We start from the raw sequence: 55887 nt of genomic DNA on the forward strand, positions 1-55887 counted from the left end.
CCCAATGTCAATCCCCACCAGATACCGCTGCCCTGAAAGCCAAAGTGAAAACTAAAAATATAAGCGCAGGTAAGGCCCACTAGCCAAAAGCTGATGAAAGACGCAAGCATAGGAAAACGTGTATCTTTTAAACCGCGTAATGCTCCGAATCCAATAATACGAAAATTATCAAATAATAATAAAACACCACTGATGGCAAGCAGCATAGAAGCATCACGTACGAGATCCGCGTTAACAGGCTTGTGAGTATCTATGTCGAGCCCCAAGAAAAAAGTAGGGATCAAATAAAATCCAAGCGCGATTAAGATTGCGCAGACAAAGTTTAATAGCATGCCTGCATAGGCAGCATAATAAACGCCCGTTACATTTTGCTCCCCAACGGAATGTCCCACACGAATAGTCACCGCTTGGGACATTGCAAAGACAAGCGTAATGGCAAATCCTAAAAACTGCATGACAATTTGATGTGCAGCAAGCATGGTTGTGCCAAATTGTCCCATCCATAAGGTAGCCAGCGCAAATGTGCTGACTTCAATGACATGCATAAATCCCATCGGCAATCCTACATTCACCAGTTCTTTAAAGTATCGAAAATGAAATCGGTTGATGCCATTAAAAATTTTAAAATGACGGTAATGCGGCGACTTTAATAAATAAAATAATAACCCGATGGCAGTGATCGAATACGTAATAGCAAAACCATAGCCAATGCCGGCAACGCCAAACGCCGGCAAACCTATCTTTCCAAAGATGAGCATATAGATGAGCGGAATTTCAATAGGAACAACCAGCACACTTATTCGCAAAACCAGTTTAGTGCGATTGATGCCCGCTAAAAATTGTTCGCTAATAATTAATGCGATCAGACCTGGTGTCGTCCAAATTAGCGCATGCATGTATTGTCGCGCTAATTCTAAAACGGCTGGCGGCTGGGAACTCCAACGCAGGAACACTGGCATTAACAATAAAATGAAGACCATGATAATGGCAATGATGAGGCCGAGAAGATAAGCCTGGCCCATAATTTCACTAATGGTTTTATGATTTTTTGCGCCAAACTGGTGGGAAACCAACACGCTCACGGAATTAAGGATGCCGAAAAAAAGTACAAGCAAGGTCATCCAGATGGTAGACACCAGAACACTGGCCGCCAGGGCGTCTTCGCCCAGCCTTGCCACCATAGCAGTCCCGACGAAGCCACTTAATGCATAAATTAACTGGGATGCGACTAGAGGAATGCCAACGGAAAATGTTTCTCTTATTTCATGCTTGAGGGTAGACATGGTTACAACTCGCCAAAAAAGTTATTTTGATACAGGATGTAGTGCGATCAAAAGCTAGCGGCGTTGTAACAGTTTCATGGGGAAATACCTCATTCAATTGTTTGTCATTATCCATTAAAAGACCTACATTAGGCAAGTGCTTTTGTTTGAACAGCTGGGTTATGTCAGTATATTAATAAAATGGAGCAGGTATGTGGGAAGAAACACTCAAGCAAATAAATCATAGTGTTACCCCTCGCCGTGCGGCAGCTTTGTGGGGCGACGTCTCATCACTACAACTTGCTAGCGACGGGATTAATCTTGTATATCGTTTTGAATGCAATAAAAAAGGAAGATATTTAAGAATTACTCATCCCCGAATACGCACACGTGAAGCACTTGCGTCTGCGCTTGATTTTCAGAAACATTTATATGAGTTCGACGTACCTATATGTCAACCGCTTTCGTCGCTTCAAGGAAATTATATTGAAGAAGTCAAGCAAGAGGATAAAATCTTCTTGGCGCACGTAAACGAAGAAGTGGCCGGTAACCATATTCATTTCAATCACGAGGATATCAGCATATATCAAACTTGGGGAATGGCATTAGCGAAATTGCATCGCGCAGCTGCACACTATCAGCCCGCGACGGGCTGCAGTTTCTTGAATTGGCTGGATTTGTGGAAAGATCTGGACAAGTATGTGCAGGCGGAAGATGAGGCAGTAAGAAATGAGTATCATCAAATTAGTCAATGGTTTTTAGGATTGCCACAAAACACAGACATTTTTGGTTTGACGCATGGCGATCATCGCACTGGAAATGTATTATACGATGGCAATCATGTTTTTATTATAGATTTTGATGAGCCAGTGTATCATTGGTTTTGTGCTGATATTGCACGGCCATTTTTGGAGCTGGATAGGAGAAAATTTATGGAGTGGCAACCGAAGCTCGGTTCTTTTCTTAATGCCTATGCTTCGATCTTCCATCTGGATCATCAATTGATTAAGTCCCTACCTTGGTTTATTCGCATGAAAAATCTAGAAATGTATCTGTGGACCAAGCATAACTGGCTAAATCCCGTTGCTCCCGGCGGCGGATCGACAGCAAATTGGTTAAACGAAATGCGTCAAGTAATTGATAATCCCGTTTATGACTGGAATTGGTAACACCATTAAGTAAGGATCGTTATGAAATACACGGATCATTTTGGGGAAAAGTCAGCCGAATATCGTCAATTTAGGCCAGATTACCCAAAAGAATTATATGATTATTTATCTGGTATTGTGCATGAGCATGAACTTGCATGGGATTGTGGAACAGGTAACGGCCAAGCGGCCATTATGCTTGCCGCATGTTTTGATGATGTCATTGCAACAGACATTAATCAGGCACAGCTGGATGCTGCTATCAAAAAGAAAAATATTCAATATAGATGCTGCCCAGCTGAAAAGACCGATATCAATGCCTCTACGGTGGATTTAATTACCGTTGCCCAGGCATTACACTGGTTCAACCTCGAATCTTTTTACAATGAAGCTAAACGTGTTTTAAAACCTGAAGGTATCATTGCTGCCTGGTGTTATTCCCTGGGCAAAATCAACCCTGAAATCGATGCCAAAATTGAAAAATTATATAGCGGAATTCTCGGCGAGTACTGGCCCAAAGAGCGACGGTATATTGACGAGCAATACCGTACTATTCATTTCCCTTTTGAAAAATTACAAGCGCCTTATTTTACGATGGATAAAACAATGAATCTGAATCAGCTTGTTGGTTACCTGAATACTTGGTCAGCTGTGAAAGAATATCAAAAGCGAAAACACAAAAATCCGATTGATTTTATCATTAACGACATCAAAAAAATTTGGGGTGATCATGGGAATGAACGCACCATGCACTGGCCGCTTCACTTATTACTGGGGAAAGTTATTAAATAATAGTTATTACGGATGAAAGTAAGATGGGTGTTTTTAAATAACTTTATTTTTAACTATATCAATTTACAGACAATTATAATTATTGTTTTTGCTCTCAGGGTTATGTCCAATTTACGCGCCTCCTTTTTTTTAATAAAATTTACAGATAAGTGATTAATTTCCTCAAAGTTAAGGAGAGAGATCATGGACCCAAAATATCAAAACGATCAGGACAAAAGAGAAATCCCTGTCAAAAAAGACCCCCGTGAAATTGATCGCGAAAAAGCGAAAAATGACAAGCATCGCCACGAAAAGGGCCATGTTCCAGAGGATCAACGGTAATGATTTTATGAAGTGAACCATAGGAGGAGTTTGCCATGGCTACTAAAAATAAATTTTCTAAAAATGATTTATATGCCGATGTGGAAAAACTCAAAGAGGATTTGCTTGGGACGACCTATGATTTGGGAAGTTTAATTGGCAATTCATATCAGCAATCCATGGATAATGTTAAAGATAAGTCTGCACTGATAAGAGATAATGTGGCCAATTATATTGTGCATAAGCCGTTCAAATCGGTAGGTATCGCGATCGCATCCGGTTTTTTATTAGGCTACCTATTACGTAGAAAATAACAGCATAGGGCGCGCCGCCGCCGGAGGATAACGATATGCTATATTGGGCGCTTGTGTTTTTTATTATTTCAATCATAGCAGGTGTGCTTGGATTTACGGGTATTGCTGCCGCAGCTGCCGGCATTGCAAAATTCTTATTCTTCCTATTTTTTGTTCTTTTCATTATCTTGCTGATCCTGGCGCTAACAATAACGAGGCGGTTGAAATAGCCTATAACGTGGGAGAATGTTATGGCTAAACAATTAGAACGACAAGAACCTGAGCAGCAGTCGACACAGAAGCGGCCGCGTCCAGGTGATTTATCTAAGGACAGTCACAAACCAGGCCGGGACAATCCCAAAAACCCACGGGAGGATTTTCCAGGCAAGCCGCCTAGTAAATAATGAATACGGTTTTTTCGCCTTAGGATTTGCGTTTCAGCCCAATAATAACCAGAATGATACCCCCGGCAATTGCAATGCCCGCTACCGCCGGTGGAATAACTATGGCTTTTTCCTGCTCTGCTGTTACTTCCACATTGCCTATCTCCACAATTTTTTTTCGTTGGTAGTATAAGTAAAATAGCGGTAAGAAAAAGCAGCGACACCGAAAATAATTAGCAAGACGCCAATGATTGATGCGAGTGATTTCATCTTTAACTCTCCTTGTTTGTTTCATCCCATATTCTTTCAGAAAAAGTTACCATCCTATTAGTCGCATAATGAGCGAAATGACAAACAAAATAAGGAAAACAATGAAGATTACTCGTGCGACTTCAGCTGATGCTGTTGAAATACCGGTAAAACCGAAGATGGCAGCAATAATGGAAATGACGAGAAAGATAAGTACCCATGCTAACAAGGGGAAGCTGGTTCCTGTTAAATAGAGTATGAAAGAGATAATGAAAAGAACAATGAAAATAAAAAAGATGGCTTTTGCTATTTCAATAGAAATAAGCGCAATACCTCCCAAGCCTAATAATCCCGCAATCAATGCGACAACAAGAAACAGTAGCGCCCATGCAAGCATAATGGCAATTCCTTTTGTTAAAGAAAAAGTGAGTCTTTAAAATACAATTATAACATGAAATAAGTCAAGATGTGCAATTATTCAATAAGTTATGAAATAAAAAAAAGAAAAAAGCATTTACGATATAATGATTCTGTAGGCCATAAAGAAGAAAGCTGTATTTATTAAGCCAGGAAGGTTAAACATGACAGCAAAGAAAAAATCTTTTTTTACCGCGACAGTGATCAAGTTGCTTTTTTTTCTGCCAACGCTTTTTGGATTTGTCGGCAATTTTTTTGCACTTGTTGAAATTGAAGCGCGCCTCGCGGGGAGAAATCTGGTTACTTTATTAGTACTATATTTAATGCTTGGTTCATTGCTGACAAGTCTATGGCTGTGTCTGTTGGGGTTACTGTTTTTATATCTGATTACCGTTCAATCCAGCTGGGCGCTTGGTCTCATGATTATTCTCGTATTAAATTTGCTCTTTTTAATTATCATCGGCCTAATTATGATTAGGCTTAAAAATAATTTATTATTTCCCGAGACACGTAACCTTTTGCGCCATTTACGCAACCAATAATGGTTTTGCGTCCTATTGTTTGGAGTATGAATTAATTGTATGATTTGTTCTGCGCATTCATTAATCTATCCTTCAATTCAACCAGGTGATTCCCATGACTGAAAAATCGTTTGCCAGCGATAATTATGCTGGTATTCACCCTGATATTATGCGGGCAATTATTGAGGCAAATCAGCATCATGCTCCTGCATATGGCCAGGATGTATATACGGAAAAGGCCGTTAACAAATTTAAAGAACATTTTGGTAATGATATTGATGTTTTTTTTGTATTGAACGGGACTGGCGCCAATGTGACATCACTTGCGGCTATTAACCGTAGCTACCAGGCCGTGATTTGTGCTGAGTCGGCGCATATCCAGGTTGATGAGTGCGGTGCGCCAGAAAAATTTACCGGATCAAAACTACTTCTTGTCTCTACTAAGGACGGAAAACTTTCGGTCGAGAGCATCAAACGCCATTTGAGTCGTTTGGGCGATCAGCATCACGTGCAACCCGGGATCATCTCTATTAGTCAGACAACAGAATTTGGCACGGTTTATACGGTAGATGAAATAAAAGCGATTGCTGATTTTGCACATCAGAACCAAATGTTTTTGCACGTAGATGGTGCCCGCATCGCTAATGCGGCAGTTAGCCTTGGAGTGGAATTGAAGGCCATGACAAAAGAAGCGGGTGTTGATGTCCTTTCTTTTGGCGGTACCAAAAATGGCATGATGATAGGTGAGGCGGTTGTGTTTTTTAATCGTAGTTTATGCAAGGATTTTCTATACGTTCGTAAACAAAGTATGCAGCTTGCTTCCAAGATGCGATTCATCTCTGCCCAATTTTATGCACTGCTCTCCAACGACTTATGGAAACGGAATGCTCTGCAGGCAAATGCCATGGCACAGTTGCTGGCAAAAAAGCTGGCTACAGTCGAAGGCATCCGATTGACGCAGGAAACGCAGGCAAATGCCATTTTCGCAACCATGCCGGTGCAATATATAGAAAAATTGCAGGAAAAATTTTATTTCTATATATGGAATGAAGCGGCATCCGAGGTAAGAATCATGACGTCCTTCGATACCACAGAAAGTGAGGTGAATGCCTTTGCTGAATGCGCGGCGGCGCTATAAAATAGCGAGCCCAGCGAGGTGGTAAAAATAGGTGGGGTATGAAAGAATATCCTACTAACAAAATCTTATTAAAATAACAGGTTGTGCAATGAATACGGCTTTGATGTCTCCCTCTCAATTACAACTGCGCGGTACTCTTCTGGTGGCACTGTCAGGTATGTTATACGGCCTCATCGGCTATTTAGGCACAGAACTTTTTCATGAACATTTTTCTGTCGCTAATATGCTTTTCTGGCGGTTTTTGATTGCTACCTTTTGGATGCTGGGAAGTATTACCCTGTTGAGGAAAAAAAACAGCGAATCAACACAAGCTTATTCCAGCTTGGTTAAAGTTATTCTGTTTGGTGCTGTGACTTATAGCGGCGGAAGCGCTTTTTATTTCATGGCGAGCACTCACATTGGAACAGGTGTGGGTATGGTAATTTTCTTTTCATTTCCTGTGTTTGTCACACTATTTGCCTGGTTGTTCAGCGGCTGGCGCATCAATAAACACACCTTTGCGTCCCTGGTGGCCGTGGTGACAGGCTTGTTGCTATTAAAAGGTCAGGGTCAGTATCAGCTGGATATTTTTGGCCTGTTCTTTGCCATACTTGCTGCATTTTGTTATGCAAGTTACGTTTATGGAAGTCAGCACAGTGCAAAAACTATCGATTCCCGATTGCTTACTTTCCTTATTTGCTTCGCCAACACGGTCATCTTTTTAATTTTATCCTGCTATACGCATAGCTTGAGTGTGCCTGTTACGCCCGTTGCATGGTGTTATGTGCTGGCGCTCGGTATCATAGCGACCGCCGTCCCTATCCAATTGCTACTGGATGGTTTAAAGTATATTAGTCCAGTAAAGGCATCCATACTGTCCGTTCTTGAACCGGTTGTCACTGTCATTATTGGTTTGGCACTGCTTCATGAAAAGATGTCTTATACACAATCGATCGGCGTCATTATCGTTTTATTGGGCGCGATACTGATACAGTTTGAAAGGATTGCCGATCATACATGACCCAGCCAATTTGAATAAAGGAATGAACCCTTAGGATGATGTTAAATCGACGTTTTACGCCTTTTGGCCTGCTGATGATAAGCATTAATGGTATGGTGGGCTCTGCTTGGTTATTCGCTCCTTTATACGCAGCAAAAATCTCAGGCTCTGCAGCGATTATTGCATGGCTGGTAGGCGGGGCGGCGACGATTATCATCGCTTTGACCTTTGCTGAATTATCGGTTTTATTTCCTGTTGCAGGTGGGACTGCCCAGATCCCGCAATTGAGCCATGGGACATTCACCAGTTTTGTCTTGAGCTGGGTTGCTTGGCTCTCTGCCTTGACAATGGCGCCTATCGAAGTACAAGCCATTTTGCAATATGCGTCTACCTATTTCACTTCGTTAACTATGTTTGAAAACGGTGTTCCTGTGCTAACGGGGATAGGATTGGTCTGGGCAACATTGTTGATGCTGGCGTTTTGCATGATTAATATCGTCAGCTATAAGGGTCTGATGCGCTTTAACTTTCTATTATTTTTCTTCAAGGTTGCGGTTATTATTATCGCCATCATTGCGCTAATGAAAGTAAGCTTTCATAGCAGCAATTTTACAGGCCTAGTACCTACTACTTTTTCAATGAGCGGCTGGCAAGCTATTTTAACAGCGGTCGCATCGGGTGGCGTGGCTTTTGCGTTTACCGGCTTTAAACATGGTGTAGAACTGGCCGGTGAAACAAAACGATCAGCGCTTGCCATCCCCTTGGCGATAGTAGGCTCCGTTGCTTGCTGTCTGGTGCTTTATATTGGCTTGCAGGTTGCCTTCATTGGCGCACTGCATCCCAGCACGCTTTCCCATGGCTGGGCACACGTGAGTTTCGTTGGAGATGTGGGACCTTTTGCTGGACTTGCGGCGGGACTGGGTTTGGCCTGGCTGGTGAAACTGCTCTATATAGACGCGGCTGTTTCTCCATCCGGCGCTGGCCTCATTTATGTGACATCAACTGCCCGTATTCTGTATGCCATGAGCCAGATTGGTTATGTGCCGCGTTGGCTTTCTTACCTCAATAAACAACATTTTCCGGTTGCAGCCATTATGGTGAATTTTGTCCTCGGCATGTTTTTATTTTTACCGCTACCGGGTTGGCAGGCGATGGTGAGCTTTCTGGTTTCCGGTATGGTCATCTCCTATGCTATGGGCCCGATTGCATTGCTCTGTATGCGTATTGAGTTGCCAAATGAAAAGCGGCATTTTCGTTTGCCTGCTGCCACCCTGATTTGCCTTCTCGCGTTTTATTTTTGCAACTTACTCAGCTACTGGACAGGTTGGGACACCATTTATAAATTATCGATTGCCATGGGAATTGGTATCGTCTTTTTTATTATTGCCTGTTTGCGCGGGCGCTTGGCTGTCTCCTCGCTTGGAATTAAATCTGGCCTGTGGATTGCGCCCTATTTTGGAGGCTTGGTCCTGATTTCCTATTTGGGTGCCTTTGGTGGTAAGAACGTGATTCCGTTTGGTTGGGACTTTGTTGTAATAGGTATCTTCAGTGCAGTTATTCTTTACATTGCTGTTAAAAACCGAGCAGTGGCAGGAGAAAAAATCCTGGAACAATCTCTGGCAGAGTTACCTTCTGTATAAAGCTTATCAGCCGAGAACTTTTATCACGGGCGAAATAGCATTGCTATTTGCATAATAGACGGCCCAATTTACTGGGCCACCGTAATGATAGAACCGTGCCATTAAAGTTGCTTAAGCCAAAAGATCATCGGCTTAGGAGACGCTTCACTTTCACCAATCTCTTTCCACTTGAAAAAAGTTTTTAGTTCCCGATGCTTGGTAAAGCTGAGACCTTCCCAAAATCTATCAGGCGGGTTCCAATCAATTGGCCTTCGGGGATCATCTGGCTGCCTGTCAACAACGCTAAAGGTAATTGTTTCATAAGTCCCTTTTTCCCGGATTGCCTCTTCAACTTGCCTGGAAAAATTCAGTCCGATTTTGTGGCCGCGGTATTTTGGCAGGAGAATGCCTTCGCTAACATAAAAAATCTTATTGAGGTCCCAATTGTTTGCAAGAAAAGGAAGTTTTATTTCATCTGTTTCATTTTTTAATGGCGTAGCGGTTGATGCACCTACCAGCTTATTGTCATCAAAAACGAGAACAAAGATACTCTCTGAAAACTGCGTATAGCTTGTTAAATAATTTTTTTCATATTCAAGATCGCCTTCGCATAAATAAGGGTATTCGTAAAATATCTTTACTCGAAGCTCAGCAAGGTCTGAAATAAAAGGGATCATTTGTTGGCTTGATAAACGCTTAATTTCTATGTCCATGGTAAAATTCACTTAAAATCAAATAAAAATAAAAGAGGTATATACACTATTCTACTGAGAAAGTTTAGTGTTAATTAGAGAGAAAAATAAAATTTTCTAATTAAGCTGTCTCTGCTAAAAAGGATTTGACGGCTATTAATATTTTGGGGATTTGCTTTATTGATTTCGGCGCAATGAAGACCGTATCGTCGCCCGCCACCGTGCCGAGAATATTTAACGCTTGCGTGTTGTGATCGAGCAGGCGCCCAATCAGAGAAGCCGATCCAGGATTCGTGCGAATGACAATCAGGGTTTCGTTTGTCGTAATACTTAATACTAGTTGGGACAGAATATTTTTAGAAGTGGGTGGAGCAGGTTCGAGCGGTAATGTGTATACAATCTGTTTTTGCTCATTGGTTGTTTTGATGGCGCCCAATTTGCGCAGTAGACGCGAAATTTTTGACTGGTTAACAGCATATCCTTGCTGTTCCAGTGCATGTTTTATTTCTTCCTGCGTACCGGCGGAACCGGAATGCAGAATGGATTTTAAAACAACAACGATACTGGAAACAGATTTGGCCGGCATAGCATGCCTCTCATTTTGAAATCGGTCTTCACCAAGTAAGAGTGTCTTTTACTCGATTGACAAGTTTAGCGCAACATGATTATATATGCAACTTAACTGAATAATTATGCATGCCGCTATGAATAAAATAAAAATCGAAAATTTATATAAGTCTTTCAATAAACATGCAATTTTGGAAGGCGTCAGCTTTACAGCCCAAAAAGGTGATGTGATTGCGCTCATGGGGACCAGCGGCTCGGGAAAAAGTACGCTGCTGCGTTGTATTAATCTGCTGACCATGCCGGACGGCGGTACCATACAAATTGACCACCAGATCATGCGCTTTGGTGAGCAAGACAAAACCCTTTTGTCCAACAAAGAAATGATCAGGCTGCGCAAGAAGGTGGGAATGGTGTTTCAGCAATTCAATCTGTGGGCGCACATGACTGTACTTGAAAACCTGATCGCAGCACCGGTGCATGTACTCAAGCAAAATAAAAAACAAACCGTAGAAGAAGCCAAAAAACTCTTAATTAAGGTAGGACTGGCTGACAAATTACACCGTTATCCTGCTCAGCTTTCCGGTGGCCAGCAGCAGCGTGCTGCTATTGCGCGAGCACTGATGATGAAGCCAGAAATCATGCTGTTTGACGAGCCGACTTCTGCGCTTGATCCGGAAATGGTTGGGGAAGTATTGGGCGTCATGCAGCAATTGGCTAACGAAGGCATGACCATGTTAGTTGCCACGCATGAGCTAAATTTTGCACGCCGCGTTGCCAATCAGTCCATCTTTTTGGATGGTGGAAAAATTATTGAGCACGGTGATACGGTTTCGATGTTTAGTCATCCTGCCACAGCGCGTTTTCGCCGATTTCTTGAAGCGATGCAGCATTAATATAATGAGCAAGTGGAGAAAGTATCCTTCCATGAAAAACTATTTCCTAATGATCATCCTGCTTTTTTTTATGAATGGCGCCTTAAATGCAGGACAATGGAAGACTATTCAGTTTGCAACAGAAGCCACCTATCCGCCATTTGAATTTATTGATCCTTCCGGCCGCATTACAGGATTTGATATTGAAATCGCTAGCGCGTTATGCCAGCAGATGAAAGTAGACTGCACGTTCAGCAATCAATCGTTTAATAGTCTGATACCCAGTCTGAAACTGGGAAAATTTGATGCCATCATTGCAGCGCTGGGAGTAACGGAAGAAAGGGAAAAGGAAGTCAGCTTCACCCATGCTTACTATGAACCGAGCGGCAGTTTTGTTGGCGCTATGCCAGCTTCTTTTTCACTCTCCCAGTTAACCGGAAAAGTGATTGGGGTACAGCAGGGCTCTGTCTTCGAGAAATATTTGCGGGATAAATATGGTGTCAGTGTAAAAATTAAAACGTATGCTAGCGTGCAGGATGCGTTCCTTGATCTTGTGCTGGGCCGTCTAGATGCGGTGCTTGCAGATACGCCTATCGCGACCGCCTGGCTCAAGCGAAATGAAGATAACCAGTTTGGCCTGATCGGCAAACCAGTTGTAGACCATGCGTACTTTGGCACGGGCTATGCCATTGCTGTTCGAAAAGGCGATGCGGAACTACGTGACGCTTTCAACAAGGCATTAGCGGAAATCAAGGCGAATGGAACCTACGAAAAAATCGCTAAAAAATATTTTGGCCGTGCTATTCATTAGAGCAAATCTGATTTGGTGGCAGTATATAAATTGAGAATAAGACAATGTTACTTGACGGTTATTTATTACAAATTCTTTCTGGTACACTGGTGACGATAAAAGTGGCCTGCCTGTCTGCCATTATCGGCATGATTGTTGGTCTGCTCGGCGCGACAATTGAGTCGATTCCCATTGCTTGGTTGCGCTATCCTGCAGCGAGCTTAATTTTTATTATCCGTGGATTACCCGAATTGTTCGTTCTGTTTTTTATTTATTTTGGACTGGCAGCAATTCTAAGCAAACTATTACATCATTATGTGGACATTAGTTCATTCGCCGCCGCTGTTACAGCGCTGAGCCTTATTTTTGGTGCCTATGCTTCACAGGTTTTTCGCGGCGCTTTTCTCGCTATCGATGCCGGCCAAATAGATGCCGGAAAAGCCATGGGTTTTAATGGCAGGCAAATTTTTACACGCATTCAGGTACCTCAAGCCTGGCGTCACGCCTTGCCCGGATTAGGTAATTTATGGCTGGTTTTATTAAAGGATACCGCCATTGTCATGTTGATCGGTCTTGCGGACTTAATGAGTGAAGCAAAAATTGCAGCGAGCACGACATTGAAGCCTTTTACTTTTTATCTCGTCGCTGCGAGTATTTATTTGCTGATTACTAGCGTGTCACAAATTATTATTGATTTTTTAACCATCAGGGCTAACCGGTATATTCATCCATGACCAATTTAATTGCTTACTTACCCGATTTATTAAGCGGCTTGTCCGTTACCCTCACGCTAATGCTGGCGTCGGTGGCAGCAGGTTTAGTGCTAGCTGTTTTAATGACGCTCTGTAGTATTTCTGAAAATATATTTCTGCAAAAGCCAGTCAACCTATTTATTTTCTTTATTCGTGGCACACCTCTACTCGTGCAGCTTTTTCTAGTTTATTACGGGCTTGGTCAGTTTGAATGGATAAGGCATTCATTTCTCTGGATCGCCCTCCGTGAGCCGACGGTATGTGCGATCATCGCGCTTTCTGTAAATACGGCTTGTTATACGTCTATTCTGCTAAAAGGCGCGATTCACTCTGTTCCTAAAAGTGAAATCGCTGCTTGCGAAGCGCTTGGCATGTCAAAATGGCTGGCGTTGCGCCGCATTATTCTGCCCCGCGCTTTTCGTATTGCTTTACCTGCGTACTCTAATGAAGTAATTATTGTATTAAAGTGTACATCGCTTGCCAGCACGATTACCCTGCTTGATCTGATGGGCGTAACGCAACAGTTAATCGCACAAACTTATGACACGATTACTTTGTATTTACTAGCCGGGACCCTATACTTGTCACTGAATGCTGTCATTATCAGTGTATTCAAAATAGTGGAAAGAGGGTGCAGGATTCCTACCCAACACGCGCGATAGATTGCGATGGGAGCATGACCCGTTTTTAGCAGCAAGAGTAACCATTCTCTGCTGCTCCTTTTGCAAAGAAACGACTTGGTTTTTGTCGCAGAACAAGCCGGTGAAAGAGCGGGTTCCCCTTGTTCTGGAAAAAAAGTTACTCTAGCTGCTAAAAGCGGGTAGTGCTCCAATTGGATTAACTGGATTCTAAAAAAAAATTATGTTTAAATGTGTGCGCTTGTTCACTAGGGGTGCTTCAGGTTTTCCTGAAGCTGAGAGAGTCCCTTTGAACCTGATCGGGCTAGGGCCTGCGTAGGGAATGTGACTAGACATGCAAAAACTTTCGGTTTTGTGACTATTCTTGCGTGCGCTCCTGGCTGAATATGATTCAATAAAGGGAGCGCCACATGCAAATAGATCCTCATTTGCGCCAATCACTTTCCGGTTCTAGAAAAAAATATATTCATGGCCGGATTCATCCTCATATACGTGTTCCTCTGCGAGAAATATCATTAACGAATGGCGCAGTACTTTGCGCATATGATACTTCCGGCGCTTATACGGATGCTGGTTGTGAGATTGATATTTTGTCGGGCCTGCCCGATATCCGATCAAGCTGGGTTATGGAACGGAGTGATACAACGCCTTATGAAGGAAGATCACTTACTGCACAAGACAATGGTTATAGCGACCTGAATAAAACAGCGCAACTGCAGGCTGCCAAATTACAGCGCACACCTCGAAAAGCAAAGGCGGGCCATCGAGTAACCCAATTGCATTATGCCAAGCTCGGCATCATTACACCCGAAATGGAATTTGCTGCCCTACGCGAAAATCAGAACCGTAATCATCAAGAATGGATTACACCTGAATTTGTGCGCAGTGAAATTCTGCATGGTCGCGCCATTATTCCGGCCAACGTCAATCATCCTGAGCTTGAGCCGATGGTGTTGGGGCGCAACTTTCTTGTAAAGATTAATGCCAACATCGGTAATTCACCAGTCAGCTCTTCTGTTCAAGAGGAGGTTGAGAAACTCATCTGGGCGACACGATGGGGTGCTGACATGGTCATGGATCTTTCAACAGGAAAGAATATTCATGCGATTCGGGATTTTATTATTCGTAATTCCCCCGTTCCCGTTGGCACGGTGCCTATCTATCAGGCGCTAGAAAAAGTAAACGGCATTGCAGAAGACCTGAGCTGGGAAATTTTTCGCGATACACTCATTGAACAAGCAGAGCAGGGCGTTGACTTTTTTACGATTCATGCAGGCGTTTTGCTGCGCTATATTCCGCTGACGACAAATCGTGTGACAGGTATCGTGTCACGCGGCGGTTCGATCATGGCAAAATGGTGTCTTGCGCATCACCAGGAAAACTTTCTCTATACACATTTTGATGAAATGTGCGAAATCATGCGGGCTTATGACGTCAGCTTTTCACTCGGTGATGGATTACGTCCTGGTTCTATTGCGGATGCAAATGATGAAGCCCAATTTTCAGAATTAAAAACCTTGGGCGAACTAACTCAGCTTGCCTGGCAGCATGATGTGCAAGTCATGATTGAAGGTCCAGGCCACGTGCCCATGCATTTGCTCAAGGTGAATATGGAAAAACAATTAGATTATTGCGCAGAAGCACCGTTTTATACTCTGGGTCCGCTGACGACGGATATTGCACCCGGCTACGATCATATTACCAGCGCAATTGGCGCGGCGATTATGGGATGGCATGGCGTTGCCGTGTTATGTTATGTGACACCCAAGGAACATTTAGGATTACCGAACAAGGAAGATGTTAAACAGGGAATCATGGCATATAAAATTGCCGCCCACGCGGCCGATCTAGCGAAAGGGCATCCGGCAGCTCGCGCACGGGATGATGCGTTATCTAAAGCCCGTTTTGAATTCCGTTGGGAAGATCAGTTTAATCTTGCATTGGATCCTGATACAGCGCGCATTTATCATGATCAGACATTGCCGCAGGAATCAGCCAAAATCGCGCATTTTTGTTCGATGTGTGGCCCAAAATTCTGTTCGATGCAGCTTTCTCATGAACTGCGTGACTACGCAAAGGCAAACGCATGAAAATTGCCATTGTAGGCGCAGGTATTATGGGGCGACTGCTTGCTTTTACCTTTTGTAATGCAGGCTATCGTATTGTCTTGTTTGATCAGGACAGTGACGATGGTAACAAGAGTTGTAGTATGGCCGCCGCTGGGTTGCTCACGCCTGTATCCGAGCTGGAACGATCCGATTTACTTGTCTGTCACATGGGTCAAGAGAGTATTCACAACCATTGGCAGACGATTATTGATCAACTTGATCCCGCACTTTATTTTCGCAAGAGCGGCAGCCTTGTTGTGTCGCATCCCCGAGACAAGGCGGAATTGCTACGTTTTATGGCGTGCATAGAGAAAAAAATAGGTGCACATCATTACCAGAAATTGCAGCCATCTACTCTGCAGCAACTGGAGCCCGAGATGACGAAATTTGAGCATGCTTATTATTTTCCAAATGAAGCCCATTTAGACAATCAGGCAATATTTACAAAACTTGCGGATTATCTGCGCCAACATCAGGTTGCATGGCATACACATACCTTTGTCGATGAGGTCAGGCCTTATCAAGTCAGGGTAGGCGGCACGCAGATGCGTTTTGATAAAGTGTTCGATTGCCGTGGTTTAGGTGCCAAATCAGCATTTGGTAAATTGCAAGGGATACGCGGTGAACTCCTCTGGCTACATGCACCCGATGTGCATCTTCATCGTCCTGTTCGGTTTTTACATCCACGATATAGTCTGTATGTTGTCCCTAGAGAACATAATCTTTATCTGGTGGGCGCCAGTGAAATTCACGCTGAAGACACGAGCCCTATTTCAGTGCGATCTATGTTGGAGTTATTAACGGCAGCTTATTATTTGCATGCCGGATTTGCGGAAGCACGCATTCAAAAAACGGTGACGCATTGCCGCCCGGTTTTACCCAACTATTTACCTGCTATTCGTTATCGTGATGGATTAATTGCCATAAATGGTCTTTACAGGCACGGATTTTTGCTTGCACCACTACTCGCGGCAGAAATCAGGCGGTACACGGAGCAGGGCATAACAGCTTTATCTTATCCACAACTCTGGAGGAGCGACGATGATTAATGTGCAGCTTAATGCGCAAGCAATCACAGTGGAATCCAATTTATCATTGGCAGCGTTATTGCATGCGCAGGGTTACCAGGAAACGTATTTTGCTGTCGCGCTTAACCGGCGCTTTGTTTCGCGTAGTGAGCACGCCATTACTTTTTTACAAGAAGGCGATCAAATCGAAATTATTTTTCCCATGCAGGGAGGTTAGTATGTGGAAATTGGCGGATGAAATACTTTCCAGTCGATTACTGTTAGGCACCGCACAATATCCTTCATTGCAGACGATGCGTGACGCCATTCATGCTTCTGGTGCAAATGTGATTACTGTTTCACTGCGTCGCCAATCGCCGCAGGAAAAAAGCGGTAGTGCATTCTGGCAATATATAAAGGAATCAGGCTGCCATTTACTGCCGAACACGGCAGGTTGTCACTGCGCACAGGATGCGATTACCACAGCAGAAATGGCCAGAGAAATTTTTCAGACGCACTGGATCAAGCTGGAAGTGATTGGCGACGATTATAATTTGCAGCCTGATCCTTTTGAACTCGTTAAAGCAGCGAGTATGCTGATTCATAAGGGATTTGAAGTGTTTCCCTACTGCACGGACGATCTGGTTTTATGTAAGCGCCTAATGGATGTCGGTTGTCGGATTTTAATGCCATGGGGCGCACCCATTGGTTCCGGTAAAGGCCTTGTTAATCCTTATTCGTTAGAAATGCTTCGCACACGTCTTCCTGAAGTAACATTAATCGTGGATGCAGGCATTGGCAAACCTTCCCACGCAACCCAAGCCATGGAACTGGGCTTTGACGCAGTCTTATTAAACACGGCCGTCGCATTGGCAAATGATCCTGTCCGTATGGCAACAGCATTTCAGCATGCGGTGATCGCCGGGCGGGCAGCATATGAATCTGGCATGATGCCAGAAAGGAACATGGCGCATCCCAGCACATCTCTGCTTGATACGCCTTTTTGGCACCAGGAAGCGCAGGCATGATGAAACCCATCGTCTGGACCATTGCAGGTTCGGATCCGAGCGGTGGCGCGGGCATGCAGGCTGATTTGCGTGTGCTTGAGCGGCTTGGCGTCCGGAGCGCTTCAGTGGTGACTGCTGTTACCTCTCAGAATTCAAATATCCTAACTGCAACACATTATTTGCCGCCACATCACATCGATGCACAGCTTACCGCGCTCACTGCCGAGTTGCCCGCGACGGTAGTGAAAATCGGCATGCTCGGTAGCAGGGGAGCGGTGAATTGCATCGCCCGTTTTTTGAAGCTGTATGATGGCCAGAGTGTGTTGGATCCCGTGTGTGTGGCAACCTCTGGCAAGCCTTTGTTCAGAGGCAGTATTCGAATGTATCTGTCGCAGTTAAAACAATTGTTTCCATACCTTGACCTGTTGACGCCGAATGTGCCTGAGGCGGAAGCCATACTAGGTTGTCGGATTCATTCCCATCAAGATATAGAAAGAGCGGCGCGAGAGATACTTTCGCTGGGCGTCAAAAATATTTTAATTAAAGGCGGGCACGTTGATCATGACGCGCTGAGCCAGGACTATTGGACGAATGGCAGCGAATCTTTTTGGATGGCAAGCGACCGTTATCCGCAAAAAAAATACCGCGGGTCTGGCTGTGTATTGTCCTCTGCTATTGCTGCAGCTCTTGCGCTTAATCATGAAATGAAAGATGCCATTGTCATGGCAAAAATGTACATCAATAGGGAAATCCGTCTAGCTCAAACATTGTGGACAAGGACGGATTTAGTGCAGCAAACAAGCTGGCCAACGTGTGAAATGGATTTGCCTCGCGTGTCCAAAAAGCCGCTTAGCCTCGTTGCAGCGTCTTTTCCTAATTGCGGACCGAGACCACTTGGCTTGTATCCTATTGTTGACAGTAGTGACTGGTTGCAAACTTTATTGCCATTGGGCGTTACGACTATCCAATTGCGAATCAAGCATCAAACTGGCAAGACATTGGAAAAAGAAATTCAACGCAGCATTCTTTTGGCAAAAAAATACAAAGCGCGCCTTTTTATTAATGATGAATGGGAAAAAGCGCTTGCCTTTGGCGCTTACGGCGTGCATCTGGGGCAGGAAGATTTACAGTTGGCAGATATAAAAAAAATAAATGAGGCGGGCTTACGTTTGGGCGTTAGTACCCATTGTTATTATGAAGTAGCAAGAGCACACGCTATTCAACCTTCTTATATTGCCTGTGGTCCCATTTTTCCTACAACGAGTAAGATGATGTCCTTTGCTCCACAAGGAATTTTGAATTTAAAAAACTGGTGCAGCCTGTTAAATCAGTATCCTTTGGTCGCAATAGGCGGAATTAACAGGGCAAATATTGACAATGTCCTTGCGACAGGCGTGAGCGGCGTCGCCATGATTTCGGCGATTACTAAAGCGGAGGACCCCATTGCCTCCACCCGAAAATTATTACAAATAGTGGATCATTATCAATGCCGTTGACTGAAATGGAATTTAACCGTTATATCAGGCAAATCCATCTAAAAAATATAGGCGTGGAAGGCCAGCAAAAATTAAAAAAAGCGCGCGTATTATGTGTGGGCGCTGGCGGTCTTGGTTCGCCTCTGCTCGTTTACCTTGCGGCAGCGGGTGTAGGTACGATCGGTATTATCGATCACGATGCAGTAGAAATAAGCAATCTGCCGAGACAAATTCTTTATCAGGATAGGCATGTAGGAGAGCAGAAAGTTTGCGCCGCTAAAACGCAGCTGATGAAGCTCAATCCCGCATGCGAGATCAAGACGTATAATGAAAAACTGGATTCAACCAATGCACCTGCGCTGATTGATCAATTTGATATTGTGGCTGATTGTACCGATAATTTTGCTGCACGCTATCTTATCAATGAGCATTGTGTTGCGTTGGGCAAACCCTTTGTGTTTGCGAGTATTCATGAGTTCGAAGGGCAGTGTTCTATTTTTCTTGGCGATGAAGGACCGTGCTACCAGTGTCTTTTTCCTGCAACATCACAAAACGGCATGCTGCCGGATTGCCGTACGGCCGGTGTGCTGGGTGTATTGCCTGGCTTGCTGGGCCTGATTCAGGCAGCTGAAATAATAAAATGGATTGTGGGGCAGGGTACTTTACTCGCGGGTCGCGTCATGATGGTTGATATGCTAACCATGCAGTTTCGTGAATTCAGTTTATCGCATAATCCGGATTGTGAAACCTGCAAAAGATATCGTATGATGAGGCCTTCAAAAATTGAAAGGCAGCAGAGAGACGTTAAAATGAATGACTACATTATTTCACCTAGCGAGCTGAGTCACGCTTTAGAAAACAATCAGGATATTCAACTGGTAGATGTCAGGACACCTGAAAAACACCAGGCATTTAACATTGGCGGCACGCTGATTCCACTGGAAGAATTGCCAAACCGCTTTCAGGAGCTGGACCCTAATAAAATGGTAGTGACTTATTGCACGTCGGGCGGCAAGAGTATGACCGCATTACAATTTTTATTGAGCGCTGGCTTCAAGTCGGTGAAATCACTGGATGGTGGCATGACTGCCTGGCAAAAGGAAAAACTGAAATAGCAGATAGCGAGCTCGCGCCTGATGGGATTATGTCCATTTGACGATGACAAAAACGCTCGCAAGTAGCCAGATAAAAAGCATCGTTGCGAGATAAAGAGGCTTTAACCCTACTTTTTTAATTTTGTTCCATTTCGTTTCGATGCCGATCGCTCCCATGGCCATGGTCAACAAAATAATATCGATTTGGTTGATCACGTTGATGAGTTGAGCCGATAAGAGATTCAGTGAATTAAAGGCAATCACCAGAACAAAGCCAATGGCAAACCAGGGAATAGTTAGCCGGGTTTTGCTGTTATTCTCTGCCTGTCTCGAAGTGCGGCTGAGTAAAAGAGAAAGCAAGATGAGCGCGGGAACCAGCAATAGCACGCGAATCATTTTGACAATCACGGCGATTTTACCAGCTTCAGCACTAATATTAGCGCCAGCGACTAATGCTTGTGCTACTTCATGAATACTTGCGCCGGCAAAAATCCCGAATTGATTGTTGCTAAAACCAAATAGCCCAGCATGCTGAAGCAAGGGGTAAAGAAACATGGAAGCTGTGCCAAAAAGGACGACTGTGCCGACAGCAACCGCCGCCTTATAGGAATCGCTTTTTAAAATATCTTCAACAGCAAGCACTGCAGCAGCACCGCAAATAGCGGCACCGGCGCTGATGAGCAGTGATAAGTCAGGATCGAGTTTAAACACTTTTCTACCCAACAAATAACCTGCGCTAAGCGTGAAAGTGACAACAAATATATCCAGCAACAGCGCCTCTAAGCCTACGGAAGCGATCTGCTGAAAACTGATACGAAAGCCATATAGCATGATTGCTGTGCGTAATAAACGCTTCGCGGCGAATTGAATACCGGGAGACCAGGAACCAGGATACGGTAAGGCATTGCCAAACAGCATACCCAGCAAAATAGCAATCACAAGCGAACTGATACCAGTGGCAGCGAGCCAAGGCAGGGTCATAATGGAATAGCTGATAGCAGCAAGTGTGGCCACAAATAAGAGACCAAGCACAGGCTGGGATGGATGGGTCGTCGAAGATATCATGTCTTACGCACTTTACAGTTGATCGATTCAGTCGTCTTCCGCCACACGGAAAGGCATATTGTATAACACTTAGTCATAAGGATGAAGTGAAAGCTATAATTGACATATTGCAAAATCCCGATATAATAACGATATGAATGTCATTACTATTTTTAAAGCCTTATCGAACGAAACGCGCCTGAATATCCTTAAGTGGTTGAAGGAGCCTGGAAAACATTTTGTCTCAACGCATTGTGACGTTGAAAAGGATGGCGTCTGTGTTGGTTTAATTGAGAAGAAGGCGGGACTTTCCCAATCGACCATCTCACAATATCTTTCACTGCTTCAACAGGCGGGGTTGATTACTATGGAGCGTTCCGGCCAATGGACTTATTGCAAGCTGAATGAAAAGACCATTAAGGAATGGATTGCAATGTTAAGGCATGAATTAATATAAAATTTTTGCCTTATTATATTGAGATTTTTCGATATTTAAATATAGCTATAAACCTATAAAGGAGCGGAGATGAATAACAATAACAGTCTTTTTAGCCCTTATCAGCTAAACCAAGCGCTTGTGCTAAAGAACCGAATTGTGATGGCACCCATGACGCGCAGTATGGCAGCGGATCAGTTTGTGCCTACTGCGCAGATGGCGGAATACTATGCTAGGCGTACCGATGCTGGATTGATTGTGACAGAAGGCACGATCATCCGCCCTGATGCTCAGGGCTATCCTGCTGTTCCCGGTATCTATACGAAGGCGCAAATCAATGGCTGGCGGCGCGTGACGGATGCGGTGCACGCGAAACGGGGTGTGATATTCATGCAAATCTGGCATGTGGGCCGGGTTAGCCACCCATCCTATCTGAATGGCGAATTGCCGCTTGCGCCGTCTGCAACTGTGATGATGGGCCGGGTGAAACGGGGTGAAGGGATGACACATGGGGAATCACGCGCCGTTACACTGGCTGAAATTAATGATCTGATCGCAAGTTATGCGCAAGCCGCCAAAAATGCGATAGAGGCCGGTTTCGACGGTGTCGAGATTCATGGTGCAAATGGTTATTTGATCGATCAGTTTCTGCATTATCACACTAACCATCGAACAGATCGCTACGGCGGCTCGCCCAACAATATGGCGCGCTTTGCACTGGAAGTCGTTAAAGCCTGCGGCGAAGCCATCGGATATGAGCGGGTGGCGATTCGATTATCCCCCGGTGCTTATTTGAATGAAATAATAGGCGATGCACGAGACAGTCTAGTATTTGAATACTTGTTGAAAGCATTAAATGTATTTTCCATTGCTTATGTTCATACCGGCGACGATGACAATACCAGAACGTATTCTGAATTAGGTAATAGCACAACGACAGCGTTTATACGTTCCTTTTATAAAGGAACATTAATTGCCTGCGGCAATTATTCGCAGGAAGGTGCTAAAGCGGGAATAGACAATAATGCATTCGACCTTGTCGCATTCGGCAGGCCTTTTATTGCAAATCCTGATCTGGTTAATTTGCTCAGACATCAACATCCTGTTCAACAGTTTGATGCAAGTATGCTGTCAACCTTATATTAATACACATAAAACGAGGAATGAATATGAAGCAGTTGATGATTGTAATCGATATTCAGCAGGAATATATAGCTGAAGGCAGGCCATTTTACATTAAGGGTATCGCCCCTTCTTTAAAAAACGCAAAAAGTTTGATCGAGGCCGCGCGTGAAAAACAAATCCCGGTGTGGCATATCAAACATTATCGGGACGGCGGCGATATTTTTGCGCAAGAAAGTGCATTCAGTGATTTCATCCCAGGATTTGAACCTGCCACAGGTGAAAAAACATTTATTAAGAATCGATACAGTTGTTTTTCATCCCCTGCTTTTGCAGAACAACTCAATCAAATGCAGCCGGAAGAGATCGTTGTTATCGGATATGGTTCATCCATGTGTTGCCTCTGTACTATCATTGACGGCATTCACCGCGGATTCAAATTTACACTGATTGAGGATGCGACAGCTTCTCGTTCGTTCCCTTATGCGAATGAAAATGAAATGCACCGTGCAGCTATTCAAATTCTGAGACAGTATGCCAACATTGTAAATACGAAAGAATTAATGAATAAACTATCATCACACACCACTGCCTGAATAAGATATATGGATTGAATTTGTATTGGCAGCTATTTACTCCCGGTGAATATTCGTTATTATAGTTGGAGTTGCTGCCATCTTATTTGAAATCACATTTGTTATCCCGTTTGGAGGGATCACATTATCCAGGGAAAAGGAATTATGCCGTACGATGTACCACACATTATTAATGGACAACCCATCGTAATAAAAGAGCGGAATCTGAATATTTATAATCCAGCGACAGGTGAAGTGATTGGACATGTTGGTGTTGCAGATCAGCTGTTGGTGGATAAAGCAGTGAAGGCAGCACAGTCTGCTTTTGAAACATGGTCGACGACCCCGCCTCCGCAACGTGCAAAAATTTTGTTTCAGTATAAATTCCTGCTTGACCAAAACATTGATCAACTTGCCAAGCTGGTGACACAGGAACACGGCAAGACATTGGCTGAAGCAAAAGCATCTGTGCAGCGTGGCATTGATGTAGTGGATTATACTTGCGGCATCCCTAACCATCTCAAAGGCAGCTTTGCGGAAGAAGTAGCAAAAGACATGGATTGCTATTCGTTGCATCAGCCGCTTGGAGTGTGTGCAGGCATTACGCCCTTTAATTTTCCTGCCATGATTGCGCTCTGGATGTTTCCCATGGCGATTGCTTGCGGTAACACCTTTATTTTAAAGCCATCGGAAAAAGATCCGTCCTGCTCTGTGCGATTGATTGAGCTTGCCATGGAGGCAGGCGTGCCCAAAGGCGTTATCAATCTGGTTCATGGTGACAAAGAAACAGTCGACGTGCTCTTGATGCATCCAGGCATCAAGGCGATCAGTTTTGTTGGATCAAGCGCAGTGGCCGAACATGTGCATCAAACAGCTACGATACATAACAAACGAGTACAGGCATTTGGCGGCGCCAAAAACCATTGTATTGTCATGCCGGACGCTGATCCGGATCAGGTTGCGGACGCACTCGTGACTTCAGCCTATGGATCAGCTGGCGAGCGTTGCATGGCGTTATCCGTTGCGACCATTATCGGTGAAAAATTTACTGACGCATTAATTGCCAAGATGAAACCCAGAATTGAGCAGCTTAAAATTGGACCCGGAACCGAAGCCGGCGTAGAGATGGGGCCTTTGGTCACGCAGCAGCATTGGGAGCGAGTAAAATCCTATATCGATATTGGCAAGCAGGAGGGTGCGACGCTGGTAGTTGATGGCAGTGAATACAAACCTAAAAATTTTGAAAGCGGATTTTTTATGGGCGGGACGCTTTTCGATCATGTTAAACCGTCCATGCGTATTTACCGCGAAGAAATTTTTGGTCCTGTTCTTTCAATCGTGCGCACACCGGATCTTAACACCGCGCTTAAACTGGTAAATGAGCATGAATACGGCAACGGAACGGCGATTTTTACACGCGATGGTTATGCTGCCCGCACCTTTGCCGAAAAAGTGCAGGCGGGTATGGTGGGCATTAATGTGCCGGTACCTGTGCCCGTTGCTTATCAAAGTTTTGGCGGGTGGAAGCGTTCCATTTTTTCAGATATAGGTATGTATGGATCGGAAGCAGTGCGGTTTTATACTAAACTAAAGACAGTGACACAACGCTGGTTTCCAAGGACATGAACATGACTACGATCGGATTTATCGGGCTGGGACATATGGGTCATCCCATGGTTCTGAATTTGCTGAAGGCGGGATTTACTTTGCATATATATGATGTAGTGACAGAAGCCATGCAAGATCTTACCCACCATGGCGCAATTGCTGCAGAATCTGTCGCTGCCTTGGCCGAAAATGCGGATGTGATCATTACCAGTGTGCAAACGGGCCAGCAGGTCAGCGAGATTTGCATGAGTCACGATGGCATTTTTTCACATGCCAAACCCGGCTTACTTTATATTGATTGCTCTTCCATTGACATCTCTACTACTCACTTGCTGCACGAGGAAGCACAAAAACTGCATATCGCCATGCTGGATGCGCCTGTTTCAGGCGGTGTAGCAGGAGCAGAAGCCGCTACTTTAACGATCATGGTGGGTGGTAATAAAGCGGATTTTGAACGTGCGCAACCCATCTTAAAAGCGATAGGCAAAAAAATAGTGCATGCGGGACCCGAAGGCTGCGGTCAGGCCGCCAAAATTTGCAATAATCTTTTGCTGGGCATTTCCATGATTGGCGTATGTGAAGCGTTTACTTTAGCGGAAAAGCTCGGCCTTGATCCCAAGAAATTTTTTGAAATTAGTTCCAATGCATCTGGACAATGCTGGTCCATGACTAGCTATTGTCCTGTGCCCGGCATTCTGGAGAATGTACCGGCCAATCGCGACTATCAACCCGGTTTTATGGCCAAAATGATGCTGAAAGATTTGCGTTTGGGGCAACATGCCGCTGAAGCGACGGATACAGTCATTCCTTTAGGCTCTGTAGCGACAGAGCTGTATGAGTTATATGTTAATCAGGGATTTGGCGAAAAGGATTTCTCAGGTATTATTAATCTTCTTGCGAGCAAGTTAAATGACTAAGAGGGGTACATTTCACGCGGGCATTTTACATCCATCGCGCCTATTTTGCCTGTTCAAATAAATTCCTGTATCATGGGTGGAGATTGAAAATTAAAAACATTAATAAACAATAAGGTACAGGTAAAACACATGCAAATCCGGCCATTTTTCGCTTTTGTTTTCTCCATCTTTTTCTTACTTACCAGTTTTCCCGTTGCCGCTCAATCCAGTCTTGAAAGTAGTGTGGAAAATTATTTTGAATCCATCCAGTCATCTCCACATGCATTATCAGTGTTTTTGCGTAGTATGCCTAAAGGCGGCGACCTGCATAATCATGCATCAGGTGCTACTTATGCAGAAAACCTGATCCGGTATGCCAAGAACGATGATCTTTGTATTAACAGACAAACTTATGCTGTTTTTGCTGATGCACAATGCACAGCAAGCGACCGCCTAGACACTGTTGTGACAGATCCAGCTTTATATGATGCTGTTATTGATGCATGGTCTATGCGTCATTTTGTGGCAGGAAAAGAATCCGGGCATGATCATTTCTTTGCAACGTTTGGAAAGTTTGGTGTTATTACTGGAAAACACAGCGGTGAAATGTTAGCTGAAATCAGTCAACGTGCGGCGATGCAGAATGAATTGTATGTTGAACTCATGGTGACAGCAGACAACAATGAATCTGGAAAGCTTGGCAAGCGGATAGGCTGGGATCCTGATTTTTCAGCCATGCGCGACAAACTGCTCGCAGCCGATTTTCAAAATATTATTCAGTCCATTTCGAAGCGATTGAATGATGATGAGGCTCAAAAATCTTCACTGCTTGCCTGCCAGTCAACACATCCCAAAGCGGGCTGTGGATTAAAAGTACGTTATCTCTATCAGGTATTACGCGAACAGCCGCCTGAAATGGTATTTGCTCAACTGCTTGCTGGTTTTGAAGCTGCTAGCAAAGACCCGCGTGTTGTGGGCATCAATATGGTGCAGCCGGAAGATGGTGTTATTTCCATGCGAGATTATGCCCTGCATATGCAAATGGTACAGTTTTTACATAACATTTATCCTAATGTCCGTGTCAGTTTGCATGCAGGCGAGTTGAATGACCAGCTTGTCCCACCCGAAGGTTTGAAATTTCATATTACTGATGCAGTGGAAGTGGCAGGTGCTAACCGTATCGGTCACGGCGTTGATATAGCGCAGGAAACAAAAGCCTATTCATTGCTGAAAGAAATGGCAGATAAGGGCGTCATGGTCGAGATAAACCTGAGCAGTAACGAAGGGATATTGGGTATTCAAGGTAAAGAACACCCGCTGCCGCTTTACCTGCGTTATGGCGTACCGGTTGCGTTGTCGACTGATGATGAAGGTGTCAGCAGAAGTAATTTGACGACTGAATATGTCAAGGCTGTTACTACCTATCATCTTTCCTATCCCACATTAAAAAATATGGTGCGTAACAGTATTGCTTACGCATTCGTCCCTGGCGAAAATTTATGGACTGATCGTGATTACCGTCAACCGGTTTCTGTCTGCGCTAAAGACAGCCTGGGTTCAGATAAACCTTCCTCGGCCTGCCGGGTATTTTTGGATGCGAACGAAAAAGCTAGTCTGCAATGGGAGCTTGAAAAACGATTCGTTGCGTTCGAACGACGCTTTAAAAATTAAAGTTCAGTAAAAGAGCGCTTGCGGAAACAAAAGTTTCCGCAAGGGGCTTTCAGGAGGAAAGCCTGTTTTATTTGTTATTTGCTAATGATAAAGTAAATTAATTTATCGAAAGGAATCGAGTCAATGACACATATTGTTAATCTCGCGGAAGTTAGCTTAGCAGATCTTGCCATTGTAGGCGGTAAAAATGCTTCGACCGGTGAAATGATTCAGCATCTTTCACGTGGCGGCATTAAAGTGCCAGGTGGCTTTGCAACGACCGTGGAAGCCTATAAGTACTTTCTGTCTCAACGTGATTTAGATAAAAAAATATTACGCATTCTTCACTCCGTCAAAATAAAAAATATGCAATCGCTTGCAAAAGCGAGCGCGGAAATCAAGCAATTGATCATTGCCACACCACTCCATAAGGAATTTGAACGGGAGATTACAGCCGCATACGCCAAGCTGAATAATGCTGCCGTAGCTGTTCGATCTTCTTCAACCGCTGAAGACTTGGCGAGCGCTTCATTCGCAGGACAGCAGGAAACGTTCCTAAATGTTAAAGGTATTCAATCAGTTTTACATGCGGTTAAATTGGTTTTTGCCTCTCTCTTTACCAGTCGCGCCATTGCCTACCGCATACATCATGGCTTTGATCATCATCAAGTCGCAATGTCTGTGGGTATTCAGCCCATGGTGCGCAGTGATAAAGGTGCAAGCGGTGTGATTTTCACGCTGGATACAGAATCTGGTTTTGACAAGGTGATACTGATTACAGCTTGTTATGGTTTGGGTGAATCTATTGTGCAGGGTAAGGTTAATCCGGACGAATTTTTTGTATTCAAGCCTTCGTTGCAAATGGGCAAGTTTGCATTACTTGAGCGCAAGCTCGGTGAAAAAAACAGCATGATGATTTATACCAAAGAAAAGAATCCGAAGAAATCAATTAAAAGTGTTATTGTACCTGAAGCTAAGCGTAATAAATTTTGTATCAGTGATGATGAGGTGCGAAAGTTGTCAGAACAGGCACTGATAATTGAACAACATTATGGCAAACCCATGGATATCGAGTGGGCCAAGGATGGATTGACCGGTGAAATATTTATTTTGCAGGCGCGTCCTGAAACAGTCAAAAGCCAGCATGTAAACACACAAATACTGGAACGTTTTGAATTGTCAAAGCCCGGTAAGGTATTGGTACAGGGACAAAGTGTAGGCCAGCGTATAGGACACGGCCCTGCCAAGGTTATCAAGGAAGCCAAAAATATTCATTCCATGAAACCTGGCAATGTATTGGTGACGGATATGACTGACCCTGATTGGGAACCTATCATGAAACTTGCCTCTGCTATTGTCACTAATCGCGGTGGAAGAACGTGTCATGCTGCTATTGTAGCGCGCGAATTGGGTATTCCCGCCATTGTGGGATGCGGAGATGCAACCAGTCAAATTTCAAATGATGAAATCGTTACCGTTTCCTGTGCTGAAGGTCAGACAGGATTCGTTTATGAAGGAAAAATTCCATACACGATCAATCAAATCAGCGTTGCGAACCTGCCAGAATTACCTGTCAAACTTTGCCTGAATATCGGGAATCCTGATAAGGCATTTACAACCCAGTTTCTCCCCAATGAAGGGGTGGGCCTTGCGCGATTGGAGTTTATTATTGCTCACATGATCGGTATTCATCCCAATGCATTATTGAGTTTTGATAAGTTGTCAAAAAAATTAAAGCAGCAAATTAGACAGCGCACAGCTGCTTATGCGAGCCCTGTTGAGTTCTACATTGAAAAATTACGCGAAGGGATTTCCACTATCGCCGCCGCCTTCTATCCCAAGCAGGTGATATTCCGATTTTCGGATTTCAAGTCCAATGAATATGCCAACCTGCTGGGTGGCTCACAGTTCGAACCGCAGGAAGAAAATCCCATGCTGGGTTTTCGCGGCGCTTCACGTTATATCAGCCCGCAATTCCAGCGCTGTTTCGAATTGGAATGCGAAGCTGTGAAACGCGTTCGTGACGGCATGGGCTTGACCAACGCACAGGTAATGATTCCCTTTGTGCGTACAGTTGATGAGTTAAAGAAAACCATTGAATTGATGGAACAATGCGGATTATCTCGCGGTAGAAATGAATTGAAATTGTATATGATGTGCGAAATTCCTTCGAACGTTTTACTCGCAGAGCAATTTTTAGAATTAATAGATGGTTATTCCATCGGATCAAATGATCTAACCCAATTAACATTGGGACTTGATCGGGATTCAAGCCTGGTGGCGCCATTATTTGACGAACGGGATGAGGCAATTAAAAAATTACTGCACGAAGTGATCTCTGTCTGTCATAAGAAAAACAAATATATAGGGATTTGCGGGCAAGGCCCTTCAGACCATCCTGATTTTGCAAAATGGCTGCTGGATGAAAAAATACAATCTATTTCTCTTAATCCGGACACCGTCGTGGACGCTTGGCTCATGTTAGCAAAAGATTTGCCTAAGCCCTCACGCAAGCATACAGAAACAAGCAAAGAATCCGCCTCTAACCTGAACCTTAATACGCTCGATACAGCGACCTTTATAAAATGTTCTTCAGCGTAGTTGGTTAGCACCGGCGTCTGACAGTTAAGACGCCGGCTTTTGCAAATCACCGCTCAATAATTGCATATATTTTATGCAGCCATGTTTTTATCTGGATTTTGGCTGGTTCGATAATACTGTCATCCTGAGAGCGTTTTTGGCTCGAAGGATTTTCCCCGATGTACAAAAGAAGATCCTCGCTTCGCTCAGGAGGATAGTTTTGTGAACGCCTTCAAAAATAGCCGAAGTCCAGCTTATAGCACACGGTATTTTTCCAGGAGCGGCTCTGTTCATTCCTATCTGGTATTCATATATACTTTGCGCTGATAATTTAAAGTAACTGCCACCCATGATTAGCTTACGTAACATCACCTTGCGCCGCGGCCAGACTATTTTGCTGCAGGACGTCAATTGGACCATTTATCACAAGCAGCGTATTGGGATCATAGGGGCGAACGGCTCTGGCAAATCCAGCTTGTTTGCCTTGTTGCTGCAGACGTTACATGCCGATAAAGGTGAGCTTGAAATTCCCCGGCAAATCCGCATTGCGCATGTAGCCCAGGAAACACCCGCTTTATCCATGTCAGCACTGGACTTTGTTCTGGATGGTGATATCGAATGGCGTGAATTACAAGCAGCGTTAAAAGAGGCTGAAGCAAAAAATGATGGTACGCGGATCGCCCTGCTGCACGAAAAGCTCAGCATTATTGATGGCTATACTGCACCCAGTCGGGCAGCCATTATCCTGGATGGGTTGGGCTTTAATCCGGAAGAACAACAAAAAGCAGTGAGTGATTTTTCTGGTGGATGGCGTGTTCGCCTGAATCTGGCAAAAGCATTGATGGCACGCTCGGATGTGCTGTTGCTGGATGAACCGACCAATCACCTCGATCTGGATGCCGTCATTTGGCTTGAGCAATGGCTTTTGAAATATGCGGGAACCTTATTACTGATCTCCCATGACCGTGATTTTTTGGATCAGACGGTTGATCACATTGCTCATCTTTCACACCAGCAGCTTAAATTGTATACCGGCAATTATTCTACCTTCGAAAAGCTGCGTGCCAATGAATTGCTCATGCAGCAAGCGGCATATGAAAAGCAGCAAAAAGCAATCGCGCATATGCAATCTTTTGTGGATCGATTTCGCTACAAAGCTTCCAAAGCGCGCCAGGCCCAGAGCCGACTAAAAGCATTAGAACGGATGGAAGTGATTTGTGCGGTTTCAGCCGAATCACCTTTTCAATTTCATTTCCGGCCGCCAGCACAATGCCCAAATCCTTTGTTGACACTTGAAAAAGCCGATGCAGGATATGGCGATAAATGTATTCTTCAGCATATCAATTTAAGCATTACCCCTAAGGATAGAATCACGATTCTTGGACCAAATGGTGCCGGAAAATCAACACTGATTAAACTGTTGGCGGGCGAACTCAGCCCTCTTCGTGGTAAAAGAGTGACAGGCCCGGGATTGAAAATAGGCTATTTTGCCCAGCATCAGGTTGACAGATTGCACCTTACTGAATCACCGCTCGCTCATTTGCGTGTGCTGGCAGAAAATGTACCTGAACTGGAATTGAGGAAGTACCTGGGTAGTTTTGGATTTTCAGGCGATATGGTATTAAAGTCAGTAGGACAGTTTTCAGGCGGCGAAAAATCACGCCTTGCGCTGGCGCTCCTGGTGTGGCAGCGACCCAACTTGCTACTGCTCGATGAGCCTACCAACCACCTGGATATGGACATGCGCAATGCACTCAGCATTGCCTTGCAGGAATATGAAGGCGCGATGATTCTAGTGACACATGACCGCTTTTTGGTGCGTTCAACCACAGACCAATTATTACTAGTGGCAAATGGTAAGCTGCAGCCTTTTGACGGTAATCTAGAGGATTATCAGCAGTGGCTATTCGAATTTCGCCGACAGCAAACCGCGGATACATCGGGATCACGAGACAAACCAGAAGAGTCACGTAAAGCGCAACGTCAGCATGAAGCAAAACAGCGAGAGCACCGCCGTCCTTTACTGCAGAAAATAAAAAAACTGGAAGATGAGCTGGCAAAATTACAAAAAGAAACGGCGCAAATTGAAGAAATGTTAACGGATTTGACGCTCTACGAGCCTCAGAATAAAGATCGGCTGCAAAAATACTTGTTGGCCCAGGCGCGCATCAAAGCCGCAGTCGAAGAGGCAGAAAATGCGTGGCTTAGCGCCTGCGAAGAAAAGGATCATCAAAATAACTAATTGATAATAATAGTTATTTATTGTAAATAGCCTGCTTGATAACACACTCGTATTTTTGTGTTTCTTGTTATATAAGTAGAGTTTGGGCTGAAAGAACTTTGCTTTCGAGCTAACAATAAATTGTATAAGAGCATTAAAAAATGAGGAGCCAATATGCCATTACTATTAAATCTGTGGGGTCCGGGTGAAAATGATGCAGGTCGACTGGAAATCAATGGCAAGGATCTAATTATCGAGTTTATCCCCCACACAAACTCGGCATCCGATACCAAACATGCGGCTATGCGCAGAGATCGTTTTAATTTTGCCCTTTCATTTTATTTATCTTATCTGCTCGAGGAACAGATTGATTACAGCAGCCTGGCCAGAATTACACAAGTCCAGGACGTTGAACGTGAAGGCTATTGTATTTTACTGAGCTTTAGCAAAAACGTGGATGCAGCTGTCATACAACTGCTCTTTGGGGGAGAATATTTGTCCCGCTCTGAATTGGCTAAATTTATGGATGAGGAATGCCGACGGAATATACTCGAGAAAACAGGAATTTATTTCAATCAGTTGCAGCAAAACAAGGATGAAATCAAAGAACGCAGTCATGGTGCTACCCGGCATCCTTTAGATGATTTAATCCAAGATGAATCCAATGAATTCGCAAAGCTAGATGCAGAGTATGAACTGGCAGCTAAAAACCATGCAAAGCATCTCGCGCAATATGAGGAAAAATTGGATGAGCAGAGCAGAAATCTGGCTCAACTGAACAAGGAGTTAAAGTTATTGGAACAAGCTATTAGCGAGTTCGCCCTAGAAGAAGAACAGCAGAAGAAGAAGTCACAGGAAGTCATGCTCGAAAAATATCACGAACTGATCACGCAGTTGGATCAGACTTATGCTGCAGCCAAGCTGCCTGTTGCGACGCCTTTGGTTACGTTGCATGAGCAAACAGGTATAGTAAATTCATCAGCTTTGGCAATCAAAATGGAATTTGAAACCCAGTTTGTGAAAATGGAAAATGCAATTGATCGAATTCAGCAAAGGAATCCTGTCGCTAAAATAGTGAATCAGTACGACGATGGTTTAAATAGTGAATTAGATGATAACAGAAATGTTTTTGAAGATTGGGCGGCGCAATCAAAAATCAAAACAGCTTACTATGCTAAAAGTATGGCCTTGCTGAAAAAAAATCTTGCTGAGTCTCAAACTGTACTAGTTTATGCAGCTTTTGAAGACCAGATTGCCATTCAGCGTACCATGAAAATAGAACAGCATCCCGATCATGAAATTTATGATGATATATGTATACTCGATGAGCAAGACAAGAAATTTTTTACCGAATTAGCTAAGCAAGTCACGTTAAATGCGCTCGCCCGCGAAGAAGAACTAAGAAACAAAATAGCGCTAGAGAACGCTCAAGTGACGGCGCCTGCTGCAAAACAGCTAACTTCTTATAAATCCCGGTCAAAGACAATGAGTTCCTCGTTTTATGAGGCGATGTCTAACTATACTTCGCAAGCGCGACAGCTGCTATTTACTACCTCAACCACCAATAAGGAAGTTGAGCTCAAGGAAAATAGCGGCACAATAACGCGCACTCGAGGTTTATCTTTTACACAGCAAAATAGCAAATGAGTTATCTAATTAGTCTTGATCATGTTTCACTCGCTTTTGGGCTGGATGCGCTGCTTGATAATGTCAAGCTGCAGATTGCTGGGGGCGAACGTGTTTGCTTAATTGGCCGTAACGGAGCGGGCAAGTCGTCGCTATTAAAAATTGTGGAAGGAACATGTCAGCCAGACAGTGGTACTGTCTGGCGTCAGCCGGGGCTACGGCTGTCCTGTCTTTCTCAGACGCTGCCTTCGGATCGTGAAATGACTGTGTATGAATACGTTGCGCAAGGGTTGGCTAGCACGGGTCAATTACTCGCAGCTTATCATGCGCTGACACAAAAAATTGCATTATCGCATACAGAGCGGGATTTAGCGGAACTGGAGCAATTGCAACACCGTATCGATGTTAATCAAGGATGGGCGTTTGAGCAGAATATCAATACCACACTAAGCCGACTGGAATTGAATGCGGACCAGAAAATGGCTGATTTATCCGGCGGCTGGCAGCGCCGTGCGGCACTTGCACGGGCCTTGGTGTCAGCACCTGATTTACTATTACTTGATGAGCCGACCAATCATCTCGATATTCATGCCATTCAATGGCTGGAAGAGTTACTGCTTTCAAGCAGCGTGACACTTCTGTTTGTGACGCACGATAGGACTTTGTTACGTCGTCTGGCAACACGTATTATTGAGCTGGATCGCGGACAACTGACTTCCTGGCCGGGTGATTATGATAATTTTCTGCGCCGCAAGGAAGAAATGCTGCACGCGGAAGCCAAGCAAAATGTAGAGTTTGATAAGAAGCTGGCGCAGGAAGAACGATGGATTCGGCAAGGCATCAAGGCTCGTCGTACGCGTAATGAAGGGCGTGTCCGCGCTCTTTATGCTATGCGCACAGAGCGGGCAAAACGTCGCGAAGTGCAGGGTGCATCATCCTTTAATATGAATACGGCGGAGCAATCCGGGCAGGTAGTGATAGAGGCAAAAAACATTTCCCACCATTTTAATCATACGCCGGTGATTCATAATTTCTCATTACGTATCATGCGCGGCGATAAGATTGGTCTCATCGGTCCCAATGGCGCTGGTAAAAGCACATTGCTGAATATTTTATTGGGGGAGTTGACGCCGCAACAAGGCTCTGTGACGCACGGAACCAAATTACATATCGCCTATTTCGATCAGTTGCGTCGTAATCTCGATTTGGAAAAATCTGTGATAGATAATGTTGCAGAGGGAAGAGAGTTTATTGAAATCAATGGTAATAGACGGCATATCATCAGCTATCTTGGTGATTTTCTCTTTACCCCGCAGCGTGCATTAACACCCGTTAAAGCGCTATCCGGAGGCGAATGTAACCGTTTACTGCTGGCGAGATTGTTTTCCCAGCCGGCTAATTTACTGGTCATGGATGAACCGACTAATGACCTTGATATTGAAACCTTGGAATTACTTGAAGAATTACTCAGTGAATATCAGGGCACACTGTTATTAGTGAGTCATGATAGAACTTTTTTGGATAATGTGGTAACCAGCACGCTGGTATTTGAAGGCAATGGTAAGGTGAGAGAATATATAGGCGGTTATCAGGACTGGTTGCGTCAGAGAAAAACAGAACCTGCACCGATGCTTCAGCCAGCACGCCAGCCAGCGCAGGCGATTCATCAAAAAATATCAAAGCAAAATAAAAAATTAAGCTATAAAGAGCAGCGTGAGTTGGATAAATTGCCGGCAAAGATCGAGGCACTGGAACACCAACAGAACGAATTACAAACCGAAGTTTCAAGTCCCGAATTTTATAAAAAGTCCCCTGATGTTGTTACCGAAACATTGGCAAAGTTGAAGAAAATATCCACGGATCTGGAGCAAGCCTATCAACGTTGGCAGGAATTGGAAGATCGATCATCCTGATATTTTGGGTTGTCACACGGGAACGATCCCGTGTGACAATATTAAATTGAATCCCCGGTTTTAATTGACTGCATTAGGTTTACCATTTGAATCGCCGCATCTGCTGCTTCAACGCCTTTGTGGCCTATTTTGCCGCCCACACGGTCTTCAGCCTGCTGCATATTGTTGGTCGTTAAAACGCCAAATATGACAGGAATTTCATAATCCAGCATCACGCGCTGACAACCTTGGCTCACCTGCTCACAAACATAATCATAATGATCTGTATCGCCTCGAATGACGCAGCCGAGACAAATAATGGCTGCATATTTTTTTGATTTTGCCAGCAATTGTGCAGGGAGAGGAATCTCAACTGCACCAGGGACACTGATCACAGTGATACTGTCCTGGTTAATGCCTTGAGCCTTTAAACCTGATAAAGCGCCTTCAAGTAATTTGTCTGTTATAGATTGATTGTACTGACTGACGACAATGGCAAATTTATTTTTCATTATCAAATTTCCTTACTGCTTAATTGCAAATCAAGGTGAATGGAGTGATTGAGCTTTTGTTTTTTGGTAAGCAGATAATGGCGGTTATGTTCATTATCAAAAGCGGGCAGCGCCACTTGGGTGACGTGGTCAACACCGTAGGCGATGAGGTCATTAATCTTATGCGGATTGTTTGTTAATAACTGTACGCGATTAATGTGCCGATTACGCAGGTAATTGGCTGCAATATAATATTTTCGGGCATCCACCGGCAATCCCAGTTTTTGGTTAGCTTCAACGGTGTCATAACCCTGTTCTTGCAGTGCATAAGCTTTTATTTTGTTGAATAAACCAATGCCTCTGCCTTCCTGACTCAGGTAAATTAACATACCGCCTTCTTCACTGATTTTTTTCAAGGCGAAGTGTAATTCCTGGTGGCAGTCACAACGCTGCGAAGCGAATAAATCACCGGTCGTGCAAGAGGAATGGACGCGCACAAGCAAAGGCTCATCTGGGGCGCGTGGGGCTTTGGAGAGGACCACATGCTGTTCGCCGGTAATTTTTTCTTTTATGACAGTGATGTTAAACATTCCGTAATTTTCAAGCGGAAGCGATGTAGCAGTTTCTTCTTCAATCAGATTTTCGCGATTAAGACGATAAGCAAGGATGTCATTCACGGACAGCAAGGTGAGCCCATGCTGGGCAGCAAAATTTTCCAATTGCTCGCCGCGCGTCATCGTGCCGTCTGTGTTCATTAGTTCACAAATGACTGCAGCGGGTTTTAAACCTGCCAATCGCATTAAATCAATGGAACCTTCGGTATGGCCTTGGCGTTCCAGCACCCCGCCGTCTTTGGCATGCAAGGGGAACACATGGCCGGGTCTTGCCAGATCTTCCGGTTTTGCATCATCACTGATAGCGAGCTGAACAGTCTTTACACGATCTGCCGCGGAAACACCACTTACTTCTTTTGCATCAATGGAAATTGTAAAGGGTGTACTGACAAAACTGGTATTTTCATTCGGTGGAACCATCAAGGGTAATTGCAATTGTTTTAATTTATCGGAGGTAAGCGGCAGACAAACAATGCCGCTGCCTTCACGAATCATAAAATTCATGATTTCAGGTGTAATCATTTCAGCTGGAAACACCAAGTCACCTTCATTTTCACGGCTGGCGTCATCCGTCAAAATAACCATTCTGCCTTGGCGCAGTTCCGCGAGCGCTTTTTCCACGCGTTTAATTTCAGGACGCATTAGCATACCCTCCCAGCAATTTTTCAACATATTTACCCATTATGTCGACTTCGATATTAATCATGTCGCCTTCGCTATATTGATGTGTGATGGTGACGGCCTGTGTATGGGGGATAAAGGTTACTGTAAACCATTCAGGCGTGGATTCGATGACGGTGATGCTCATGCCATCCAGGCCAATATAGCCTTTGGGCACCACGTATTTTGATAATTTTTCCGGGAGACTGATTTTCACCAGCCAGGCGTCACTCGCATCGTTTTTTATTTCTAGGATTTGACCGATCCCATCCACATGGCCTTGCACGTAATGACCGCCAATACGACGATTTAATGTCAATGAGCGCTCTAGATTAACCTTGCTGCCGACGGTGAGCCGATCCAGATTGGTTAGCCGTAAGGTTTCAGGAACAGCAGTAACCTGGAAGCTTTGGTCGGTAAACTGGGTAACAGTTAGGCATACGCCATTCACAGCAATGCTGTCGCCCACAACAAGGTCGTTAAAGACAGATTGAGGTGAAATGGTAAATTGTTTGCATCCATTTATTATTTCCAGTTGAGTAATGATACCCATTGTTTCGACTATTCCGCTGAACATGTGTGCTCCTTATAATAGTTGGCTTCAAAATGAAAATCGCCGTGGATTTGAGAAAACTGGACGTAAGGGATAAGCTGTTTTTGTTTCATAGCGCCTATAATCACAGGCGCAAGATAGACATGGATTTTGTTTACTAGGTTTTTTCTGAAAAAACTCTCATGTATAGTCATCCCGCCTTCGACCAGCAGACTAGTAATATTCTTTTTGCCAAGTTCGTCCAAAAGACTTGATAAATCAACCCGACCTTGTTCATCGGGAGGCAAAACCAGTACTTCAATATTTTTATCGCGCAAGGCCTTGTGCTGATCTGCCTTCATTGCATCAGTTGTAGCTAGCAGGATTTTAGCGGGCATTGAGGAATCAAAAAGCCGTAAATCAAGCGGTAGTTCACCGCGGCTGGATAAAATAAGGCGAACAGGATGTTTGATGTTTTTTTCATTCTCTGCATCAAGACGGACAGTGAGCAGTGGGTTGTCGTCGATGGCTGTGCGCGCGCCAATTAAAATAGCATCAACTTGTTGTCTTAGCAGATGAGTAGTATGCCGTGACTCACTGCTGGAAATATTTTTGGAATCGTGTGGATGAGTGATGGTTTTTCCATCCAGTGACATGGCCCATTTGGCAATCACAAAGGGACGCTTATGGCGCATGAAATGAAAAAATATTTCATTTAAGCGGCTTGCTTCTGCCTCTAGCATGCCCGTTTCAACCGTTATTCCTGCTTCCCGCAGCGCTTCAATGCCTTTACCTGCCACAAGTGGATTGGGGTCAAGGCAGGCGACGTAAACTTTTTTTATACCTGCCCGAATAAGGGCATCCGTGCAAGGCGGTGTTCGATTGTAATGGCAGCAGGGCTCGAGTGAAACATAGGCAGTTGCGCCCCGGGCTGCGGTTCCAGCTTCACGCAGAGCATAAATTTCTGCATGCGGTTCACCCGCGCGTTGGTGAAATCCTTGTCCGACAATGCGGTCATCTTTGACGATAATGCAACCTACCATCGGATTAGGCGAAACCGTCAAACGGCCTTGTTCAGCCAGTTGAAGTGCGAGTGACATGAAGCTTGAATGGGTTGTTGCCTGCATGTATTAAGCCCTTATAGTCGGCTTCGGGGCTTTTTATGAATGCATGCCACAACATACCGGCAGTTGTGACCTATTTAGGGCAACAACAGAAGGATATGTTTACTGGCTTATCTTCTTTCATCCGGACTTTAACCGTCGGCTCTGGATTTGCACCAAATCTGCTGACCAGCTCTCATGGGGCAAAATGGCCTCATGAAAGTGCGCTCGCGGGCTTTTTGCTACCGATTAATTATCAATAAGTTAGCAAATTACCGCCGGTAGGGAATTACACCCTGCCCCGAAGATAAGGCATGAAAAATAATCGTAAATAGAGGTTTTGTCAATACAGATCAGGCGAGTGACGGTGGAGTGTAATAGGCGATCCATGTAAAATACGGCCATTCTGTCTTGCAAAAGGAATGGCGTCATCATGAAGAACATTTTTACCGATCACCCCAAAAGTATAGGAGAAAGCTATCTACAGCATTTCAAATTTGCTTTTCTGTTTGGGATGAACATGCTGATAGCGGGCGTCGCCTGCCTGGTTCATGCTATTTTTCCTTTTCTTTTTCAGAAAACAGGAAGCAATATTCTCTTGAAAATGACCCGGCATTTTGTCGAACGCATGCCGAGGACAGAAGACAGGATTGTTTCACTTTCACAGTCGCTCGAGCGCAAAATTCATGAAAATGCAAAAAAGGAATTTATCCGGCATTAATGGCACATCATTAAAGCGTCAACCATATTCTGGCTGTTTCACTCAGGTATTTCGTTAGCTAGATAGATTCTGGGCGGTTTGTTATTCTTGTGATTACGCATATTAAATTTAACTTATATCAATGGTGAATCATGGATGAACTAAACGACGAGGTGCAACAAGCTGCAAGAATTGCATTGATGGAATGGCAGGCTGATATTAGCAAGAATAGCTATACCCGCGACAATGATTTAATTCATACAGTACAATTTTCATTGCCGAACACGTTTTCAACGTTTAACGCCGAGCTAGAAGCCTTCGGTGATGCAGTAGCAAGCAGGTTAGAACCGCTTGTGAATGAAAATAACCTGTCTGCTAACTTGCCACATTTAGACGAATATGACGCATTGGGTGAGCGTATCGATAAAGTAAAACATCATCCTAGTTATATTGAGGCGGGTGATATTATTTATGCATCCCGCCTGCTTGCCAAAATGGCAAAACCTGGCGGCTTGGTAGAATGCCTGTCACTCCTGTTTCTGTCTTCGCAAGCGGGCGAGGCCGGGCACAATTGTCCTATAGCCTGTTCAGCCGGCATCATTCGGGTTTTACAGCGTGTCCCCGATTTTCCTGACAAAGCCTTTTATCTGGAAAAATTATTATCGCCTTCCTTTCAAACTAACTTTACAGGTGCGCAATTTTTGACAGAAATACAAGGCGGGTCAGATGTCGGTCAAAATGCGGTGCGTGCTGAACATGATCAAAAAGAAGGATGGCGCATTTATGGTGAGAAATGGTTTTGTTCTAATGCGGGTGCCAATCTGATTTTTATTACCGCGCGGTATGATCAGACTGTTCAGGGTACAAAAGGATTGGGATTGTTTCTTGTGCCCGCCGAATGGAAGGGGAAAAAAAATCATTATCGATTAAGGCGGTTGAAGGACAAAATTGGTACACGTTCCATGGCGACGGGTGAAATTGATTTTTGCGGTGCTCACGCCATTCCGGTGGGTTCGTTAGAAGAAGGCTTTCATCTTGTCATGGATAATGTTTTACATTTATCCAGGTTGTTTAATGCTTTTTGTGTATTGGGGATGGCCCGTCGCGCGTACACAATCGCACGCGCGTACGCAAAATACCGTGAAGCGTTTGCGCATCCCATTTTGGATTACCCTTTAATCCGCGAAAATTTGGCCCGTATCAAGGCTGAAAATGCGGCTATGCTGGCGGCTATTTTTGCCACCGCTCGATTGCAGGATCAGCTGGATATAGGAGAATGGCCCAATCAGGATGGAAAGTTATTATTAAGATTACTCGTCAATATACAAAAATACCTGACAGCGCTTTACTCGGTAGAGCATATTCATCATGCGCTGGATGTATTGGCCGGTAACGGTACAATCGAAACATTTTCATCGCTTCCACGTTTATTGCGCGACTGCATTGTGTGCGAAAACTGGGAAGGAACACATAATATTTTGCGCATGCAAGTTCTGAAAGATATTCTTAAGTATGATATTGATCAGATCTACATAACGTTCATGCAAGGTGAATTTGCTAAATTAGATGTTACGTCAAAACACACACAATTGCTGGCGGAAAAACTCAATGAATTTGAGCGCGAATTAAGCCAGTTTCGCCAGCTTAATCCGGAATTGCAATCACTTAATATTCAATTTATTGTAGATAGAATGGCGATTTTATATTGTGCTTTAATGCTGTTAATCGAAGCGCAGGATCAGAAAGAAAAAAATAAATCGGCATCAAAACTGGATTGTTATCAGTATTTTTATATACTGCATATAGCCGATAAAAAAATACATTATGACCAGGCATATCTTGATCTGATAACTAGGATCATCTCAACTGAATGAGTAACAACGCGTCTATAAATGATACCGCTTTGATTACATGGCCGCCGCTTTTTTTCATTAGAAAGCACCGACGTGCGCGACATGTAAAAATCAGGGTAACAAAAACACATCAACTGGAAATCACTGTCCCATATCGATTTAATATCCGGGAAATTCCCGCAATTCTGGAAGAGAACAGAAGCTGGATTACTAAACACTTGCAACGTTTACAACCCTGGTATCCTGACGTATTGCCAGAAAAGATAGACATACACTTTCTCAGGCAAAGCTGGACGGTAACTTATATGGCATGTCAATCGCGTTTAAAGCTGGTTTGCCGCCCAGATAATGAAATTGTACTGATGGGCGACGTGCATAACCATGAAACTTGCAAGACATTACTGGGTAAATGGCTAAAACAGCAGGCTAAACTGGTTTTGATACCGCTGCTCGAAAAACTTAGTCTGCAAACGGGGCTACAATATAAGCATGTCACTATTCGCAACCAGAAATCCTTATGGGGCAGTTGTACTTGCGATAAGGCAATCAATCTTAATTATAAGCTCATCTTTTTGCCGCCTGAACTCGTTACCTATGTCATGATTCATGAGCTTTGTCACCTTCGTCATCTCAATCATTCCCCTCAGTTCTGGGCGCTGGTCGCCCAATTCGATCCTGCCTGGCAGGATCATCGGCGTTCACTTCGTGGCACAGACCAATATATCGCTCCCTGGCTTTAAATACGTTTACTGTGCGACATGTTACACATTTGTTGATAAAATCGGAATGTTATACCCGGTGAGAAGGAAAGCAGAGGGATGACAATGCATTTGAAATTGCTGTTAAGATGGCTCCCGCTTTGTTTGATCGTTATTGGACTAGGCTGCGTTTTTTATTTTGGCTGGCACCGATACCTCAGTTTTTCTGCGTTAAAAGATTATCATGCGTTATTACGCGGCTGGGCAGAGGCACATTATCTACTGACCGCTATTATCTACATCATGGTTTATATCGTTGCGGTTGCGTTATCTGTGCCGGGGGCGGTGTTTATTACGCTGACAGGCGGTTTTTTATTCGGCCCTATTGCGACGCTTTATGTTGTGACAGGTGCGACACTTGGCGCGACACTTTTGTTCCTTGCAGTACGCAGTGCATTGGGTGTCTCGCTTGCAGCTAGGGCGCGCGGTTGGGTGGCGAAAATGGAAAAAGGCTTTAATGAGAATGCATTTAACTATCTGCTTATTTTAAGGCTCATTCCTCTTTTTCCTTTTTGGGCAATTAACGTTGCCGCGGGATTGCTTGCCGTACGGCCTGTCACATTTATTGTGGCTACTTTTATAGGCATTATTCCGGGTACTTTTGTGTATGTGATGGTGGGAAATGGCTTAAGCACCGTTCTGGCTTCCGATCAGGTGCCTCAATTAAATGTTATTTTTGCACCTCCCATTCTATTACCGTTGCTGGGCCTTGCGCTGCTTGCATTATTACCCGTCATTTATAAAAGATGGAAAAGGAGATCCTGATGACGATGCTCCACGTTGATCTTTGTGTGATTGGTGCCGGTTCAGGTGGGTTAAGCACCGCAGCCGTTGCTGTCCAGATGGGAGCGTCAGTCGCTTTAGTGGAAGCTGGGAAAATGGGTGGTGATTGTTTGAACTATGGATGTGTGCCATCCAAGTCACTTTTGGCAGCAGCAAGACGCGCTCAGGATATGCGTGAAGCAGAACAGTTTGGGTTATCGGCCATGGAAGTGTCGGTTGATTTTTCAAAAGTCATGGCGCATGTTCACGGTGTTATCCAGACCTTGAGCGCCAACGATTCTGTTGAGCGGTTTACCAAATTGGGTGTGCAAGTCATTCAAAAGCCAGGCACGTTTAAAGATAGCCGCACACTGCTTGCCGGCGATACTATTATCAAAGCCCGCCGTTTTGTGATTGCAACAGGATCTTCTCCCGCCATACCGCCCATCCCAGGGCTAGAGAAAGTGCCTTTTTATACCAATGAAACGATTTTTGATGTGATTAAAAAACCCGAACACCTTATTGTCATTGGCGGTGGCCCCATTGGTTGCGAATTGGCACAGGCATTTTTACTGCTGGGTGCCCGTGTAACGCTGTTGGAGGCTTTTAACATTCTGCCGCGTGATGAGGAGGATCTGGTAGGCGTTTTGCGCGAGGAACTAATAAAGAACGGATTAACCTTGCATGAAAGGGTGAAAATCACGCAAGTTAATCAGCGAGAAGGCCAAATTGACATTGTATTTGAAAAAGAGGGGCAGCAGCAGATAGTGACCGGTTCTGATTTGCTCGTCGCGACTGGGCGCCAAGCCAATATACAAGGGCTTAATCTGGAAGCGGCAGGTGTTCGCTATTCAAAGAAGGGGATTGACGTGAATGCCAGCTTGCGAACAAGCAACAAATATATTTATGCAATCGGCGATGTTGTAGGCCCGTATCAGTTTACCCACATGGCAAATTATCACGCAGGCATTGTGATTAAAAATATTTTGTTTCGCTGGCCAGCCAAGGTGAATTATTATGCCGTGCCATGGGTAACCTATACGGGGCCCGAACTTGCTCATGTAGGTTTAAGCAGTAGGGAGGCACTCAAACAATTTCCTGACGCGCGTGTGCTGACATGGGATTTCACCGAAAATGACCGGGCTCAGGCAGAGCATAGAACGCGGGGAAAAATAAAAGTGGTGACCACGGCCAGAGGGAAAATCCTAGGCGTATCCCTATTGGGACCGCATGCAGGTGAACTATTATTACCGTGGATCCTGGCAGTGCAGGATAAGAAACACATACGAACCATGACAGATGTAATCGTGCCTTATCCTACGTTGAGCGAAATAAGCAAACGAGTAGCAGGAGAATTTTATACATCTTTACTTTTTTCTAATCGTATTCGAAAATTAGTACGGTTTTTACGTATTTTTGGATAATCCCCATGCTTGAAACCTATCTGCGTCCTTTATACCAGCTTTGTATAGCCGATCCGATTGCCCGCTGCATGAAAAATGTTTCACCAGAGCGTATTACTTATGCGTCTTGTCTGACGGGCCTGCTGGTGTTGCCGGCGCTGATGTTGAATTTACCTTCATTTGCTATCACCTTGCTGATAATGTCCGGATTTTTAGATACCCTGGATGGTACCCTTGCAAGAATGGATAACAAAGCATCTAATACAGGCTGTGTGCTTGATATTATCTCGGATCGTATTGTTGAGCTAGCGATTATAATTGGGTTATTTGCTATTGACCCTGTACACCGTGGCTGGATGACACTTGCCATGCTGGGCAGTTGTTATCTGTGTATTACTTCGTTTTTGGTAGTGGGAATTTTCAGTACAAACTATTCAAAAAAAGGATTTCATTATAGCCCAGGATTAATTGAAAGAGCGGAAGCCTTTATATTTTTTATTTTGATGATCTGGTTGCCAAATTATTTTTCAATTTTAGCCGGCCTTTTTACCATGCTGGTATTATTTACCAGTTATTTACGTATCAAGCAGTTTATAAAGGCAAACGAAACGCGGGCGGAAACGCAATACGTACCAGAAGGATAAGTAAATTTTTTAGTTATTGATGGTGGTCGCCGTGAATATATTTTGTCAGCGATGAAATCTCGTTTTTTTGTGCGAGCATAGTCCATCGCGTTAAGTCGCCGATAGAGATGATACCAATCAGTTTACCATTTTCTATGACAGGCAGATGCCTAAACCGTTTTTCGGTGACTAGTTGCATTGCTTCGGCAACGGATGTGGAAGGTGTAACTGTAACAAGCTCTGTTGTCATGATATCAGCTACTTTAAATTTTCCTACTTCACAATTACAGCTGATAACCTTGCGAATAATGTCACGTTCGCTCACAATCCCAATTAATTTATCATCTTCCATTACCAGTAGAGCACCTATACCTAATAGGTTCATTTTTTTCGCGCATTCATAAACGGTCACGTCAGGCGAGATGAGATGAATGGTGTATCCTTTATCTTGTAGCAAGCTGCTTAGACGGCTTTCCATGTTACTCTCCTTACTTTACTTAACGAAGGGTACGGACACTTTACAATGATTATTTCTTTTTGTCTGATTTTTTTTCGAATAAATGAGCATACTGGCCATATCCTCGTTTCTCCAGCTCTTCAGCTGGAATAAATTCGAGTGCGGCTGAATTCATACAATAGCGTTTGTAAGTTGGTGGCGGCCCATCATCAAATACGTGTCCTAAGTGGGATTGTCCATGTTTGGAAACCACTTCAGTTCGGTCTATAAACCAGCCCGGATCCGGTCTCAAGATAATATTGCCTGATTCGAGCGGCTTGGTAAAACTGGGCCATCCCGTCTTGGAATCATACTTATCTAATGAACTGAATAAGGGCTCACCCGATACAATATCAACATAAATGCCAGGTTTTTTATTGTCCCAATAGGCGTTTTTATAAGGCGGTTCAGTGCCTTTTTCTTGTGTGACATAGTACTGCATGGGTGTAAGCCGTTTTTTTATGACATCATCGCTTGGCTTTTGATACGGGGTTGCGGCAAAAACTAAACCAAGCGATGAAAATAAAATAATAAAAATGAAAAATATTTTAAAGCGATGAAATTTCATTACCTTACCCTCAGACTTGTCATATAATTAGTATAACGAATATTTAAATGTTAAAGATGAAGGATTCATTTGCTTAATGTTCAGGTGAAGGAATGTTTATGAATTTTATTAAAAAATGGCTTGTTCTCCTGTTTCCTTTAATTTTTTCCTTCTTTTCAGCTTCATTAGCGAATGCAGCGATTGCGACCTTTGCGGGCGGCTGCTTTTGGTGCGTCCAAGCGGATTTTGACAAAGTCCCCGGGGTTGAAAAAACGATAGTTGGTTTTACAGGCGGAGAAGTGGCTACACCCAGCTATAAACAGGTTTCTCAGGGCAAGACTGGGCATTATGAGGCGGTGCAAGTGTCCTATAATCCAAAAAAAGTCAGCTACCAGGAATTACTGGATGTTTTTTGGCATAACATTGATCCTACTGATGCCAGCGGACAATTTTGTGATAAAGGGAATCAATATCGAGCTGTGATCTTTTATCATAATAAGGAGCAAAAACGACTTGCGATAGAAAGCAAAGAGAAGTTGGTAAAATCCGGCCGATTCCCACAAGTTGTTACTGAAATATTGCCAGCAGGAACATTTTATATCGCTGAACCTTATCATCAGAAATATTATCAAAAAAATCCTATTCGGTATAAATTTTACCGTTATCGATGTGGGCGTGATCAGCGCTTACATGAGCTTTGGGGTAGTTAATTTGCCTCGTATTTAACTAGGTTGTCTCACTTGATAAGTTCCGGTTGCAGCATTTGGGCCATCGGTATTAAAGTTGACTGGGCTTGCAGGGTCTTTGGTAGCGCATACAGCTGAACTGCCTGCATTAATACGTGTTGTTGCTCCACAATTTCTAACATTGATACCGCCTGCATCCGTGCCACCATTTACCGTAATATGTATAATGAGATTTGCGCCGGTGCCGTTTTCAATCGTCACGATATCGCTAGGACTTTGTGATGTCCAGGCGACAGGTGGAAATGAAAATTTCTCTGTCGTCACTTGAGCAAATGTAGGGAAACATAGAACCAAGGAGCCTACTAGTAGCGCAACCGATGAGAGTTTTAACATCACTCACCTCCGATGCTGCAGTAAGAAGGTTGAATTCTTACTATTATACCCCCAAAGTGGTTCCTGAAATAAAACACAAAAATATTGAATAAGTTATTCAATGCGTTGCCAAACCTCATAGACTTCATCCGGCCCCGCGCTGAACCGGGAGGGCCTGGGTTTATCTGGGAAAGCAAAGTTCGCTTTTAAAATATCATGATCCAGCTCAAAAATACCTTGTAGTCTTTTACCTGCAAATGGACCTTCATCTGGAATAAAATCAATCTGATGCGGTTGGGTATCAGTATTAATAATCACTTTGCCGGACTTGCTTTTAGGAAAACCGCCTACAAATTGGGGATAAGTGACATCTGCCCAATCCAAAAGAAATTTATCGTCAGGTGTAAAGGAATAACGGAATTCCTTGAAAATGGAGTCAGGTAACCATTTGGTTTTTAGCTGGCAGCACACGACTTTCCATTTGCCTACAAGTTCTTTTTGCATACTTATTTCTCCTGATTCCAAATTTAAATAACTGTGTCAATGATTCCTTTTAAAAAACCATTAAACTTGTGAATGGTCTGAATGGATGTTTGAATGTGAAAGAGATCAGCCAAACGGTCATAATTGTGATAAGCGACAAAGGTGGTTTGTTCGGCTCGCCAGGCAACGATTTTAAGCGGCAATTCAATGCCAATCGCAGGGGATTCAACCATCAGAGCGGTGCCAACCTGGGGATTACCAAAAATCAGCACTTCTTCATCCTGCAAGGTGAGACCCACAGCACGGGCTGCCGCGCTGTGGTTTATGCGTGCAAAAATGGTGATTTGCTTTTCCCGCAATATATTTTCAATATGATCAATTATTTCTTTTACAGAACGGTTGGAGGTGTTGATAATTAAGAAATCATGGTCGTTCATGCATTCGCTCCTGCTGAATAGCGAGCAAGCCAATGATTCATTTTACCTCAATGCGGTTCTGTTTTTAAATGTATTTATTATATATAAGCCAAATACAATGGCGCTGATCCAGAAGCTAATAGGCCAGTCAGTGAAGTAGGAAAGACAGATACCTGCCCAGACGATAGCTACTGCAAGGAGCGTACTAAAAATAATGCCTGTCCAAAAATGCGATGTCCATTGTACAGCAATGGCAGCGGGCCCAACCAAGAGTGTAAAAATCAGGATGACGCCTACGACCTGACTAGTCAGTGTGACAGCAATAGCAAGGATAAGGACAAAGAAAACGGCAATCCAGAAGAGTGAAATGCCTTTGGCTTCGGCAACTTCCGGTTCAATGCTCGCAAACAATAATCGTCTACTAATGAATGCCATTGCAAGCAAACTGATAATCATCAGCCAAAACATAATTTGAATATCCTGGTCGGAAACACCCAATAAATTCCCGAAAAGGATGATGGTTGCTTGCCCGGCATACCCCTGATGGAAATGCAGAAATAAACTGCCAAGTCCCAGACAGAAGGATAGAACAATGCCAATAGCCATATCGCTTTTATTAATCCGATTACCAAATGCGCCTATTCCGATAGCAGCTATCATCGTTAATAGAAATTGTCCGGTGATGGGGGCTAAGCCAATTAATAATGCGCCGCTTGCGCCCGCAAAACCGATGTGTCCTAAAGCATGTGCTGCAAAGGAGAGGTTACGGATAATGACGAAATAACCTACGATGCCGGCTAGAATAGCTGCAATGGTGCCTGCGATAAAAGCGTGCTGCATGAAATTGTATTCAAACATAGTTGAAAGTAAGCTAATCATGGTGATGCAATTCCTGCTCGTGTATATGACGCCCTTCGCCCAAAACAAATAGTCGATTTTTAATATGAATGACTTCAATCGGTATGCCGTAGAGTGAACTCAGCATGGAGCTGGTGATGATTTCGTCCACTGCACCGATGATTGCTTTTCGCTGCGCAAAATACAAGACGCGGTTCATCACGTCCAGTAAAGGGTTGGGGTCATGTGCGGAAAATAGAATAGTAACATGCAAGTGCTGCTGGATATCCTGCAGCAAGCGTATAAATGTATCTTGATAGCGAGGATCGAGATTGGCCAGCGGTTCATCCAGTAATAGAATATCAGGTTTGTCCAGAAGTGCTTGCGCTAGAAAAATACGCTGTTTTTCGCCGCCTGAAAGCGTATGCAGCGGCCTGTCTGCATAGCTATTCGCGTTGACGAGTTCCAAGATTTTTTGTATTTCTAACCGCTTCCCTTTGGGGAGAAAAGGTAACCCATAACGAGTACCATTAAATGATGCTGATAGAATGGCGCGGCCCGTTAGGTTTGCAACGGAGGCGTGAGTGCGCATTTGCGGCATGTAACCGATTTGTTTATGGCCCTGGTAAGGCGCTGCGCCCAACACGTTAATCTTTCCCGACAGTGGTTTTAATAGTCCCAGGAGGGCTCGCAAGAATGTACTTTTACCCGAGCCGTTGGGGCCAAAAATACCTATAAACTCGCCTGCGCGAATCGATATATTAATATTTTCAATAACGGGCTGACGTCCTTTATATCCGATGTCGGCGTGTTCAGTGCTAATGACAATATGGTTATTCATGAATGAGGCTCATGCTTGTTAGCTAAGGCTTTTTCAAGCTCGTTAAGTTGGTTTATCATCCACTCTACAAACGTTGTATCGGGCGGTATCATTTCACTGACGCCTACAACCGGGATTTTTTCTTCGCTGGCGATGGCGATCATGCGGTTTGTCATGGGATTCATCACCTGTTTATTGTAAATCAGGACGCGTACGGTATGCTGACGGAGATCGGATTCAAACTGTTTTATTTGTGAAATGGAAGGCGGTACATCGTTCATGATGCTGATCTGAAACGCTTTGCCATGCATCACAAGCCCGATGCTGTCGGCCATATAATTAAAAATAGATTCGGTAGCAATCACTGGCGTATGTTGAAATCGATTTTTTAATGTTGCTATCTTATCCAAAATAATTTGATAATTTTGCTTAAACTGCTTGAGCCTTGAACCGAAATAATCCTGATGAGCAGGATCCAATTGTTGAAGCTGGCTTGTTAGCTGTTCAGCAAAACGGGGCATGGTTTCGGGCAGGTACCAGAGATGTGGATTGCTGCCTGATCGAATGCCCATTAGTTGGGCGACATTAATAACCGATCGACGTTTCTGTCCTTGAATAGCAAGTAGCGATTTCACCCAAGGATCATAATCAGCGCCGTTGTAAATGATAATATCCGCTTCCGCTGCCTGTTTTGCTATGCTGGGTTTCATGCTGAATAAATGGGGATCTTGGCTGGGACTATTAAGCACGCTCGATATGCTGACATAACGACCACCTATTTGCTGGGCAATGTCACCATACACATTTTCGGCAGCGATAATATGAATCGCAGCCTGCGCAGTAATGCCGTGCAGGCTTATCACGAATGCGGTTAAGAAAAGCAGAATGATCTTTATGAGCCGCATGCTTTTATTCCTCGGCCTGTTTTGCTTTGCCCAAACATGGACAAATTTTGAGATTTAGATCGTTGTGCATTGTTTAAAATAAATCCCGTCGATAGCTGAACCGCATTTAGTTTCGTGAGATAAGCTTTTCATATGCTAGCAGAAAAAGGATATAGCCACTAATTCCGATAGCGCGATGTATGCAAGGCAGCGAGTATAAAGTAAATTTTTATAGACTCAACTAAACATCACTAGAGGTGTTCAATATATAGACAACAATACTCGGACCGTATTCTCCCAACAGATTGCGCTAGTGTGCTATCCCTGTCGTTCCTTTCGCAAAGAAACGGCTGGTTTTTGTCACGGTGCAACCCGGTGGAGAATGGTTGCACCGCCTGTTTCTGGAGAAAAAATGGTTACCTTCGCTGCTAAAAACGAGTAATGCTCGCTTAACTTACCAACATTTTGATAATAATGTATTATACTGAAATCGAACAGACGAATATTTTTAAGGATGAAAATATGGCTGATAAAATCGATACTGATACCAAAAAACTGATGCTTAGAAAGCAACCCTGCTTTTCGCAGCTCAGAGAAGAAGAAATAGAAATCCTCGCGTCGCTACTGGTTGAAAAACACGTTTCGCCGGGGGAGATTATTGTAAAAGAAGGCGATCCGGTTGACAGCGTTTATCTTATCGTCAGTGGAAAAGCGGATGTCAGATGCATCAAGGACAGAAACCATCCAGACCAAACAGAATCGGTTGCCACCTTAATTCCTGGAGATGCCATTGGACTCAATGAAACGGGATTTTATTCTCTGTCAGGTATACGAACGGCGACTGTTATAGCCATTGACGAAATGGTGTTACTGCGTCTTAGCGTCGCAGCTTTTCACGGTTTTGCATTGGCGTATTCACATGTAAATGAAGTCATGCGCAGCTATGCCAGAAAATTATTGGGGATGAACACCTAGTTTAAAAAAGGCTTGTTTTGACTATACAAGGAAAATGCCATGGTTATTTACGAAGTCAATTTAAACGTGAGTCATGAAATTTATGATGATTATTACAAATGGCTGCTGGAACATATTAAAGCTATGCTAAAGTTAGATGGCTTTAAAAAAGCTGAGATTGGTTTAATTAAGGGTGAAGAAGATGATGGAAAAAAACACATTCGCGTCAACTATCTGGTCGATTCTTATAATCATCTCAAACAATATTTAACGCATGACGCACCTGCAATGCGAGTGGAGGGATTGCAAAAATTTGGCGATAAATTTAGCGCAAGCCGTCGTATTATTGTGTCGCCTATTGTGCTAGAAAGCGCTGTTTCATAATCTTTACTTTTCTCCTTATTTTTGATGGGAATCTCTGTACAGAGGATGGGAATTAAATCTTGGTTGAATAATGCCTTAATTGATATTTTTGATCATAATTTATCCTATTAAATTATGGTAACATAAAATAAGAATTTTAATAATTCTAACCCAGCCAAACTGGCGTATGCCGAGGAGGCGTTATGGCCAACATCAATGATCCGAACTTAACACCCAAACAAAATCGTACGACTTCCATGATCGCCATTATTGTTGTGCTGATCATCATCGCTGTTTTGATTTACTACTTTACTTATAGGACACCAGCAGTGACTGAAACTGTTGTGCCACCTGTTCCTGCAACAGAACAGACAACCGGCAATGCGCCAGGTACAACGCCTGCCTCGCAACCCGTTACAGGCACCAGCAACAGAAGTTATTAAGACACATAATGGGTCTTTTCATTATTTGTCTCGATGGTGGATCAAGGAGGAACAATGACACTTGCTATTTTGTTCATTTTACTCAATGGCGCTGACTACATTTATTCTTCCGCACATATTTAGTCGAAGTTGAGAAGCGCTTTGGTGGCGCCAAATGAGGAAAAAGAAATTGTGAGTTGATTCATTTTGATCGGATATAATGATGAAAAAAATCAATCCCATCAATTATAAATTACTTCGCCCGCAAGTGGATCTTTCTCATTTAAATTTCAAAACAACAGATGAAATGAATTCATTCACACATTTTGTGGGTCAGGAAAGGGCCTTGCATGCTATTCAATTTGGCGTGAACATCGAAAGCCACGGATATAATCTTTATGCGATGGGGCCCTCCGGTATAGGGAAACGTTCATTTGTACAAGCTATCTTGGAAGCGCATGCAAAGAAGTTGCCAGTGCCTTCTGACTGGTGTTATATCCATAATTTCGCTATGCCTGATAAGCCCATCGCCTTGCAATTGCCGCCCGGTCTGGGTCGAGTTTTGCAGGAAGATATGAAAAGTTTTATACATGAGCTTGGTGCTAGCATTCTGGCTGTATTTGAGAGTGATGAGTATCATTCAGCGCTGATGAAGATTAACAAGTATTTTTCCAGAGAAAAAGAATCTAATTCCAAAGCAGAAAAAACGCCTTCTCTTTACAAAAAGAAACATAAAAGAGAAAAGAAATTACAATTAAAAATGGTTTCAATAGTTTTAAAACCTATTTTTAGCAAGCTTAAAAAAAAGTATAAGTCATTCCCTTCTGTTATCGCCTATCTGAATAATATTAAGCAAGATGTCATGGAGAATATTGCTGATTTTATCAGGCAGGATGAAAAAACCAATTTATATACTTTTACTTATGAAAATCCTGTTTTGACAAAATATAAAGTTAATCTGCTGGTGGATAATGCGGAGTTAAAATGTGCGCCGATTATATTTGAAGAAGCTCCATCTTACTCCTCTTTGATTTGTCGCATAGAACATACTTCCGAGATGGGCGCGCTTGTCACCAATTTTACATTGATCCGTGCCGGTGATTTACATCGGGCAAATGGAGGTTATTTACTTGTAGAAGCCCGTAAATTAAAAGCTAACCGCGAGGCATGGGAAGCATTGAAATCAGCACTTTATTCCCAAGAGATTCGAATTAAGCCGCTTGAAAATGAATACGATTCCATTAAGCCAGTTTCACTGGAACCCATGTCCATTCCGTTAAAAATTAAAGTGATTTTGTTGGGTGACCGCAAAACCTACTACTCACTCTGCCAGCATGATCCTGATTTCACAGAACTCTTTAAAGTAGCTGTTGATTTCGATGAGCAGATAAAGCGTAATAAAAAAAATACAAAACTCTACGCCAAACTGATCGCAACGATCGTCAAACAAAAGAAGCTACGCCCATTTCACATTTCAGCTGTTGCGGCCGTGATCGATTACAGTTCTCGTCTGGCTGAAGATGTTGAGAAATTATCAACTCATATACGTGACATTGAAGACTTGTTGCTGGAGTCTGATTATTACGCAGGTGTCGCACGCAAAAAAATGGTAAAAGAAGCACATATAAAACAGGCCATTCAGGCACAGATCCACCGAATGGATCGAACAAGACAGCTTTATTACGAAGACATTCTACGAAATTTCATTATTATCAAAACAGAGGGCTCAGCCATTGGCCAGGCAAATTGCCTGTCGGTTAGAAGAGTAGGAAATTTTTCTTATGGTCATCCTACACGTGTGACAGCCAGAGTGCGGCTAGGGAAAGGCAAGTTAATTGATATTCAACGTGAAATCAAAATGGCGGGTCCTATCCATTCTAAAGCAGGTCTCATTATTGCTAATTTTCTTGCAAGTCGATTTAATCAGGACCTGCCTTTTTCGCTTTCAGTTAGTCTGGCGTTTGAACAGATTTACTGCTGGACGGATGGCGACAGTGCCTCTGTGGGCGAACTCTGCGCCTTGCTCTCGGCGCTTGCTGAAATTCCTCTCCTTCAATCTCTTGCCGTGTCGGGATCAATAGATCAATACGGAGAGGTACAGGCTATAGGTGGTGTAAATGAAAAGATTGAAGGATTTTTTGATGTTTGCAAGGCAAGAGGACTAAGCGGCAAGCAAGGTGTCATCATCCCAGCTGTTAATATCAAAAATTTAATGCTGAGAGAAGATGTAGTTGACGCGGCAAGATTAAAAAAATTCTTTATTTATCCCATTGAAACCATTGATGACGCTATTTCATTACTGACGGGATTGCCGGCAGGTAAGCGGGAAAAGCGCGGTAATTTTCCAAAAGACAGTGTTTACTTCAAAATAGAAGAACGTTTAAAAGAATACAGCAAGACGCGAATAAAAAGCAGATTGATCGAAAAATAAATTTCAAGATTCAGATTCATTTGCTGACTATGATTGGCCTGAGCGAAAAAATTTTAGGAATGAATTTAGTCATGTAAAACAACACGGGAGAGGCCATAGCTGTCTCTCCCATGCATTATATTGCTTATTTAAAATTTCTTTTGCTTTTCTTGCTCTTGATGACCCGGGCGGCGCTGTTGTTCCTGGCCTCCGCCTGGACGGCGTTCTTGTTCATGCCCCGGTCGGCGTTCCTGTTCCTTGCGTTGCTTATCTTGTTCATGGCTCATATCTGTTCTCCTTGATAAATGGTGGGATTGAGCTGATGATTTTAGCGCGTATTGCATCCTTACAATCGTGAAAATGTATTGTTGTTATATTTTTAATTATAATTTTTTTCCACACTAAAATATATAGGGATAAATCCTATTGATCAATATATCTATAATTTAAATCATTATCTTAATTTAATACATTGATTAACATTATAAATTCAAATGATAAACAATGAATTTAATTTGTAACGAAATTATCCATTTTTAGCTAAGCGGGCATAACAAGTTCAGGTCTGTATTCGAAATGCATTGTGTCGTAAAAAAACCATCTTCCTCCCCAAAAAAAACCTTCTTTTTCGAAGATTTCTACAATCCTCAATGGAATGCGGTTGCGATACCCTATCTCAGTGATAGACCGTTTTAATCTTCGCACATCCCATAACCAATAATTGGAATAAGACGAATTAATATCAATCGCAATTCCAAAACTATGAGAACTTAAATAACTTTGTCCCGCTACTTTGCGCCAATAAAAACTTCCGGCCGGATTTGCAAGATATTTGTAATAAGAGGGAGGTAGTTTTTCCAGTTCGGCTGAAATGCGACGTAATTTTTTATCAACCCCATTGACGGTAGTGACTTTGAGCGGATAGCGTTTACCAAACACGTTAGG

Annotated in this window: 61 protein-coding genes and 2 riboswitches (2 of these 63 running past the window's edge); of the genes, 41 read left to right on the top strand and 20 right to left on the bottom strand. The window is 43.6% G+C overall.

What is annotated here, in order from left to right; genetic code table 11:
- Positions 1-1283, bottom strand: the 5' portion of a protein-coding gene (locus AQUSIP_RS10300; RefSeq protein ID WP_114834610.1) for an MATE family efflux transporter. It extends 100 nt beyond the left edge of the window; 1283 of the gene's 1383 nt are visible here — the first part of the coding sequence; its start codon is at positions 1281-1283; the stop codon falls past the left edge of the window.
- Positions 1284-1474: 191 nt separating this feature from the next.
- Between AQUSIP_RS10300 and AQUSIP_RS10305 the strand changes: the two genes are divergently transcribed.
- From AQUSIP_RS10305 to AQUSIP_RS12385, 6 genes are all read left to right on the top strand, one after another.
- A complete protein-coding gene (locus AQUSIP_RS10305; protein ID WP_114834611.1) occupies positions 1475-2431 on the top strand; it encodes a phosphotransferase enzyme family protein in 957 nt (318 codons plus the stop codon).
- A gap of 21 nt (positions 2432-2452) precedes the next feature.
- Positions 2453-3202: a class I SAM-dependent methyltransferase gene (locus AQUSIP_RS10310; RefSeq protein WP_114834612.1), complete on the top strand. Its 750-nt coding sequence runs from the start codon at positions 2453-2455 to the stop codon at positions 3200-3202.
- Between the two features lie 183 nt (positions 3203-3385).
- Entirely contained in the window at positions 3386-3523 is a 138-nt protein-coding gene (locus AQUSIP_RS12380) for a hypothetical protein (RefSeq protein WP_170131820.1), read from the top strand.
- Between the two features lie 35 nt (positions 3524-3558).
- A complete protein-coding gene (locus AQUSIP_RS10315; protein ID WP_114834613.1) occupies positions 3559-3816 on the top strand; it encodes an ElaB/YgaM/YqjD family protein in 258 nt (85 codons plus the stop codon).
- A 35-nt stretch (positions 3817-3851) separates the two neighbouring features.
- Complete coding sequence (locus AQUSIP_RS10320; protein ID WP_114834614.1) at positions 3852-4025, top strand: DUF1328 family protein; 174 nt, start codon at positions 3852-3854, stop codon at positions 4023-4025.
- 21 nt (positions 4026-4046) lie between these two features.
- Entirely contained in the window at positions 4047-4199 is a 153-nt protein-coding gene (locus tag AQUSIP_RS12385) for a hypothetical protein (protein ID WP_170131821.1), read from the top strand.
- A 19-nt stretch (positions 4200-4218) separates the two neighbouring features.
- Here AQUSIP_RS12385 and AQUSIP_RS10325 read toward each other — a convergent pair whose 3' ends face one another.
- Positions 4219-4473: a hypothetical protein gene (locus tag AQUSIP_RS10325; RefSeq protein WP_197737873.1), complete on the bottom strand. Its 255-nt coding sequence runs from the start codon at positions 4471-4473 to the stop codon at positions 4219-4221.
- Positions 4474-4494: 21 nt separating this feature from the next.
- On the bottom strand, positions 4495-4824 hold the full coding sequence (locus tag AQUSIP_RS12620) for a DUF1328 domain-containing protein (RefSeq protein ID WP_407641511.1): 330 nt from the start codon (positions 4822-4824) through the stop codon (positions 4495-4497).
- 184 nt (positions 4825-5008) lie between these two features.
- On the opposite strand from AQUSIP_RS12620, the gene AQUSIP_RS10340 reads away from it, so the two are divergent.
- The 4 genes from AQUSIP_RS10340 to AQUSIP_RS10355 all read left to right on the top strand — a co-directional run bounded on the left by AQUSIP_RS10340 (position 5009) and on the right by AQUSIP_RS10355 (position 9122).
- Positions 5009-5386 carry a hypothetical protein gene (locus AQUSIP_RS10340; protein WP_114834615.1) on the top strand — a complete coding sequence of 126 codons (378 nt, stop codon included), beginning with the start codon at positions 5009-5011 and terminating at the stop codon, positions 5384-5386.
- Between the two features lie 94 nt (positions 5387-5480).
- Positions 5481-6503 (top strand): threonine aldolase family protein, encoded by a 1023-nt coding sequence (locus tag AQUSIP_RS10345; protein WP_114834616.1) that lies wholly within the window; start codon positions 5481-5483, stop codon positions 6501-6503.
- An 88-nt stretch (positions 6504-6591) separates the two neighbouring features.
- Positions 6592-7503 (top strand): DMT family transporter, encoded by a 912-nt coding sequence (locus AQUSIP_RS10350; RefSeq protein ID WP_114834617.1) that lies wholly within the window; start codon positions 6592-6594, stop codon positions 7501-7503.
- Positions 7504-7538: 35 nt separating this feature from the next.
- Entirely contained in the window at positions 7539-9122 is a 1584-nt protein-coding gene (locus AQUSIP_RS10355) for an APC family permease (RefSeq protein WP_114834618.1), read from the top strand.
- Positions 9123-9223: 101 nt separating this feature from the next.
- Here AQUSIP_RS10355 and AQUSIP_RS10360 read toward each other — a convergent pair whose 3' ends face one another.
- Together AQUSIP_RS10360 and argR are read right to left on the bottom strand one after the other, a co-directional pair.
- Positions 9224-9814: a GNAT family N-acetyltransferase gene (locus AQUSIP_RS10360; protein ID WP_114834619.1), complete on the bottom strand. Its 591-nt coding sequence runs from the start codon at positions 9812-9814 to the stop codon at positions 9224-9226.
- Between the two features lie 100 nt (positions 9815-9914).
- Complete coding sequence (argR, locus tag AQUSIP_RS10365) at positions 9915-10379, bottom strand: arginine repressor (protein ID WP_114834620.1); 465 nt, start codon at positions 10377-10379, stop codon at positions 9915-9917.
- A 118-nt stretch (positions 10380-10497) separates the two neighbouring features.
- Here argR and AQUSIP_RS10370 point away from each other — a divergent pair, with 118 nt between their 5' ends.
- The 10 genes from AQUSIP_RS10370 (at position 10498) to moeB (ending at position 20124) form a co-directional block, all read left to right on the top strand.
- Positions 10498-11253 (top strand): amino acid ABC transporter ATP-binding protein, encoded by a 756-nt coding sequence (locus AQUSIP_RS10370; protein ID WP_114834663.1) that lies wholly within the window; start codon positions 10498-10500, stop codon positions 11251-11253.
- A gap of 4 nt (positions 11254-11257) precedes the next feature.
- Positions 11258-12043 (top strand): transporter substrate-binding domain-containing protein, encoded by a 786-nt coding sequence (locus AQUSIP_RS10375; RefSeq protein WP_172621983.1) that lies wholly within the window; start codon positions 11258-11260, stop codon positions 12041-12043.
- Positions 12044-12087: 44 nt separating this feature from the next.
- Positions 12088-12756, top strand: coding sequence for an ABC transporter permease (locus AQUSIP_RS10380; protein WP_114834622.1), 669 nt, complete (start codon positions 12088-12090; stop codon positions 12754-12756).
- On the top strand, positions 12753-13436 hold the full coding sequence (locus tag AQUSIP_RS10385) for an ABC transporter permease (RefSeq protein ID WP_114834623.1): 684 nt from the start codon (positions 12753-12755) through the stop codon (positions 13434-13436). Before AQUSIP_RS10380 ends, AQUSIP_RS10385 begins: the two co-directional genes overlap by 4 nt.
- A gap of 216 nt (positions 13437-13652) precedes the next feature.
- Positions 13653-13752, top strand: a riboswitch (TPP riboswitch).
- 70 nt (positions 13753-13822) lie between these two features.
- Positions 13823-15502, top strand: coding sequence for a phosphomethylpyrimidine synthase ThiC (gene thiC / locus AQUSIP_RS10390; RefSeq protein ID WP_114834624.1), 1680 nt, complete (start codon positions 13823-13825; stop codon positions 15500-15502).
- A complete protein-coding gene (locus tag AQUSIP_RS10395) occupies positions 15499-16569 on the top strand; it encodes an FAD-dependent oxidoreductase (protein ID WP_114834625.1) in 1071 nt (356 codons plus the stop codon). The genes thiC and AQUSIP_RS10395 overlap by 4 nt, the downstream gene beginning before the upstream one ends.
- Positions 16562-16765, top strand: coding sequence for a sulfur carrier protein ThiS (gene thiS, locus AQUSIP_RS10400; protein WP_197737874.1), 204 nt, complete (start codon positions 16562-16564; stop codon positions 16763-16765). Before AQUSIP_RS10395 ends, thiS begins: the two co-directional genes overlap by 8 nt.
- Before the next feature lies 1 nt (position 16766).
- Positions 16767-17555, top strand: coding sequence for a thiazole synthase (locus tag AQUSIP_RS10405; RefSeq protein ID WP_114834626.1), 789 nt, complete (start codon positions 16767-16769; stop codon positions 17553-17555).
- Positions 17552-19030 carry a thiamine phosphate synthase gene (thiE, locus tag AQUSIP_RS10410; RefSeq protein WP_114834627.1) on the top strand — a complete coding sequence of 493 codons (1479 nt, stop codon included), beginning with the start codon at positions 17552-17554 and terminating at the stop codon, positions 19028-19030. Before AQUSIP_RS10405 ends, thiE begins: the two co-directional genes overlap by 4 nt.
- Positions 19021-20124 carry a molybdopterin-synthase adenylyltransferase MoeB gene (moeB, locus tag AQUSIP_RS10415; protein ID WP_114834628.1) on the top strand — a complete coding sequence of 368 codons (1104 nt, stop codon included), beginning with the start codon at positions 19021-19023 and terminating at the stop codon, positions 20122-20124. Before thiE ends, moeB begins: the two co-directional genes overlap by 10 nt.
- Before the next feature lie 27 nt (positions 20125-20151).
- Here the strand turns inward: moeB and AQUSIP_RS10420 are convergent, their stop codons facing one another.
- Positions 20152-21168, bottom strand: coding sequence for a YeiH family protein (locus AQUSIP_RS10420; protein WP_114834629.1), 1017 nt, complete (start codon positions 21166-21168; stop codon positions 20152-20154).
- 133 nt (positions 21169-21301) lie between these two features.
- On the opposite strand from AQUSIP_RS10420, the gene AQUSIP_RS10425 reads away from it, so the two are divergent.
- From AQUSIP_RS10425 to AQUSIP_RS10470, 10 genes are all read left to right on the top strand, one after another.
- Positions 21302-21604, top strand: a complete 303-nt coding sequence (locus AQUSIP_RS10425) for an ArsR/SmtB family transcription factor (RefSeq protein ID WP_114834630.1) — start codon at positions 21302-21304, stop codon at positions 21602-21604.
- Between the two features lie 69 nt (positions 21605-21673).
- Positions 21674-22729: an alkene reductase gene (locus AQUSIP_RS10430; protein ID WP_114834631.1), complete on the top strand. Its 1056-nt coding sequence runs from the start codon at positions 21674-21676 to the stop codon at positions 22727-22729.
- 23 nt (positions 22730-22752) lie between these two features.
- Positions 22753-23301, top strand: coding sequence for a cysteine hydrolase family protein (locus tag AQUSIP_RS10435; protein ID WP_170131823.1), 549 nt, complete (start codon positions 22753-22755; stop codon positions 23299-23301).
- 144 nt (positions 23302-23445) lie between these two features.
- Entirely contained in the window at positions 23446-24906 is a 1461-nt protein-coding gene (locus tag AQUSIP_RS10440; RefSeq protein ID WP_114834633.1) for a CoA-acylating methylmalonate-semialdehyde dehydrogenase, read from the top strand.
- Between the two features lie 2 nt (positions 24907-24908).
- A complete protein-coding gene (gene mmsB / locus AQUSIP_RS10445; RefSeq protein WP_232058691.1) occupies positions 24909-25805 on the top strand; it encodes a 3-hydroxyisobutyrate dehydrogenase in 897 nt (298 codons plus the stop codon).
- 129 nt (positions 25806-25934) lie between these two features.
- Positions 25935-27455 carry an adenosine deaminase family protein gene (locus AQUSIP_RS10450; protein WP_114834635.1) on the top strand — a complete coding sequence of 507 codons (1521 nt, stop codon included), beginning with the start codon at positions 25935-25937 and terminating at the stop codon, positions 27453-27455.
- Positions 27456-27578: 123 nt separating this feature from the next.
- A complete protein-coding gene (gene ppsA / locus AQUSIP_RS10455) occupies positions 27579-30035 on the top strand; it encodes a phosphoenolpyruvate synthase (RefSeq protein ID WP_114834636.1) in 2457 nt (818 codons plus the stop codon).
- A gap of 328 nt (positions 30036-30363) precedes the next feature.
- Positions 30364-32256 carry an ATP-binding cassette domain-containing protein gene (locus AQUSIP_RS10460; RefSeq protein ID WP_114834638.1) on the top strand — a complete coding sequence of 631 codons (1893 nt, stop codon included), beginning with the start codon at positions 30364-30366 and terminating at the stop codon, positions 32254-32256.
- Between the two features lie 153 nt (positions 32257-32409).
- Complete coding sequence (locus AQUSIP_RS10465; protein WP_114834639.1) at positions 32410-33882, top strand: hypothetical protein; 1473 nt, start codon at positions 32410-32412, stop codon at positions 33880-33882.
- Positions 33879-35774 carry an ATP-binding cassette domain-containing protein gene (locus AQUSIP_RS10470; RefSeq protein WP_114834640.1) on the top strand — a complete coding sequence of 632 codons (1896 nt, stop codon included), beginning with the start codon at positions 33879-33881 and terminating at the stop codon, positions 35772-35774. Before AQUSIP_RS10465 ends, AQUSIP_RS10470 begins: the two co-directional genes overlap by 4 nt.
- Before the next feature lie 41 nt (positions 35775-35815).
- Here the strand turns inward: AQUSIP_RS10470 and ribH are convergent, their stop codons facing one another.
- From ribH to ribD, 4 genes are read right to left on the bottom strand one after another with little or no spacing between them, the layout of a single operon-like run.
- Positions 35816-36265 (bottom strand): 6,7-dimethyl-8-ribityllumazine synthase, encoded by a 450-nt coding sequence (gene ribH / locus AQUSIP_RS10475; protein WP_114834641.1) that lies wholly within the window; start codon positions 36263-36265, stop codon positions 35816-35818.
- 2 nt (positions 36266-36267) lie between these two features.
- Complete coding sequence (gene ribB, locus AQUSIP_RS10480; protein WP_114834642.1) at positions 36268-37500, bottom strand: 3,4-dihydroxy-2-butanone-4-phosphate synthase; 1233 nt, start codon at positions 37498-37500, stop codon at positions 36268-36270.
- Positions 37490-38095, bottom strand: coding sequence for a riboflavin synthase (locus AQUSIP_RS10485; RefSeq protein ID WP_114834643.1), 606 nt, complete (start codon positions 38093-38095; stop codon positions 37490-37492). The genes ribB and AQUSIP_RS10485 overlap by 11 nt, the downstream gene beginning before the upstream one ends.
- Positions 38080-39177, bottom strand: a complete 1098-nt coding sequence (gene ribD, locus AQUSIP_RS10490; protein WP_114834644.1) for a bifunctional diaminohydroxyphosphoribosylaminopyrimidine deaminase/5-amino-6-(5-phosphoribosylamino)uracil reductase RibD — start codon at positions 39175-39177, stop codon at positions 38080-38082. The genes AQUSIP_RS10485 and ribD overlap by 16 nt, the downstream gene beginning before the upstream one ends.
- A 105-nt stretch (positions 39178-39282) precedes the next feature.
- Positions 39283-39466: riboswitch (FMN riboswitch) on the bottom strand.
- A gap of 120 nt (positions 39467-39586) precedes the next feature.
- Between ribD and AQUSIP_RS10495 the strand changes: the two genes are divergently transcribed.
- From AQUSIP_RS10495 to AQUSIP_RS10515, 6 genes are all read left to right on the top strand, one after another.
- Positions 39587-39874, top strand: coding sequence for a DUF6356 family protein (locus tag AQUSIP_RS10495; RefSeq protein WP_114834645.1), 288 nt, complete (start codon positions 39587-39589; stop codon positions 39872-39874).
- A gap of 131 nt (positions 39875-40005) precedes the next feature.
- Positions 40006-41727, top strand: coding sequence for an acyl-CoA dehydrogenase family protein (locus tag AQUSIP_RS10500; protein ID WP_232058692.1), 1722 nt, complete (start codon positions 40006-40008; stop codon positions 41725-41727).
- Positions 41724-42446 carry a M48 family metallopeptidase gene (locus AQUSIP_RS10505; protein ID WP_114834646.1) on the top strand — a complete coding sequence of 241 codons (723 nt, stop codon included), beginning with the start codon at positions 41724-41726 and terminating at the stop codon, positions 42444-42446. Before AQUSIP_RS10500 ends, AQUSIP_RS10505 begins: the two co-directional genes overlap by 4 nt.
- A gap of 78 nt (positions 42447-42524) precedes the next feature.
- On the top strand, positions 42525-43229 hold the full coding sequence (locus AQUSIP_RS12495; protein WP_232058693.1) for a TVP38/TMEM64 family protein: 705 nt from the start codon (positions 42525-42527) through the stop codon (positions 43227-43229).
- A complete protein-coding gene (locus tag AQUSIP_RS10510; protein ID WP_232058694.1) occupies positions 43229-44650 on the top strand; it encodes a dihydrolipoyl dehydrogenase family protein in 1422 nt (473 codons plus the stop codon). The genes AQUSIP_RS12495 and AQUSIP_RS10510 overlap by 1 nt, the downstream gene beginning before the upstream one ends.
- A gap of 5 nt (positions 44651-44655) precedes the next feature.
- Positions 44656-45273 carry a CDP-alcohol phosphatidyltransferase family protein gene (locus tag AQUSIP_RS10515; RefSeq protein ID WP_114834647.1) on the top strand — a complete coding sequence of 206 codons (618 nt, stop codon included), beginning with the start codon at positions 44656-44658 and terminating at the stop codon, positions 45271-45273.
- Between the two features lie 13 nt (positions 45274-45286).
- On the opposite strand, the gene AQUSIP_RS10520 is transcribed toward AQUSIP_RS10515, so the two are convergent.
- A complete protein-coding gene (locus AQUSIP_RS10520) occupies positions 45287-45730 on the bottom strand; it encodes a CBS domain-containing protein (RefSeq protein WP_114834648.1) in 444 nt (147 codons plus the stop codon).
- Positions 45731-45779: 49 nt separating this feature from the next.
- Positions 45780-46316 carry a peptide-methionine (R)-S-oxide reductase MsrB gene (gene msrB, locus AQUSIP_RS10525; RefSeq protein ID WP_114834649.1) on the bottom strand — a complete coding sequence of 179 codons (537 nt, stop codon included), beginning with the start codon at positions 46314-46316 and terminating at the stop codon, positions 45780-45782.
- A 98-nt stretch (positions 46317-46414) separates the two neighbouring features.
- Between msrB and msrA the strand changes: the two genes are divergently transcribed.
- Positions 46415-47005: a peptide-methionine (S)-S-oxide reductase MsrA gene (gene msrA / locus AQUSIP_RS10530; RefSeq protein ID WP_172621984.1), complete on the top strand. Its 591-nt coding sequence runs from the start codon at positions 46415-46417 to the stop codon at positions 47003-47005.
- A 12-nt stretch (positions 47006-47017) separates the two neighbouring features.
- Here the strand turns inward: msrA and AQUSIP_RS10535 are convergent, their stop codons facing one another.
- From AQUSIP_RS10535 to AQUSIP_RS10560, 6 genes are all read right to left on the bottom strand, one after another.
- Entirely contained in the window at positions 47018-47374 is a 357-nt protein-coding gene (locus AQUSIP_RS10535) for a hypothetical protein (RefSeq protein ID WP_147277493.1), read from the bottom strand.
- A gap of 93 nt (positions 47375-47467) precedes the next feature.
- Entirely contained in the window at positions 47468-47857 is a 390-nt protein-coding gene (locus AQUSIP_RS10540; RefSeq protein WP_114834651.1) for a TIGR03067 domain-containing protein, read from the bottom strand.
- A 23-nt stretch (positions 47858-47880) separates the two neighbouring features.
- Positions 47881-48273: a DUF302 domain-containing protein gene (locus AQUSIP_RS10545; protein WP_114834652.1), complete on the bottom strand. Its 393-nt coding sequence runs from the start codon at positions 48271-48273 to the stop codon at positions 47881-47883.
- Positions 48274-48315: 42 nt separating this feature from the next.
- The gene (locus AQUSIP_RS10550) at positions 48316-49131 is read right to left on the bottom strand and encodes a metal ABC transporter permease (RefSeq protein ID WP_197737875.1); all 816 of its coding nucleotides are present in this window, start codon (positions 49129-49131) and stop codon (positions 48316-48318) included.
- Entirely contained in the window at positions 49124-49930 is an 807-nt protein-coding gene (locus tag AQUSIP_RS10555) for a metal ABC transporter ATP-binding protein (RefSeq protein WP_114834653.1), read from the bottom strand. Before AQUSIP_RS10555 ends, AQUSIP_RS10550 begins: the two co-directional genes overlap by 8 nt.
- Complete coding sequence (locus AQUSIP_RS10560) at positions 49927-50814, bottom strand: metal ABC transporter solute-binding protein, Zn/Mn family (protein ID WP_114834654.1); 888 nt, start codon at positions 50812-50814, stop codon at positions 49927-49929. Before AQUSIP_RS10560 ends, AQUSIP_RS10555 begins: the two co-directional genes overlap by 4 nt.
- A 501-nt stretch (positions 50815-51315) precedes the next feature.
- Here AQUSIP_RS10560 and AQUSIP_RS10565 point away from each other — a divergent pair.
- The 4 genes from AQUSIP_RS10565 to AQUSIP_RS10580 all read left to right on the top strand — a co-directional run bounded on the left by AQUSIP_RS10565 (position 51316) and on the right by AQUSIP_RS10580 (position 54963).
- Positions 51316-51768 carry a cyclic nucleotide-binding domain-containing protein gene (locus AQUSIP_RS10565; protein ID WP_170131824.1) on the top strand — a complete coding sequence of 151 codons (453 nt, stop codon included), beginning with the start codon at positions 51316-51318 and terminating at the stop codon, positions 51766-51768.
- A gap of 39 nt (positions 51769-51807) precedes the next feature.
- Positions 51808-52131: a DUF4286 family protein gene (locus AQUSIP_RS10570; protein WP_114834656.1), complete on the top strand. Its 324-nt coding sequence runs from the start codon at positions 51808-51810 to the stop codon at positions 52129-52131.
- A gap of 182 nt (positions 52132-52313) precedes the next feature.
- On the top strand, positions 52314-52553 hold the full coding sequence (locus tag AQUSIP_RS10575) for a hypothetical protein (RefSeq protein ID WP_114834657.1): 240 nt from the start codon (positions 52314-52316) through the stop codon (positions 52551-52553).
- Between the two features lie 199 nt (positions 52554-52752).
- Positions 52753-54963, top strand: a complete 2211-nt coding sequence (locus AQUSIP_RS10580) for a Lon protease family protein (protein WP_114834658.1) — start codon at positions 52753-52755, stop codon at positions 54961-54963.
- A 128-nt stretch (positions 54964-55091) separates the two neighbouring features.
- Here AQUSIP_RS10580 and AQUSIP_RS12390 read toward each other — a convergent pair whose 3' ends face one another.
- The gene (locus tag AQUSIP_RS12390) at positions 55092-55229 is read right to left on the bottom strand and encodes a hypothetical protein (RefSeq protein WP_170131825.1); all 138 of its coding nucleotides are present in this window, start codon (positions 55227-55229) and stop codon (positions 55092-55094) included.
- A gap of 253 nt (positions 55230-55482) precedes the next feature.
- Positions 55483-55887, bottom strand: the 3' portion of a protein-coding gene (locus AQUSIP_RS10585) for a M15 family metallopeptidase (RefSeq protein WP_114834659.1). 357 nt of this gene lie beyond the right edge of the window; only the last 405 of its 762 coding nucleotides appear in the window; its start codon lies beyond the right edge, outside the window; it ends in the stop codon at positions 55483-55485.

This window comes from Aquicella lusitana (assembly GCF_902459475.1).
Lineage (GTDB): Bacteria > Pseudomonadota > Gammaproteobacteria > DSM-16500 > DSM-16500 > Aquicella > Aquicella lusitana.

What these genes read in the sequence shown, in the direction of transcription:
- AQUSIP_RS10560 (WP_114834654.1), bottom strand. Translation starts at nt 50,814, where the DNA reads ATGCGGCTCATAAAGATCATTCTGCTTTTCTTAACCGCATTCGTGATA.
- AQUSIP_RS10360 (WP_114834619.1), bottom strand. Translation starts at nt 9,814, where the DNA reads ATGGACATAGAAATTAAGCGTTTATCAAGCCAACAAATGATCCCTTTT.
- AQUSIP_RS10370 (WP_114834663.1), top strand. Translation starts at nt 10,498, where the DNA reads ATGAATAAAATAAAAATCGAAAATTTATATAAGTCTTTCAATAAACAT.
- AQUSIP_RS10385 (WP_114834623.1), top strand. Translation starts at nt 12,753, where the DNA reads ATGACCAATTTAATTGCTTACTTACCCGATTTATTAAGCGGCTTGTCC.
- thiS (WP_197737874.1), top strand. Translation starts at nt 16,562, where the DNA reads ATGATTAATGTGCAGCTTAATGCGCAAGCAATCACAGTGGAATCCAAT.
- AQUSIP_RS10380 (WP_114834622.1), top strand. Translation starts at nt 12,088, where the DNA reads ATGTTACTTGACGGTTATTTATTACAAATTCTTTCTGGTACACTGGTG.
- AQUSIP_RS10495 (WP_114834645.1), top strand. Translation starts at nt 39,587, where the DNA reads ATGAAGAACATTTTTACCGATCACCCCAAAAGTATAGGAGAAAGCTAT.
- AQUSIP_RS10575 (WP_114834657.1), top strand. Translation starts at nt 52,314, where the DNA reads ATGGCCAACATCAATGATCCGAACTTAACACCCAAACAAAATCGTACG.
- AQUSIP_RS10350 (WP_114834617.1), top strand. Translation starts at nt 6,592, where the DNA reads ATGAATACGGCTTTGATGTCTCCCTCTCAATTACAACTGCGCGGTACT.
- AQUSIP_RS10565 (WP_170131824.1), top strand. Translation starts at nt 51,316, where the DNA reads ATGGCTGATAAAATCGATACTGATACCAAAAAACTGATGCTTAGAAAG.
- ribD (WP_114834644.1), bottom strand. Translation starts at nt 39,177, where the DNA reads ATGCAGGCAACAACCCATTCAAGCTTCATGTCACTCGCACTTCAACTG.
- AQUSIP_RS10420 (WP_114834629.1), bottom strand. Translation starts at nt 21,168, where the DNA reads ATGATATCTTCGACGACCCATCCATCCCAGCCTGTGCTTGGTCTCTTA.
- AQUSIP_RS10450 (WP_114834635.1), top strand. Translation starts at nt 25,935, where the DNA reads ATGCAAATCCGGCCATTTTTCGCTTTTGTTTTCTCCATCTTTTTCTTA.
- ribB (WP_114834642.1), bottom strand. Translation starts at nt 37,500, where the DNA reads ATGCGTCCTGAAATTAAACGCGTGGAAAAAGCGCTCGCGGAACTGCGC.
- AQUSIP_RS10540 (WP_114834651.1), bottom strand. Translation starts at nt 47,857, where the DNA reads ATGCAAAAAGAACTTGTAGGCAAATGGAAAGTCGTGTGCTGCCAGCTA.
- AQUSIP_RS10515 (WP_114834647.1), top strand. Translation starts at nt 44,656, where the DNA reads ATGCTTGAAACCTATCTGCGTCCTTTATACCAGCTTTGTATAGCCGAT.
- AQUSIP_RS10440 (WP_114834633.1), top strand. Translation starts at nt 23,446, where the DNA reads ATGCCGTACGATGTACCACACATTATTAATGGACAACCCATCGTAATA.
- AQUSIP_RS10340 (WP_114834615.1), top strand. Translation starts at nt 5,009, where the DNA reads ATGACAGCAAAGAAAAAATCTTTTTTTACCGCGACAGTGATCAAGTTG.
- AQUSIP_RS10310 (WP_114834612.1), top strand. Translation starts at nt 2,453, where the DNA reads ATGAAATACACGGATCATTTTGGGGAAAAGTCAGCCGAATATCGTCAA.
- AQUSIP_RS10425 (WP_114834630.1), top strand. Translation starts at nt 21,302, where the DNA reads ATGAATGTCATTACTATTTTTAAAGCCTTATCGAACGAAACGCGCCTG.
- AQUSIP_RS12385 (WP_170131821.1), top strand. Translation starts at nt 4,047, where the DNA reads ATGGCTAAACAATTAGAACGACAAGAACCTGAGCAGCAGTCGACACAG.
- moeB (WP_114834628.1), top strand. Translation starts at nt 19,021, where the DNA reads ATGCCGTTGACTGAAATGGAATTTAACCGTTATATCAGGCAAATCCAT.
- AQUSIP_RS10375 (WP_172621983.1), top strand. Translation starts at nt 11,258, where the DNA reads ATGAGCAAGTGGAGAAAGTATCCTTCCATGAAAAACTATTTCCTAATG.
- mmsB (WP_232058691.1), top strand. Translation starts at nt 24,909, where the DNA reads ATGACTACGATCGGATTTATCGGGCTGGGACATATGGGTCATCCCATG.
- AQUSIP_RS10510 (WP_232058694.1), top strand. Translation starts at nt 43,229, where the DNA reads ATGACGATGCTCCACGTTGATCTTTGTGTGATTGGTGCCGGTTCAGGT.
- thiC (WP_114834624.1), top strand. Translation starts at nt 13,823, where the DNA reads ATGCAAATAGATCCTCATTTGCGCCAATCACTTTCCGGTTCTAGAAAA.
- ppsA (WP_114834636.1), top strand. Translation starts at nt 27,579, where the DNA reads ATGACACATATTGTTAATCTCGCGGAAGTTAGCTTAGCAGATCTTGCC.
- AQUSIP_RS10535 (WP_147277493.1), bottom strand. Translation starts at nt 47,374, where the DNA reads ATGTTAAAACTCTCATCGGTTGCGCTACTAGTAGGCTCCTTGGTTCTA.
- AQUSIP_RS10305 (WP_114834611.1), top strand. Translation starts at nt 1,475, where the DNA reads ATGTGGGAAGAAACACTCAAGCAAATAAATCATAGTGTTACCCCTCGC.
- AQUSIP_RS10520 (WP_114834648.1), bottom strand. Translation starts at nt 45,730, where the DNA reads ATGGAAAGCCGTCTAAGCAGCTTGCTACAAGATAAAGGATACACCATT.
- AQUSIP_RS12495 (WP_232058693.1), top strand. Translation starts at nt 42,525, where the DNA reads ATGACAATGCATTTGAAATTGCTGTTAAGATGGCTCCCGCTTTGTTTG.
- AQUSIP_RS10580 (WP_114834658.1), top strand. Translation starts at nt 52,753, where the DNA reads ATGATGAAAAAAATCAATCCCATCAATTATAAATTACTTCGCCCGCAA.
- msrB (WP_114834649.1), bottom strand. Translation starts at nt 46,316, where the DNA reads ATGAAATTTCATCGCTTTAAAATATTTTTCATTTTTATTATTTTATTT.
- AQUSIP_RS10430 (WP_114834631.1), top strand. Translation starts at nt 21,674, where the DNA reads ATGAATAACAATAACAGTCTTTTTAGCCCTTATCAGCTAAACCAAGCG.
- AQUSIP_RS12620 (WP_407641511.1), bottom strand. Translation starts at nt 4,824, where the DNA reads ATGCTTGCATGGGCGCTACTGTTTCTTGTTGTCGCATTGATTGCGGGA.
- AQUSIP_RS10465 (WP_114834639.1), top strand. Translation starts at nt 32,410, where the DNA reads ATGCCATTACTATTAAATCTGTGGGGTCCGGGTGAAAATGATGCAGGT.
- argR (WP_114834620.1), bottom strand. Translation starts at nt 10,379, where the DNA reads ATGCCGGCCAAATCTGTTTCCAGTATCGTTGTTGTTTTAAAATCCATT.
- AQUSIP_RS10505 (WP_114834646.1), top strand. Translation starts at nt 41,724, where the DNA reads ATGAGTAACAACGCGTCTATAAATGATACCGCTTTGATTACATGGCCG.
- AQUSIP_RS10395 (WP_114834625.1), top strand. Translation starts at nt 15,499, where the DNA reads ATGAAAATTGCCATTGTAGGCGCAGGTATTATGGGGCGACTGCTTGCT.
- AQUSIP_RS10325 (WP_197737873.1), bottom strand. Translation starts at nt 4,473, where the DNA reads ATGAAACAAACAAGGAGAGTTAAAGATGAAATCACTCGCATCAATCAT.
- AQUSIP_RS10470 (WP_114834640.1), top strand. Translation starts at nt 33,879, where the DNA reads ATGAGTTATCTAATTAGTCTTGATCATGTTTCACTCGCTTTTGGGCTG.
- AQUSIP_RS12390 (WP_170131825.1), bottom strand. Translation starts at nt 55,229, where the DNA reads ATGAGCCATGAACAAGATAAGCAACGCAAGGAACAGGAACGCCGACCG.
- AQUSIP_RS10500 (WP_232058692.1), top strand. Translation starts at nt 40,006, where the DNA reads ATGGATGAACTAAACGACGAGGTGCAACAAGCTGCAAGAATTGCATTG.
- AQUSIP_RS10435 (WP_170131823.1), top strand. Translation starts at nt 22,753, where the DNA reads ATGAAGCAGTTGATGATTGTAATCGATATTCAGCAGGAATATATAGCT.
- AQUSIP_RS10405 (WP_114834626.1), top strand. Translation starts at nt 16,767, where the DNA reads ATGTGGAAATTGGCGGATGAAATACTTTCCAGTCGATTACTGTTAGGC.
- AQUSIP_RS10570 (WP_114834656.1), top strand. Translation starts at nt 51,808, where the DNA reads ATGGTTATTTACGAAGTCAATTTAAACGTGAGTCATGAAATTTATGAT.
- AQUSIP_RS12380 (WP_170131820.1), top strand. Translation starts at nt 3,386, where the DNA reads ATGGACCCAAAATATCAAAACGATCAGGACAAAAGAGAAATCCCTGTC.
- msrA (WP_172621984.1), top strand. Translation starts at nt 46,415, where the DNA reads ATGAATTTTATTAAAAAATGGCTTGTTCTCCTGTTTCCTTTAATTTTT.
- ribH (WP_114834641.1), bottom strand. Translation starts at nt 36,265, where the DNA reads ATGAAAAATAAATTTGCCATTGTCGTCAGTCAGTACAATCAATCTATA.
- AQUSIP_RS10555 (WP_114834653.1), bottom strand. Translation starts at nt 49,930, where the DNA reads ATGAATAACCATATTGTCATTAGCACTGAACACGCCGACATCGGATAT.
- AQUSIP_RS10460 (WP_114834638.1), top strand. Translation starts at nt 30,364, where the DNA reads ATGATTAGCTTACGTAACATCACCTTGCGCCGCGGCCAGACTATTTTG.
- AQUSIP_RS10355 (WP_114834618.1), top strand. Translation starts at nt 7,539, where the DNA reads ATGATGTTAAATCGACGTTTTACGCCTTTTGGCCTGCTGATGATAAGC.
- AQUSIP_RS10320 (WP_114834614.1), top strand. Translation starts at nt 3,852, where the DNA reads ATGCTATATTGGGCGCTTGTGTTTTTTATTATTTCAATCATAGCAGGT.
- AQUSIP_RS10315 (WP_114834613.1), top strand. Translation starts at nt 3,559, where the DNA reads ATGGCTACTAAAAATAAATTTTCTAAAAATGATTTATATGCCGATGTG.
- AQUSIP_RS10545 (WP_114834652.1), bottom strand. Translation starts at nt 48,273, where the DNA reads ATGAACGACCATGATTTCTTAATTATCAACACCTCCAACCGTTCTGTA.
- thiE (WP_114834627.1), top strand. Translation starts at nt 17,552, where the DNA reads ATGATGAAACCCATCGTCTGGACCATTGCAGGTTCGGATCCGAGCGGT.
- AQUSIP_RS10345 (WP_114834616.1), top strand. Translation starts at nt 5,481, where the DNA reads ATGACTGAAAAATCGTTTGCCAGCGATAATTATGCTGGTATTCACCCT.
- AQUSIP_RS10485 (WP_114834643.1), bottom strand. Translation starts at nt 38,095, where the DNA reads ATGTTCAGCGGAATAGTCGAAACAATGGGTATCATTACTCAACTGGAA.
- AQUSIP_RS10550 (WP_197737875.1), bottom strand. Translation starts at nt 49,131, where the DNA reads ATGATTAGCTTACTTTCAACTATGTTTGAATACAATTTCATGCAGCAC.